This is a genomic window from Salinivibrio sp. PR932, from assembly GCF_001996125.1.
GTDB lineage: Bacteria > Pseudomonadota > Gammaproteobacteria > Enterobacterales > Vibrionaceae > Salinivibrio > Salinivibrio proteolyticus.
The window spans coordinates 1-46,658 of record NZ_MUFM01000028.1; the positions used below are offsets into that span (position 1 = coordinate 1).

At 50.0% G+C, this 46,658-nt stretch carries 43 protein-coding genes; 23 read left to right on the forward strand and 20 right to left on the reverse strand.

The window, feature by feature from the left end:
* The coding region (gene dgt, locus BZG84_RS12460) for a dGTP triphosphohydrolase (protein WP_131826268.1) at window positions 1-538 on the reverse strand (538 nt) is incomplete at its 3' end.
* An 807-nt stretch (window positions 539-1,345) separates the two neighbouring features.
* Here dgt and BZG84_RS12465 point away from each other — a divergent pair.
* The 3 genes from BZG84_RS12465 to BZG84_RS12475 all read left to right on the forward strand — a co-directional run bounded on the left by BZG84_RS12465 (window position 1,346) and on the right by BZG84_RS12475 (window position 5,171).
* On the forward strand, window positions 1,346-3,025 hold the full coding sequence (locus tag BZG84_RS12465; RefSeq protein WP_069587238.1) for an aspartate:alanine antiporter: 1,680 nt from the start codon (window positions 1,346-1,348) through the stop codon (window positions 3,023-3,025).
* Between the two features lie 100 nt (window positions 3,026-3,125).
* Window positions 3,126-3,800, forward strand: coding sequence for a response regulator (locus BZG84_RS12470; protein WP_077479707.1), 675 nt, complete (start codon window positions 3,126-3,128; stop codon window positions 3,798-3,800).
* A gap of 3 nt (window positions 3,801-3,803) precedes the next feature.
* Complete coding sequence (locus BZG84_RS12475; protein WP_077479708.1) at window positions 3,804-5,171, forward strand: ATP-binding protein; 1,368 nt, start codon at window positions 3,804-3,806, stop codon at window positions 5,169-5,171.
* A 144-nt stretch (window positions 5,172-5,315) separates the two neighbouring features.
* Here the strand turns inward: BZG84_RS12475 and pgsA are convergent, their stop codons facing one another.
* From pgsA to BZG84_RS12495, 4 genes are all read right to left on the reverse strand, one after another.
* Window positions 5,316-5,876: a CDP-diacylglycerol--glycerol-3-phosphate 3-phosphatidyltransferase gene (pgsA, locus tag BZG84_RS12480; RefSeq protein ID WP_069591012.1), complete on the reverse strand. Its 561-nt coding sequence runs from the start codon at window positions 5,874-5,876 to the stop codon at window positions 5,316-5,318.
* 49 nt (window positions 5,877-5,925) lie between these two features.
* Window positions 5,926-7,758, reverse strand: coding sequence for an excinuclease ABC subunit UvrC (uvrC, locus tag BZG84_RS12485; protein WP_077678274.1), 1,833 nt, complete (start codon window positions 7,756-7,758; stop codon window positions 5,926-5,928).
* Complete coding sequence (gene uvrY, locus BZG84_RS12490; protein WP_069591014.1) at window positions 7,758-8,402, reverse strand: UvrY/SirA/GacA family response regulator transcription factor; 645 nt, start codon at window positions 8,400-8,402, stop codon at window positions 7,758-7,760. Before uvrY ends, uvrC begins: the two co-directional genes overlap by 1 nt.
* A 305-nt stretch (window positions 8,403-8,707) precedes the next feature.
* The gene (locus BZG84_RS12495; RefSeq protein ID WP_077479710.1) at window positions 8,708-10,156 is read right to left on the reverse strand and encodes an NAD-dependent succinate-semialdehyde dehydrogenase; all 1,449 of its coding nucleotides are present in this window, start codon (window positions 10,154-10,156) and stop codon (window positions 8,708-8,710) included.
* Between the two features lie 214 nt (window positions 10,157-10,370).
* On the opposite strand from BZG84_RS12495, the gene BZG84_RS12500 reads away from it, so the two are divergent.
* Entirely contained in the window at window positions 10,371-11,507 is a 1,137-nt protein-coding gene (locus tag BZG84_RS12500) for a M14 family metallopeptidase (protein ID WP_077479711.1), read from the forward strand.
* A 136-nt stretch (window positions 11,508-11,643) separates the two neighbouring features.
* Window positions 11,644-12,075 (forward strand): thioredoxin TrxC, encoded by a 432-nt coding sequence (trxC, locus tag BZG84_RS12505; RefSeq protein WP_077457788.1) that lies wholly within the window; start codon window positions 11,644-11,646, stop codon window positions 12,073-12,075.
* 41 nt (window positions 12,076-12,116) lie between these two features.
* On the opposite strand, the gene BZG84_RS12510 is transcribed toward trxC, so the two are convergent.
* Window positions 12,117-12,566 (reverse strand): Lrp/AsnC family transcriptional regulator, encoded by a 450-nt coding sequence (locus tag BZG84_RS12510; RefSeq protein WP_077479712.1) that lies wholly within the window; start codon window positions 12,564-12,566, stop codon window positions 12,117-12,119.
* 147 nt (window positions 12,567-12,713) lie between these two features.
* On the opposite strand from BZG84_RS12510, the gene BZG84_RS12515 reads away from it, so the two are divergent.
* Entirely contained in the window at window positions 12,714-13,637 is a 924-nt protein-coding gene (locus tag BZG84_RS12515; RefSeq protein WP_077479713.1) for a DMT family transporter, read from the forward strand.
* Between the two features lie 28 nt (window positions 13,638-13,665).
* Here BZG84_RS12515 and htpX read toward each other — a convergent pair whose 3' ends face one another.
* Window positions 13,666-14,544 (reverse strand): protease HtpX, encoded by an 879-nt coding sequence (gene htpX, locus BZG84_RS12520; protein ID WP_077479714.1) that lies wholly within the window; start codon window positions 14,542-14,544, stop codon window positions 13,666-13,668.
* A gap of 483 nt (window positions 14,545-15,027) precedes the next feature.
* Between htpX and BZG84_RS16400 the strand changes: the two genes are divergently transcribed.
* The gene (locus BZG84_RS16400; protein WP_167314491.1) at window positions 15,028-15,201 is read left to right on the forward strand and encodes a hypothetical protein; all 174 of its coding nucleotides are present in this window, start codon (window positions 15,028-15,030) and stop codon (window positions 15,199-15,201) included.
* Window positions 15,202-15,306: 105 nt separating this feature from the next.
* On the opposite strand, the gene bioD is transcribed toward BZG84_RS16400, so the two are convergent.
* Genes bioD through bioB form a run of 4 tightly spaced genes read right to left on the reverse strand, consistent with a single transcriptional unit; the run spans window position 15,307 to window position 19,047 of the window.
* Complete coding sequence (bioD, locus tag BZG84_RS12525; protein ID WP_077678275.1) at window positions 15,307-15,990, reverse strand: dethiobiotin synthase; 684 nt, start codon at window positions 15,988-15,990, stop codon at window positions 15,307-15,309.
* Window positions 15,983-16,777, reverse strand: a complete 795-nt coding sequence (bioC, locus tag BZG84_RS12530; protein WP_108743622.1) for a malonyl-ACP O-methyltransferase BioC — start codon at window positions 16,775-16,777, stop codon at window positions 15,983-15,985. The genes bioD and bioC overlap by 8 nt, the downstream gene beginning before the upstream one ends.
* Entirely contained in the window at window positions 16,774-17,988 is a 1,215-nt protein-coding gene (locus BZG84_RS12535) for an 8-amino-7-oxononanoate synthase (protein ID WP_077678277.1), read from the reverse strand. The genes bioC and BZG84_RS12535 overlap by 4 nt, the downstream gene beginning before the upstream one ends.
* A gap of 6 nt (window positions 17,989-17,994) precedes the next feature.
* The gene (gene bioB / locus BZG84_RS12540; RefSeq protein WP_077678278.1) at window positions 17,995-19,047 is read right to left on the reverse strand and encodes a biotin synthase BioB; all 1,053 of its coding nucleotides are present in this window, start codon (window positions 19,045-19,047) and stop codon (window positions 17,995-17,997) included.
* A gap of 102 nt (window positions 19,048-19,149) precedes the next feature.
* On the opposite strand from bioB, the gene bioA reads away from it, so the two are divergent.
* Window positions 19,150-20,430 carry an adenosylmethionine--8-amino-7-oxononanoate transaminase gene (gene bioA, locus BZG84_RS12545; protein ID WP_077678279.1) on the forward strand — a complete coding sequence of 427 codons (1,281 nt, stop codon included), beginning with the start codon at window positions 19,150-19,152 and terminating at the stop codon, window positions 20,428-20,430.
* A 348-nt stretch (window positions 20,431-20,778) separates the two neighbouring features.
* Here bioA and BZG84_RS12550 read toward each other — a convergent pair whose 3' ends face one another.
* On the reverse strand, window positions 20,779-21,993 hold the full coding sequence (locus tag BZG84_RS12550; protein WP_077678280.1) for a multidrug effflux MFS transporter: 1,215 nt from the start codon (window positions 21,991-21,993) through the stop codon (window positions 20,779-20,781).
* A 284-nt stretch (window positions 21,994-22,277) separates the two neighbouring features.
* Window positions 22,278-23,075 (reverse strand): MetQ/NlpA family ABC transporter substrate-binding protein, encoded by a 798-nt coding sequence (locus tag BZG84_RS12555; RefSeq protein ID WP_077678281.1) that lies wholly within the window; start codon window positions 23,073-23,075, stop codon window positions 22,278-22,280.
* 159 nt (window positions 23,076-23,234) lie between these two features.
* Between BZG84_RS12555 and BZG84_RS12560 the strand changes: the two genes are divergently transcribed.
* From BZG84_RS12560 to sstT, 4 genes are all read left to right on the forward strand, one after another.
* Window positions 23,235-23,804 (forward strand): LON peptidase substrate-binding domain-containing protein, encoded by a 570-nt coding sequence (locus tag BZG84_RS12560; RefSeq protein ID WP_077662033.1) that lies wholly within the window; start codon window positions 23,235-23,237, stop codon window positions 23,802-23,804.
* A 127-nt stretch (window positions 23,805-23,931) separates the two neighbouring features.
* On the forward strand, window positions 23,932-24,504 hold the full coding sequence (locus BZG84_RS12565; RefSeq protein ID WP_108743625.1) for a sigma-70 family RNA polymerase sigma factor: 573 nt from the start codon (window positions 23,932-23,934) through the stop codon (window positions 24,502-24,504).
* Complete coding sequence (locus BZG84_RS12570) at window positions 24,497-25,183, forward strand: ChrR family anti-sigma-E factor (RefSeq protein ID WP_077662035.1); 687 nt, start codon at window positions 24,497-24,499, stop codon at window positions 25,181-25,183. Before BZG84_RS12565 ends, BZG84_RS12570 begins: the two co-directional genes overlap by 8 nt.
* Window positions 25,184-25,490: 307 nt before the next feature.
* Window positions 25,491-26,708, forward strand: coding sequence for a serine/threonine transporter SstT (gene sstT, locus BZG84_RS12575; RefSeq protein WP_069586844.1), 1,218 nt, complete (start codon window positions 25,491-25,493; stop codon window positions 26,706-26,708).
* A gap of 107 nt (window positions 26,709-26,815) precedes the next feature.
* Here the strand turns inward: sstT and mlc are convergent, their stop codons facing one another.
* Entirely contained in the window at window positions 26,816-28,030 is a 1,215-nt protein-coding gene (gene mlc, locus BZG84_RS12580) for a sugar metabolism global transcriptional regulator Mlc (protein ID WP_077479726.1), read from the reverse strand.
* Between the two features lie 264 nt (window positions 28,031-28,294).
* Between mlc and queE the strand changes: the two genes are divergently transcribed.
* Window positions 28,295-28,960 carry a 7-carboxy-7-deazaguanine synthase QueE gene (gene queE / locus BZG84_RS12585; protein ID WP_077479739.1) on the forward strand — a complete coding sequence of 222 codons (666 nt, stop codon included), beginning with the start codon at window positions 28,295-28,297 and terminating at the stop codon, window positions 28,958-28,960.
* 108 nt (window positions 28,961-29,068) lie between these two features.
* On the opposite strand, the gene queD is transcribed toward queE, so the two are convergent.
* Window positions 29,069-29,431, reverse strand: a complete 363-nt coding sequence (gene queD, locus BZG84_RS12590) for a 6-carboxytetrahydropterin synthase QueD (RefSeq protein WP_077455681.1) — start codon at window positions 29,429-29,431, stop codon at window positions 29,069-29,071.
* A 249-nt stretch (window positions 29,432-29,680) separates the two neighbouring features.
* Here queD and BZG84_RS12595 point away from each other — a divergent pair, with 249 nt between their 5' ends.
* The 4 genes from BZG84_RS12595 to BZG84_RS12610 all read left to right on the forward strand — a co-directional run bounded on the left by BZG84_RS12595 (window position 29,681) and on the right by BZG84_RS12610 (window position 35,871).
* Complete coding sequence (locus BZG84_RS12595) at window positions 29,681-31,300, forward strand: methyl-accepting chemotaxis protein (RefSeq protein ID WP_077662036.1); 1,620 nt, start codon at window positions 29,681-29,683, stop codon at window positions 31,298-31,300.
* Between the two features lie 101 nt (window positions 31,301-31,401).
* Window positions 31,402-32,802, forward strand: a complete 1,401-nt coding sequence (asnS, locus tag BZG84_RS12600; RefSeq protein WP_077479728.1) for an asparagine--tRNA ligase — start codon at window positions 31,402-31,404, stop codon at window positions 32,800-32,802.
* A 157-nt stretch (window positions 32,803-32,959) separates the two neighbouring features.
* Entirely contained in the window at window positions 32,960-34,153 is a 1,194-nt protein-coding gene (locus BZG84_RS12605) for an amino acid aminotransferase (protein ID WP_077479729.1), read from the forward strand.
* 164 nt (window positions 34,154-34,317) lie between these two features.
* Window positions 34,318-35,871, forward strand: coding sequence for a methyl-accepting chemotaxis protein (locus tag BZG84_RS12610; protein ID WP_077678283.1), 1,554 nt, complete (start codon window positions 34,318-34,320; stop codon window positions 35,869-35,871).
* 122 nt (window positions 35,872-35,993) lie between these two features.
* Here the strand turns inward: BZG84_RS12610 and folE are convergent, their stop codons facing one another.
* The gene (gene folE / locus BZG84_RS12615) at window positions 35,994-36,650 is read right to left on the reverse strand and encodes a GTP cyclohydrolase I FolE (protein WP_069587112.1); all 657 of its coding nucleotides are present in this window, start codon (window positions 36,648-36,650) and stop codon (window positions 35,994-35,996) included.
* Between the two features lie 360 nt (window positions 36,651-37,010).
* On the opposite strand from folE, the gene BZG84_RS12620 reads away from it, so the two are divergent.
* From BZG84_RS12620 to BZG84_RS12640, 5 genes are all read left to right on the forward strand, one after another.
* Window positions 37,011-37,832: a phosphate ABC transporter substrate-binding protein gene (locus tag BZG84_RS12620; RefSeq protein WP_077479731.1), complete on the forward strand. Its 822-nt coding sequence runs from the start codon at window positions 37,011-37,013 to the stop codon at window positions 37,830-37,832.
* A 76-nt stretch (window positions 37,833-37,908) separates the two neighbouring features.
* Window positions 37,909-38,820: a phosphate ABC transporter permease subunit PstC gene (gene pstC, locus BZG84_RS12625; protein ID WP_077479732.1), complete on the forward strand. Its 912-nt coding sequence runs from the start codon at window positions 37,909-37,911 to the stop codon at window positions 38,818-38,820.
* A 3-nt stretch (window positions 38,821-38,823) separates the two neighbouring features.
* The gene (pstA, locus tag BZG84_RS12630; RefSeq protein WP_077479733.1) at window positions 38,824-39,669 is read left to right on the forward strand and encodes a phosphate ABC transporter permease PstA; all 846 of its coding nucleotides are present in this window, start codon (window positions 38,824-38,826) and stop codon (window positions 39,667-39,669) included.
* An 18-nt stretch (window positions 39,670-39,687) separates the two neighbouring features.
* Entirely contained in the window at window positions 39,688-40,443 is a 756-nt protein-coding gene (gene pstB / locus BZG84_RS12635) for a phosphate ABC transporter ATP-binding protein PstB (RefSeq protein WP_069587106.1), read from the forward strand.
* A 237-nt stretch (window positions 40,444-40,680) separates the two neighbouring features.
* Window positions 40,681-41,124 carry an META domain-containing protein gene (locus BZG84_RS12640; RefSeq protein ID WP_077479734.1) on the forward strand — a complete coding sequence of 148 codons (444 nt, stop codon included), beginning with the start codon at window positions 40,681-40,683 and terminating at the stop codon, window positions 41,122-41,124.
* A gap of 33 nt (window positions 41,125-41,157) precedes the next feature.
* Here BZG84_RS12640 and BZG84_RS12645 read toward each other — a convergent pair whose 3' ends face one another.
* The 3 genes from BZG84_RS12645 to BZG84_RS12655 form a co-directional block, all read right to left on the reverse strand.
* On the reverse strand, window positions 41,158-42,714 hold the full coding sequence (locus BZG84_RS12645) for a CHASE domain-containing protein (protein ID WP_158074937.1): 1,557 nt from the start codon (window positions 42,712-42,714) through the stop codon (window positions 41,158-41,160).
* A 266-nt stretch (window positions 42,715-42,980) separates the two neighbouring features.
* On the reverse strand, window positions 42,981-43,175 hold the full coding sequence (locus tag BZG84_RS12650) for a DUF4250 domain-containing protein (protein ID WP_069587103.1): 195 nt from the start codon (window positions 43,173-43,175) through the stop codon (window positions 42,981-42,983).
* Window positions 43,176-43,260: 85 nt separating this feature from the next.
* Entirely contained in the window at window positions 43,261-43,932 is a 672-nt protein-coding gene (locus tag BZG84_RS12655; RefSeq protein ID WP_077662042.1) for a hypothetical protein, read from the reverse strand.
* Window positions 43,933-44,164: 232 nt separating this feature from the next.
* On the opposite strand from BZG84_RS12655, the gene BZG84_RS12660 reads away from it, so the two are divergent.
* A complete protein-coding gene (locus BZG84_RS12660; RefSeq protein WP_158011496.1) occupies window positions 44,165-45,373 on the forward strand; it encodes a GGDEF domain-containing protein in 1,209 nt (402 codons plus the stop codon).
* A gap of 5 nt (window positions 45,374-45,378) precedes the next feature.
* Here BZG84_RS12660 and BZG84_RS12665 read toward each other — a convergent pair whose 3' ends face one another.
* Window positions 45,379-46,599, reverse strand: a complete 1,221-nt coding sequence (locus BZG84_RS12665) for an MFS transporter (RefSeq protein ID WP_077678284.1) — start codon at window positions 46,597-46,599, stop codon at window positions 45,379-45,381.
* Window positions 46,600-46,658: the final 59 nt, after the last annotated feature.

Here is a 46,658-nt window from a genome sequence, read left to right on the forward strand (position 1 = left end):
CATATAAGAATTTGTTACTGTTATTCTTTTTATTAGAGAAGTATTTAGTTATAGCCATGAGAGTACGCACATTTAGATTTAGCCCCGGGTATGCATAATGCTTCTTTTCTAACGTACGTAATATTCGGAATGCTTGAGCGTTCCCCTCGTAACCTCCACACCCTGAACTCAATTCGTTGAGTACAACTTCACCATAATGTCCAAAAGGCGGATTACCAATATCATGTGCTAATGACGCTGTTTCCGCTACAACCGTATGCTGTAACTTGAGGTCGTAAGCAATCGAGCGAGCAATTTGTGCCACTTCCAAACTATGCGTCAGCCGATTTCGATTGAACTTATTAGCGTCAACACCGAGCAGTTGCATCTTACCTTGCAGACGTCTGAAGGATGATGAGTATAGAACTCGAGCATAATCACGCATCAAATCTTGGCGGTACTTAGAACGGCCATCACTGTGCTCGTGTACACGATATTCTAATTCAGAGACTATTTTCTCTTGCTCTTTTGCATACTTAATTACGTCATCATCGTACATATTTTTCTTTTTCATTTATTATCCAACCAGCTAATTTTTTGCTTATAGCACTATTAGCGCGCATGCTCACTTCCCCAAAACCATTATACGCGCCTTTTATTTCTTAACTTACTGTTATTAATGGCATTTATAGCGATTACTGTCTGTCTCTTTCCCGGCGAAAGTGTGCATGCCGCCTATCACGGCTGGTGCATTCACACTATCCCCAAACCTAACAATGTAACCCATTGATGAATAGATTCTTTTATTTTACTGGACTGAGAAAGCGTAAGTGCATGATGAGAAAGTGTGCATCCGATTAGGCTTTCTATCCGATAAGCTGGTTAACTATCCAGTCTTTGCCCACGCTACCGCCCATCGATTGTCCGCATCCGGTAAGCGTTCTGTCTCTTTGTTTACTTTTTAGCCTACCAAATGTCTAAATACCTTTTCATGCGCTAGTGTCCAAAATGTTAGCTAGCGCTTGTTCTGTGATATTCGCTCCAAAAAATTACTTTGCGGTCGGTTACAGGAGTCGCGTTTGGCGGGTGTAGGCTAGGAAAATAGCAGGCGTAAAAGTGTCGTCTTAGCGGTGTTTGGGGGGAGGCAGAAAGGCGCCAAGGCTGGGTGTTAGCGAGGGTGACAGTTTGCGTCTAGAAACTCGGCGGTGGTGAATTCTTTGGTTTAACTTGACCAAACGCGGTTAATTGGTCCTTTTTTACGCAAAATTAATGATTATTTCACTAAATTTGTACAACAAATTGTGATTTAGGTTGGTATAATTTTCACCACTTTAACCTCCTCCGCACGCTGTTGGATATTTGTGCTGTGAATATAGACGTCAATAACCTCCTGCTCCAAAACGATATTTTGCTCCTTTTTGTGGTACTTGCCATGGGCCTTGCGGTTGGAAAGGTCAAAATTGGTAATGTGCAATTGGGTGGATCCATCGGTGTACTGTTTACCGCGATCATTTTCGGTAACGCTGGGTTCACCTTCTCGCCAGATGCGCTCAGCATCGGTTTTATGCTGTTTATCTACTGTGTAGGTATTGAGGCAGGCCCGAACTTTTTTGGCGTTTTCTTCCGCGATGGTAAGTCGTATTTGCTACTGGCGCTCACCGTGCTGCTCAGTGCCATTGGCTTAACCTTGTTTTTCCAAGAGCAATTGGGGCTGGATATCAGCATTGCCACCGGCATGATGGCAGGTGCGCTGACTGCCACGCCGGTACTGGTAGGCGCGAAAGATGCCCTAAATTCCGGACTTACGGGCGTCGAGGGTGAACAGCTAGGCATGATGATCGACAACCTCAGTGTCGGTTATGCCATGGCGTACTTAACCGGCTTGGTGAGCTTGATTGTGCTGGCGAAATTGATGCCGAAGTTACAGCGCCACAACTTAGAGCACTCTGCACAGCAAATCGCCATTGAACGCGGCTTGGGGAGTGAGTCGCAGCGTAAAGTTTATTTACCTATTATTCGCGCCTATCGGGTCGGCCCTGAACTAATTCAGTGGATTGATGGCCGCAATCTGCGCGAGCTGGGTATTTATCGTCAAACCGGCTGTTACATCGAGCGAATTCGTCGTAATGGCATTTTGGCTAACCCAGATGGTGATGCGATTTTGCAAGAAGGCGATGAAATTGCACTGGTGGGCTATCCCGATAGCCATGCTCGCCTCGACCCCAGTTTCCGCAACGGCAAAGAAGTGTTTGATCGCGATCTGCTCGACTTGCGCATTGTCGAAGAAGAAATCGTGGTAAAGAACGACAGCGTCGCGCAGAAGAAGCTATCCGATCTCAATCTGTCAGAATATGGCTGTTTCTTAAACCGTGTGGTGCGCGCACAGGTAGAAATGCCAATGGACCAAGGCATTATTCTCAATAAAGGTGATGTGCTGCAGATCAGCGGCGAGAAAAGCCGTGTGAAAGGTCTGGCTGAGCGCATTGGTTTTATCTCGATTCACAGCCAAATGGCCGATCTGCTCGCGTTCTGCTGTTTCTTTATTCTCGGCCTTGGGCTGGGGATGATCACCATGACCTTCGGCCAAGTGACCTTTGGTTTGGGTAATGCCGCTGGTTTGTTGCTGGCGGGAATTAGCTTGGGCTACTTGCGCGCCAATCACCCCACGTTTGGTTATGTGCCACAAGGGGCGCTGAACATGGTCAAAGAGCTCGGGTTGATGACATTTATGGCTGGCATTGGGTTAAGTGCCGGTGGCCGTTTATTTGAATACATCGCCGATATGGGCTTTTCAGTGATCATTGCCAGTATCTTTATCAGCGTGATCCCTGTGATTATCGCCTATTTGATTGGCGCTTATGTGCTGAAAATGAACCGTGCGTTGTTGTTCGGAGCTATTGTCGGTGCGCGTACCTGTGCGCCTGCGATGGATATGATTAACGAGCATGCCCGCAGCACCATTCCGGCGCTGGGTTATGCAGGCACCTATGCGATTGCCAACGTGATCCTCACCTTGGCCGGTACTCTGTTGATCATTCTGGTGTAATTTATTGGCTAACCTTCTATTCGGTCAGCAATAATTCAGCGACTATGCATATAATAAAAGCGTCCAATTTGGGCGCTTTTTTGCTCACAAGGGGTTACGCATGCAGGTGCTTATTATCGAAGATGATTCAATTCTCAGTCATCATATGAAAACAGAGCTGACCGAGCTGGGCCATCATGTACGCTGTGCCAGCACAGCCAGCGAGGGATTGTATTATGTCGATCAATATCCGAATGATATTGCAATCATTGACTTAGGCTTGCCCGATCAAGATGGTATTAGTTTGATTCGCGACATTCGTGCCAAGGGTCTGCGTGTGCCTATTTTGGTGTTAACCGCCCGCGCGAATTGGCAGGATAAAGTGGCTGGACTGGATGCCGGCGCGGACGATTATTTGGTGAAGCCGTTCCAAAAGCCGGAATTGGTGGCACGGCTGAATGCCTTGGTGCGACGCAGTGCCGGTTTTGTGAAACCTACCATTACCGCAGGCGATATCGAGCTCGATTTGCTGGCTAAATCCGTCTCGGTAAAAGGCCAGCCTTTAGAGCTGACCGCCTTTGAGTATGATTTGTTTGAGTACTTGATTCGTCACAGCCGCGAAGTGATCTCCAAACAACGTTTACTCGATGTACTATATTACGACCAAGACGGCGATCCGAATACCATCGAGGTGATGATTAGCCGTTTACGCAAAAAACTGATACAGAGCGGTCATGAAAACCCGATTTCAACCGTACGTGGTCAAGGGTATCTTTTTGAAATTCAAGCTGAGTAATTCATGAAATTAGATCAATTCGCTTTGTGTCGTTGCCGCACGCGGCTGCGAACCCGTGTGCTTGCTACCTCGATCGGTATTATTTTACTGTTTTCGATTGCTCTTGCAGCGTTGATTAATAAGCTGTATCAGCAAAACTCAATGGCGACGTACTCGCGCGATTTGGTGTCGCAAATTCCGATGGTCATGGCTCAGCTCAGCCGCGATGGCTTAATCCGTGCCGACCAGCTCACCGCGTGGATCCAGTCGCTTGACCCGTCGAGCTCGGATTATATGTCGGTGCTCTGCACCCCAGAAAATCATACGTTATGGACATCGCGAGATGTCAAAGCCTTAAAGGTGGACGATATTTGTACCCTCTTCCCTTCGCAAGCCACTACACCACAGTATTTATCCATTGCGGGCGTCAACGTAGTAGCCCAACGGCTATCTTCTGATAAGCAGCCGAGCGATAGCCCTAACCATTTGTATGTGCTGCGTAATGTAGGGCAAGAAAAGCAACATCTCACCAACTTGGAAACAGAGACATGGTTTTATATCAGTTTGCTGTTCTTTTCTGCCTCTGCCCTGGTTGTGGCGGCGTGCCATTGGAGTTTTTCGCCACTGCGCCGCTTGGCGAAAGAGCTGATTGCGATCACCGAATCGCGTCAACAAACCTTGGACAGTGATTACCCTGATGAGCTGCAAGATCTCACCCAAGCACTCAATCAGATGATCACACAGCGGGAAAAGCAAAAAGTGCGTTATCGTCACGCCATGGATGACTTGGCACATAGCCTTAAAACACGCTTAGCGGCCACCAACGCCCTACTCGATGATAACAGCTTGAATCGCGAGCAATTGAACAAGCGTATTTTGGAGCAAGTCAGCCAAATGGATGACATGGTTCAGTACCAGCTTAAACGGGCTTTGGTGGGGCAACGCGGCCTAAAGCGTGATGACAGCTCGCTCACCATTCCTGTCGATAGTCTGACGGGTATGTTAGATAAAGCCTATCGGGATAAACCCGTGACGGTGATCCGTGGCTTTGCTGAAGATGCCACCCTCCCGCTTCATCGCAGCGATCTGATGGAGCTGTTGGGGAATTTACTCGAGAACGCGTACCGCTTTTGTCTTGAGCAGGTGCTGATCCGATTGGAAGATAAAGGCGATGCGTGGCAGCTTTCTATCGAGGATGACGGTCCCGGCGTGCCGGAGTGCTATCGCGAGAGTATTTTTCAGCGCGGTGTGCGTGCCGATCAGCTAAATCCGGGCACGGGGATTGGCTTGGCGGTGTGTGATGAAATTATTGCCAGCTATGATGGTTCCATTCAAGTCACCCAATCCTCATTACAGGGCGCCGCGTTTGTTCTCACCCTGCCCAAACGCTAGCTAACACCGTGTGTTATACCAATAAAAAACGCAGCCGTTTGGGCTGCGTTTTTTATTAAGCTATGTTTTCACTGGGCTGCAGATATATCGGATTCGGCGAAGCTGCGCATTTCCCACTCGCTAAGGCCGAGACGCCAACGCGAGCTAATCGCTGTCTGGATCTGCTAACAAATCGTCTTTAGCAGCCATCATATATTGGTACATCGACCAATAGGTCAGGCCAGTTGCAGCATAGAGCGCGACATAACCTAGCCATTCAATCCAAGGGGCGGCGTGCCAAAGCAGCATCGTCAGAGCAAACATTTGTGAGGCCGTTTTAAATTTGCCCACCCAAGAGACAGCAACGCTGGCGCGTTTACCAATTTCCGCCATCCACTCGCGCAATGCCGAAATAATTACTTCTCGCGCAATCATGGTCGCAGCGGGAATTGTGACCCAAATGGAGTAGTAATGCTCGACAATCAACACCATGGCAATTGCCACCATCACCTTATCGGCAACAGGATCGAGAAAGGCGCCAAAACGGGTCGATTGTTTTAAACGGCGAGCTAAATACCCATCCAACCAATCAGTAACACCAGCAATCACAAAAACGAGTGCCGCGGCAAACGGAGCCCATTCGTAGGGCAAATAATAGGCGATGACAAAGACCGGAATTAGCGCAAGGCGCAAAAAGGTCAAAATGGTGGGTATATTAAGGCGCATGCTCAGCTTTTTATTGTTGGATTGACTACGTTATGTTGCCCCATTGCCTCTAACCTTGCAATGAGGAATGAATTTTCTCTGCCAGTGTTCGGCTGATCCCGGGGACTTTGGCGATTTCTTCGACACTGGCGTTGCGCAACTCTTGGATCCCACCAAGATATTTCAGCAAAGCTTGGCGACGTTTCGGACCAATACCTTCGATTTGGGTCAGCACACTTTGTTTGCGTGCTTTTCCGCGTGCGGCCCGGTGTCCAGCAATAGCGTGATCATGGCTTTCATCGCGAATGTGTTGAATAAGATGCAACGCCGGTGAGTCGGCCGGCAACGAGAATTGCTCGCCAGAGACTTTGATCAGTGTCTCTAGGCCCGGTTTACGGCTGGTTCCTTTGGCAACACCCAAAATAAGCGGATGAATGGGCCAATCGGCGATCAGGGGTTTAAGTACCTCCCACGCGCGATTGAGCTGTCCTTTACCCCCATCAATCACAATAATATCGGGGATTTTTTCTGGCTCGAGCTGTTTGCTGTAGCGACGAGTCAGCACTTGGGCCATTGCAGCGTAATCATCGCCGCCGGTGATCCCTTCAATGTTGTAACGGCGATACTCTTTTTTTAGCGGGCCATCTTGGTTAAACACCACGCACGACGCCACGGTTTTTTCACCCATGGTGTGGCTGATATCAAAACACTCCATCCGTTTGACCGGGTTTAACCCTAGCGTTTCTTGCAACACCTTGTAGCGGTGCTGGATGGTCATACGATGGTTTATCTTGCTGGTTAACGCTGTACGCGCATTGGTGTTGGCTAGCTTTAAGAAGCGTGCCCGCGCGCCGCGTGGTTTGCTTTGCAGTTGCACACGCCGCCCGGCGATTTCACTCAAGGTATCTGACAACCAGGTAAGATCGTCGCCGATGTCATCAGAAATCAAAATGTGGCTAGGAATGGTGCGCCCTTCTGCTTGGGCCAAATAAAACTGGCTAACAAAGCTAGACACCACTTCGGCAGGTTCCGTCTCCGCCGGCATTTTGGGGAAATAGCTGCGGCTACCTAACACCTTACCTTGGCGTAAAAACAGCACATGAATACAGGCCACACCGTTCTCAAGTCCAAACCCGATCACATCCAGATCTTCGTCGCTATCTTGCGAAACAAACTGCTGCTCTTGCACACGGCGCAAAGCTTGGATTTGATCGCGGTATTCGGCGGCTTTTTCGAATTGAAGCTGCTGACTGGCGGTTTCCATTTTTTCCACCAGCGAATCGATCACTTGGCGATTTTTGCCCTGCAAGAATAAACGGGCAAAATTCACCTGCTCGGCGTACTCCTCATCACTGACCAATCCGGGCACACAAGGCCCCGCACACCGACCAATTTGATACATCAAACAGGGGCGACTGCGGTTGGCGTAAACGGAGTCTTCGCATTGGCGAACGGGGAAAATTTTCTGCAGCAAATGCAGGCTTTGTCTCACTGCGCTCGCATCCGGAAACGGGCCGAAGTATTCGCCCTTTTTCTTTTTCGCACCGCGATGAACCGCCAAGCGAGGATGGGTATGGCMGCTTAGATAAATGTAGGGGTAGGATTTATCATCGCGCAGCAACACGTTGTATTTCGGCAGGTGTTGCTTGATGAGGTTGTGTTCAAGGATCAGCGCTTCGGTTTCCGTGTGAGTGACGGTGACTTCCACATTGGCGATGTTGCGCACCAAGGCTTTGGTTTTTTCGCTGGAAACTTGCACACGAAAGTAGCTGGCAAGACGCTTGCTCAGATCTTTCGCCTTACCCACATAAATGATCTCACCCGAGGCGTCCATCATGCGATAAACGCCCGGTTGGTGAGGCACCGTTTTTAAAAAGCTTTTTGAATCAAATGTGTCTGGCACTACAGAGTCTCGGTATCTAACATCCCGTGACGAATGGCGAGGTGAGTCAACTCCACATCCCCGTTAATGCCTAGCTTGCTAAACAAACGATAGCGGTAACTATTAACGGTTTTGGGGCTTAAACTGAGCTGCTCGGAAATGTCCGTGACTTTTTGCCCTTTGGTGATCATCAGCATGATCTGCAATTCACGCTCAGACAGCTCCTTGAAAGGGTTGTCAGAAGAAGCGGAGAACTGACTAAGCGCCATTTGCTGGGCAATATCCGGGGAAATGTACCGTTGGCCACTATTGACCATGCGGATCGCATTCACCACTTCGTCCGCGCCCGCCCCTTTGGTGAGATAGCCCGCGGCACCCGCTTGCATCACCTTGGTTGGGAATGGGTTCTCGGTATGAATCGTGAGTACGATGATCTTGGCATCCGGCGAGTAGCGAAGCAACTTACGTGTGGCTTCCAAACCCCCGATGCCCGGCATGTTCATGTCCATCAGGACAATATCGGCGTGATTTTGCCGACACCACTTGAGTGCGGCTTCACCGCTGTCGGCTTCCCCTACCACTTTAATTCCACGGACGTCTTCTAATAGACGTCGAATCCCTGTGCGAACCAGCTCGTGATCATCTACAAGGAAAACAGTGATCAATCTTGTATCTCCACTTGGTTTGGTTCGCCAACTTGTTGCTTCACCGCAACGGTTGGACGTGTCTTAACGCATATTACTTGAGTTTTACCACGGATGAAAAGGCAACAACAGGGCCGATGTACCGAATCGCAAATTTTCATACACTAAACTGTCAAAAAACAGTCAACCCGTCTAAATTATGGCCAACACGGCGGCATTTGCAGCAAGTTGCTAGCCATAAATGGAGTAACGTCATGTTGACATGTCAGCATTTTTGAACACATCGCGGCCCTATCCGTGATTACGAGTGGGCTTGACCCCATAGGCTATAGCGCCAAACACAGATACTTCATTTCAAGGTATTCATCCAAGCCCCATTGTGACCCTTCTCGGCCCAAGCCTGATTGTTTCACCCCACCAAAGGGCGCCACCGCGGTTGAAATAAGTCCGGTATTAATTCCCACCATGCCGTACTCCAAGGCTTCTGCGACACGATGCACGCGGCTAATGTCTCGCGCATAAAAATACGACGCCAGACCAAACTCGGTATCGTTCGCCATTGCGATAGCCTCAGCGTCATCATTAAAAGCAAACAAGGGCGCAACCGGACCGAAGGTTTCTTCTTTAGCAATCCGCATCGCCGGTGTGGCATGTTTGATGACCGCAGGCTGAGTAAAGTTTTCCCCTAACTCTGGGCAATCGCCGCCAAGCAGGATCTCGCCACCGTGTTGCTTGGCATCGTCCAAATGTGCTTTCACTTTGTCGATCGCACCACGATTAATCAGCGGGCCAATGTCCACCTTGTCATCGGTGCCAAGACCGACACGTAATTGACTAACCGCTTGTGTGAATTTTTCTGCGAAGGCGTCATAGATACTCGATTGCACATAGATTCGGTTCACACAAACGCACGTTTGTCCCGCATTGCGGTATTTAGCCGCAATGGCACCTTCAACCGCTGCATCGATATCCGCATCATCAAAAACAATAAACGGCGCATTGCCCCCCAACTCCAGTGACAGCTTTTTAATGCTTGGCGCGCATTTTTCCATCAGTTGTGCGCCAATTTCCGTCGAGCCAGTGAATGAGAGCTTACGTACCCGATCATCGCTGCAAAGCGTGTCGGCAATCGGCCCAGCCGTGCCGGTGACAATGCTTAGTACCCCGGCAGGCACACCCGCGCGCAGTGCCAGTTCTCCTAGCGCCAACGCCGACAACGGTGTATCACTGGCCGGCTTCACCACCATCGTACAACCTGCCGCCAGTGCTGCCGCGGCTTTGCGGGTGATCATCGCGGCCGGAAAATTCCAAGGCGTAATCGCTGCCGTTACGCCAATCGGCTGCTTGATCACAGAGATGCGTTTATCGGCCTGCTCGGCAGGAATAGTCGCGCCATATACGCGCTTCGCTTCTTCAGCAAACCACTGCAAAAATGACGCCGCGTATTGGATCTCGCCCGCGGCTTCTTTCAGCGGCTTGCCTTGCTCAGCGGTCATGATCGCCGCTAAGTCGTCTTTGTGTTCCAGCATCAGCTCGTACCAGCGGTACAATACATCGGCACGGGCTTTCGCCGTTAGCGCACGCCACTCGGGCAAAGCCGCATCAGCGGCATCAATTGCTTGTCGTGTTTCCTCGGCGCCCATATTGGGTACGTTTGCCAAACACGTTCCATTGGCAGGATTGGTCACCGGGCGTGTTTTTTGGTTGTGGGCATCTTTCCATTGACCGTTAATCAGTGCTTGTGTCTTAAGCAGCGTCATGTCCTGCAATTGCATAATGGCTCCTTTTTTGTTCAAAGGCGTTGCGCGTTCACCCAAATCATACTGGCACCTTGCCAGCTCACGAATAGCACGGCAAGATATTCGCTGAGATCAACGACTATAAGCCAGTAAATGCACAATGTCTGCTCAAGTAGACAGCAAATAACCACAACGGCTTATAGATACCGGCGCAAACACAGCTGGCCCTTCAACAGAAAAAGGATGCTCTATGCGTATTTTTAGCCAGTTCGATAGCGGGAATATCCGCGTTCTGAATGACGACGACATCAACAATATCCAGCTTGCCATTCACCAAGACAATCAGTCTGAGTTTTATCAGTGGTTCCACTTTCGCCTTGAAGCTGAGGTCAATCAGGCCCATACGCTCCATATTCAGCAGCTTGCAGGCTCTGCCTACCCTGAAGGCTGGAAAGATTACCAAGCGGTTGCCTCATACGACCGTGATACCTGGTTCCGTGTTCCTACTGAATTCGACGGCGATACCTTGACCATAAAGGTGACGCCGCAACACGGCTCGATGTACTTTGCGTATTTCGCACCGTATAGCTATGAGCGCCACTTGGATTTGATTCATCAAGCGCAAACCTACCCACAGTGCCAATTAGAAACGCTTGGCCAAACCCTAGATGGCCGCGATATTAGCCTCTTGAAAATTCGCGCTGATTTAGGGGAATCCGCCCAACCGAAAACGCCCATTTGGCTGATTGCCCGCCAGCACCCCGGCGAGACCATGGCGGAATGGTTTATGGAAGGTTTGCTCGACCGCTTGCTTGACGACACGGACACCACCGCCCGTGCGCTGTTGGAAAAAGCAGACTTTTACATCGTGCCCAATATGAATCCCGACGGCAGCGTACGCGGCCACTTGCGCACCAATGCCGTCGGTGCCAACTTAAACCGCGAATGGGAAACGCCAAGCCTTGAGCGCAGCCCTGAGGTATATCATGTTCGTGCCCGTATGGAGCAAACTGGGGTGAAAATGTGCCTCGATATTCACGGCGATGAGGCGATACCGTACAACTTTGTAGCCGGTTGCGAGGGGATCCCATCTTACGATGAACGTATGGCCGATCTTGAAAACCGCTTCAAACGTGCGCTGCTTACCGTGACGCCGGAGTTTCAAGACGAGCATGGCTATGAAAAAGACGCGCCCGGTAAAGCCAATTTAACCGTAGGATCGAACTGGATTGGCGAGCGCTTTAAATGTTTGTCATACACGGTTGAAATGCCGTTTAAAGATCACAACGACCAACCGGATCCAGACTTTGGCTGGTCACCTGCGCGCAGCCAAGCCTTTGGTCGCGATATGCTCAGCGCCATCCTCGCGGTAGTGGATACACTGTAACGCACCCAATATGCGCGAGACTCAAAAGCCGATGCCGCGTCATCGGCTTTTTCTATGTCTGTCATAGATTATTTCTGTTTTCGCTCGTCGGCAAAGGCTCGTAAACTAGCCACAAATCATTCGACGAGGAACAATAATGACAACCCTAACCTCACGTTGCCCTCACTGCCAAGCAATGAACCGCATTCCGAGCGAACGCGTGAACGACGCGCCCAAGTGTGGCAAGTGTCAATCAGCGCTATTGGAAGGAAAACCCATTGAAGGCACCAGCGATAACTTTGCTGCCTTACTTAATAGCGACAAGCCAGTGGTAGTGGATTTTTGGGCCCCTTGGTGCGGACCATGCCAAAGTTTTGCACCTGCCTTTGAGGCCATCGCCGAACAGGAAGAAGGCCGTGCACTGTTTGTGAAAATTGATACTGAAGCACAACACGCGCTGGCGGCACAATATCGTATTCGCAGCATTCCGACGCTAATGGTGTTTAAAAACGGCGAGCGCGTTGACATGATGAACGGCGCCCTGCCTCAAAATGCCTTTAGCGACTGGCTAAGCCAGCACCTTAGCTAATCGCTATTCGCTAACCATTCTTTCATAATGATCACGCGGCGCTACACTTTTAGCGCCGCGCCTTGTTTGACCGCGCGGATCGCCACATTGGTATTGATGTCTTTGACCATCGCCAAGGTCTGTAACTGGCGCATAAAAGCTTCATAGTGCGGTAAATCGCGCGTCACCACTTCTAGTAAATAGTCATAGGTGCCAGAAATGACGTGACCGTTGATCACTTCATCCATTTCCACCAGCGCGTTTTCAAAGGTGACAATCGCCTCTTCTCGGTGATTACTCAAACTCACGTTAACGAAAAAGGTCATGTTTAGCCCAATCCGCTGGCGATTTAGGGTGACCTGATAGGACGCTATCACCCCATCGGCTTCCAGCTTTTTGATTCGTCTTGCACACGGTGAAAACGACAGCCCAACCGCATCAGCGATTTCCGCGGTGGTACGCCGCGCATCGTCTTGCAACAGCGCCAGAATGGCTTTGTCTTTACTGTCCAAATCGCTTCCTTAGTGATTTTCAACAACAAAAGGATAGTTAAAGATGATAGACGCTAACATGATGGCAAATCACTCTTTAATTTGCCACCAATCCCTCCTTTGACGCTGCCACACTAACTCTATTGTTGAACAAGGAAGTGACCAACCATGCCTGCCACCTCTCAACGTGTATTAGGCCTTGCCGCCATGCTTGTCACCGTGACCATTTGGGCGAGCCTGTTTATCTCATTGCGTCAGGCCAGCCAATCGGTGTTAACCAGTGGCGATGTTGCCCTACTGCGCTTTTTGCCCGCCGCACTCCTATTTGGTTGGCTGAGCCGTCATCGGGTCCGTCATATTGTCTCCGTGCCCAAACGTTATCTGTTTGCGATTGCCTTCGGTGCCGGTTTACCGTTTTATCTGCTCGCTGCCACAGGTATGCAGTTAGCCCCTGTTGCCGATGGCGCCTCGTTAATTCCGGGGATCTTGCCACTGTTTGTCTCTACCATCGCTTGGGGCGTTTATGGTGAATCGCTCTCGGTGGGACGGCGATTAGGGATTGGGCTTATCGTGATCGGTATCGGCGCGTTTTTGTGGCATTCGCTGTTCTTCTCACCGTGGAGCGTCACCCAAGGCCATTTGATTTTGCTTGCGGCCAGTATCAGCTGGGCGTGGTTTACCATTGGCGTACGTGTGACAGGATTGAATGCCGCAGAAGCCGGCGCGGTACTCGCGATTTCGGCCGTCTTGTTGCTGCCTGTGGGCGCGATGAGCGGGCTGATCTCGTTTAACTTGCTCCAAGCGCCTTTGGGCGAGCTGGGCTACCATGTGCTGGCGCAAGGCTTGGGCGTGGGGATCATTGCCAATTACAGCTATGCATTTGCGATTCGTCGCTTAGGTGCAGAAATGAGTGCCGCAATAGGTGCATTCACGCCTGTAGTGGCTGCGCTGATCGCCATTCCTGTGTTCTCAGAAACCGTTAGTCTGCTTACCGTGGTGGCGATGGCGTTGATTGTATTCGGTGCGGTGCTCGCCAGTGAGGGGATAAAGTGGCGACGCACACAAACAAAAAGCGGCCCGCAGGCCGCTTAATCTGTGATTCGGCGTAAATGCTATCCGGTTAGAGATAGTCGCCACGACGCAAGGCATCGATACGTTTTTCTAGCGGTGGGTGAGTCATAAACAACTCACTCAGCGTTTTCTTACCGTTGATGCCAAATGCCATCATTGAACCTTCCAGTTTCGGCTCGTGGCTGACTTTTAAACGCTCCAGTGCTGCAATCATTTTCTGTTTGCCCACCAGCTGCGCAGAGCCTGCATCGGCGCGGAATTCGCGATGACGGCTAAACCACATGGTGAGAATGCTAGCCAAAATACCAAACACGATTTCTAGCACTGACGACACCAGGAAGTACATCATCCAGTTGCCGCCGCCTTCGCCTTCTTCGTCGTTGTTCATACCGCTGACCGCGCCAGCAATGACACGAGAGATAAAGATCACGAAGGTGTTCACTACCCCTTGCATCAAGGTCATGGTGACCATGTCGCCGTTGGCAATGTGGCTGACTTCGTGCGCCAGTACCGCTTCCGCTTCATCACGGGTCATGTTTTGTAGTAACCCCGTTGATACCGCGACCACAGAGTCGTCACGTTTTGCGCCGGTGGCAAACGCGTTGATATCAGGCGAGTTATAGATCGCCACGGTTGGCATGCCAATGCCAGCACGCTGAGCCTGTTGACTGACCGTGTTCATCAACCAGTGCTCGGTTTCATTACGTGGATGCTCAATCACTTGCGCCCCTACTGAGCGAAGTGCCATGGATTTTGACATCAGCAACGAGATAATTGAGCCGCCAAAACCGAATACAGCCGCCAGCACCAGCAACCCAGACAAGCTGCCCGGCTGCATGCCTGTAACCGCGTAGATGATGTTCAGCACAATGCTGAATACGATCAGTACCGCGAGGTTGGTAGCAAGAAATAATCCTATGCGTTTCATCGTGTGTCTCCGTCGCTTAAACCCAGTGTTTAGCGCTTACTTGTTGTAATGGTAAAAATAGTATGGGCATTCAAGATAAAAACAATCCTTTGATGCAATTTGTTACGAATAAAATGATTGAATCCGCCCATCGCTACAAACAGCAGCATCACTCCGCTGACCAGTTAGTGTGGCACGTTATTCCCATCTGATATAGATAAAATGTGATCTCGGCCGATTGAGAAATTTTCACAACCAATTCAGCAGCTTAAAAACAAATCTAACACATAGAGCCAGCATTTTAGACAAATCCAAGCTACTATAGACTTTAGTCGAGTTGTAATTGCGTTAAGAGGGCGCTAATTTGGCTGCAGCTGTTTAAAACTAGATAACATTTTCTCACTCATTGTTTATATCGCGATGAAGCGTCAATGAGACGAGACAAAGTGTGAAGCCCTGATCAAGAGCCGCGTCAAAACAACGCGTTATCAATGGAGTGAAACCATGGCAGAAAAAGAAAACTACCGTGTCGCCATCGACATCTTATGCTGTCATCTCGGCATGAGCTTCGACGAAGCCTGCTCAGAACTTGGGTTAGCATCGGATGACGCCAGTGCAGCGCGACAAATTGCAGAAGTCCAGCAAGGTCTAATGGGATTACTGGACGATCAAAAATAAGCGGTCGTTGTCAGTCATTCCTGTTACAAGCCCGCCTCTACATTAGCAAAAAGCCAGTTTTCACTGGCTTTTTTAGTGTCCGGCATGACTCAATGCGCCCACCGTTTAAGGCGCTAAAAGCGCACGGATATCCAGCGTTGACGCCCGTTGTGCTGGCGAGGCATCGGCAGCAAACGGCAAGTGCCCCAGACAAGGCGCATCTAAATGCGCGTCAAGATAGCGCACCATTTCGTCACTGTGCTGCACTTTGGGAGCAACGGCGTTTGCCACCCATCCAGCTAACGTAAGCCCGCGTGCACGTATGGCCTCTGCGGTGAGTAAAGCATGGTTTAAACAGCCAAGTTTAATTCCCACCACCATGATCACTGGCAGTTGGTGGGTAACCACCCAATCGGCAAGCGTTTCCGTCTCACTCAGTGGCACTTGCCAGCCTCCAGCCCCTTCTACCAATACCGGGCTGGCCTGCTGTTTTAAATGCGCGAGCCCATCGCTTAACATCTGGGTATCGATGGGCTTGTTGGCTAACACGGCCGCCCAATGCGGCGAGCACGGCGTTTCTAACAACACTGGATTGATAGCGGCATACGGCAATGCGATCGCACTGGCGTGCTGTAAAGTGACAGCGTCACTATTTAGTTGGTGATCAGGCGCTAAATCAGCACCAGCAGCGACAGGTTTATAGCCCACCGCTTGATAACCTTGTTTGATAAAAGCGTGCAACAGCGCCGCCGTGGTATAGGTTTTCCCCACTTCGGTGTCGGTGCCGGTAATAAAGTAACTGTCATGCATGGTGGTTAATCACTATGTAGCCAATTTGATAGGTCGCCGGTAAGGTGTTGGCGGCAAGTGCAAAACGCTGATACGCCTTTTCTACCGCACTAAACTGCGCTCTTGTCGCCAGCCCTTGCTGCCCCGCCCCTTGCGGGCGATATGTCGCGCCAATGCCTTTTAAGCTTTTCATTACCGCATGGGCATTAGCAAAGGTGAGCTGTTCGCTCTCTTGCAACACGGTTGCATGTGTCAACCCGGCGCGTTGGGTTGCCTGTTGTAACTCCGAGAAGGGGATAAAGCGGTTCACTCGTGACGTGCCGCACGTTTGTTGCCACGCGCTGTCGAGTTCACACAGTGATCCTGTGAGCAGTGTCGAAACAAGAATTTGTCCGCCGGGTTTAACGACCCGACTCAGCTCCGCCAATGGCACGTGCAAATCGTCACACCATTGCAATGCTAACGAGCTAAATGCCAGATCGACACTATTATCAGCCAGCGGCAAATGCTCCGCATCAGCTTGTACGCCTAGCATGGCATCACCACAACGCGCTTTTGCCGTCGCAAGCATGGGGGCGCTGAGATCCAGTCCAATCACTGTTCTAGCGTGAGTCATCCACTGCTGGGTGAAATAGCCGGTGCCACAACCGACATCTAAGACGGTACCGAGATGGATAGCTTTTTGCTCTGACTCAGCCAATGCCATTAACCGATGGCCGACACGGCGCTGCAGCGTGGCACTGTCATCATAATAGGGCGCGGCGCGGCCAAACGCTCGGGCAATCGCTTGTTTGTCGGCGACGGTCATGGCGTCACCTCGCACGCTTTGCCGCTCGCTAATACCGGCTTCAGCGCCTCAATCAGTGCGGTGATATCTGTTTTTTGATGCTGTGCCGACAAGCTGATCCGCAGACGTGCAGTGTTAGCGGGGACAGTCGGAGGCCGAATCGCCCCCACCCGAATGTGCGCCTTCATCAAAGCCTGATTTACCAGCTGTAATGCTGCCAAATCGCCGATAATCAGCGGTTTTATCGGGCTAGGCGTCGCGAGCAGTTGCGGGAAGGGCTGCCTATTACCAGCGTGCGGTTCGAAAGCAGACGTCGTCTCTAACCAGTCGTGGAGCCCTTGCGTTAACTGTTCGGCATGACCGCTGAGTGTTTCTCGCCGCCAGTGCTCTGTTCGTGCCAGCCTAATCGCATCCTCAATGAGCGCCGCTTGCGCAGGTGGCATGGCGGTCGAATACACATAATGGCGAGCGAACTGGCGTAAATAGTCAATAATGGTGGGAGAAGCCAGCACTGCCGCCCCAGCGATGCCCAAGGCTTTTCCAAACGTCACGATTAAAATATCTGGCCGCGCGCCACGACTGATACTGCCCTCGCCTTCTTGCCCCAACACGCCAATTCCATGCGCATCATCCAATGCCCAGAGCGCGCTCGATTGGTTGGCAATCGCGGCAAGGCTTTCGGTTGGCGACACATCACCATCCATGCTGAATACCCCTTCTGAGACAATCAGCGATTCGGACGGTTGGGTTTGTTTCGCGAGCAGTTGGCGAAGGTGTGCCATGTCGTTATGACGAAAACGGCGCTGTGTGGCAGGGCTCAATAAGCCAGCCTCAATCAAGGAGGCATGGTTGAGTTTGTCTTGAAACAAGACATCGTCTTTACCTAACAGCGTAAAGAGCAAGGCTTGGTTGGCGGCAAAACCACTGTTAAACAGTAACGCTTGCGGATAACCGAGCCAGTCACACAAGTGATCACAAAGGGATTGATGCGCCGCGGTAAAACCAGATACTACCGGCGAGGCCGTTGCACCCACGCCCCAGCGTTCAAGATGCTGCTGCGCTTTTTTGACCAGCCGCGGGTCTTGCGCGAGGCCTAAGTAATCATTACCCGCAAAGTTGCGCCATGACTCGGCGACGGCATTTTCACCACTTTGCCGCCATAAGCCTTGTTGCTGGCGTGCGGCCAGCTCGCCTTGGTAACGACGGGTCAGCGCTGATGTTGTGTCAGTCATGGGGACTTAGACACTGGCGTCGTAGAACAAATCGCTCTCTTGCGGGCGCGCTGCCACTCGCTCGGCCACTTGCTCAAGTAAGTCATGCTCAGTGACTTGATCGGGCTTTTGGCTGACCGCTTCGCGATTAATACCCAGCTTTTTAAATAGCTGCATATCCGCATCTTCGTCAGGGTTTGGTGTGGTCAACAGCTTGCAGCCGTAGAATATCGAGTTGGCGCCAGCCATAAAGCATAAGGTTTGCATTTGCTCGTTCATGTCTTCGCGCCCGGCAGACAGCCGCACTGCCGATTTGGGCATCATGATCCGCGCCACCGCGATAATGCGGACGAAATCGAACGGGTCGACGTCATCGACGTTCTCAAGCGGTGTGCCCTTTACTTTGACCAGCATGTTGATTGGCACGCTTTCTGGGTGAGCCGGCATATTGGCCAGTTCAACCAGCAAACCCGCGCGATCGCGAGCACTTTCGCCCAGCCCAATAATGCCGCCGGAACACACCTTCATTCCCGCGTCTCGCACATTAGATAAGGTATCGAGGCGTTCTTGATATGTCCGCGTGGTAATAATATTGCCGTAAAATTCGGGCGAGGTATCGAGATTGTGGTTGTAATAATCCAAACCCGCCTCAGATAAGGTCTTGGCTTGCTCTGCATCCAACATGCCCAGTGTCATGCAGGTTTCCAACCCTAATCCTTTCACGCCTTGGATCATATCGAGCAAATACGGCATATCGCGTTGCTTGGGGTTTTTCCACGCCGCACCCATGCAAAAGCGCGTCGCGCCTGAGGCTTTGGCTTTCTCCGCCGCTTCGAGCACGCGTTCCACTTCCATTAAGCGCTCTTTCTCAACATCGGTGCGATACCGCGCACTTTGCGGACAATACTTGCAATCTTCTGGACACGCGCCGGTTTTGATCGATAACAGTGTGCTGACTTGCACTTGGTTGGCAGGATGGTATTCACGATGCACTTGCTGCGCTTCAAACAGCAAATCCATGAAGGGTTTATCGAACAATGCTTGCACTTCCTGTGCGGTCCAGTTGTGTCTTATTTCCACGCGGTTTTCCCCGTTGTTGTCGTTTTAATGCTTGGCTAGTCTACCCACAGACGTTAACCTGTCAACACAACAAGATCACACTGGTTTACATCTGGTTCATTTATGAGCACTAACACCCATTTTGACCGCGAGCATATCTGGCACCCCTACACCTCAACGCTCGACCCTTTGCCTTGCTTACCTGTCTCACACGCAAGCGGCGCCGAGCTACACCTTGAAGATGGCACTGTTCTGATTGATGGTATGTCATCGTGGTGGGCAGCGATTCACGGCTACAACCACCCGGCTTTAAACGCTGCGGCGCATCAGCAAATTGATAAGATGTCGCATGTGATGTTTGGCGGTCTCACCCACCAGCCCGCGGTATCGCTTTGCGAGCGCTTGGTCGCGCATTCACCCGCCCCGCTCACGCAAGTGTTTTTGGCCGATTCAGGATCGGTATCAGTAGAAGTAGCGCTTAAAATGGCGATGCAATATTGGCAGGGACGCGGCGAATCGCGCGCACAGTTTTTGACCTTGCGTCATGGCTACCATGGCGACACGTTCGCCGCCATGTCGGTGACGGACCCTGATAATTCGATGCACAAACTCTACAAAGGGTTTCTGCCCCAGCATCATTTTGTGCCGTCGCCACAAAGCCGCTTTGACGGTGAGTGGAACCCTAACGACATACAGCCCATGCGCGACGCACTCGCCGCCCATCACGGCCAACTGGCCGCCGTGATCTTAGAGCCCATCGTGCAAGGCGCAGGCGGTATGCGTTTTTATCACCCTGAATACCTGCGTCAAGTGCGCGCTCTATGCGACGAATTTGATGTGCTGCTGATTGTGGATGAAATTGCTACCGGATTTGGCCGCACCGGTAAACTATTTGCGTGTGACCACGCGGGGATCAGCCCAGATATACTCTGCGTCGGTAAAGCACTGACCGGCGGCTACATGACCTTGGCTGCCACGCTAACCACCCGCCATGTGGCCGATACCGTCTGCAGCGGTGATGCAGGCTGTTTTATGCACGGTCCTACCTTTATGGGCAACCCTCTCGCCTGCGCCGTGGCCTGCGCCAGCATTGATACCTTGCTAGAAAGTGACTGGCCGCAGACCGTCGCGCACATCGAGAAGCAGCTAAAAACCGGCTTAGCACCTGCTCGCGCATTGGAATGTGTGGCGGACGTTCGTGTGCTTGGCGCAATTGGCGTGATAGAGCTGAATGACCCGGTGAATCTGGCCGATATTCAGCCTTTAATGACCGCACAAGGCATTTGGGTCCGCCCCTTCGGCAAACTGGTGTATGTGATGCCACCCTATTGCATCCGCGACGACCAACTCCACCAACTCACCCAAGGCATGATCACCGCAATTAAGCAGTTTTTTGGTGAGTAGACAAGGCGTCAGTCACGCTCGATGCCAAATTTGCCCCCAGTGTCCGATGGCGCCGTGCAACGGGCGCGCAGCCCACATTATGATAATTATTGGCATCATGCTGGCGCTTATGCCGACCTACGCGCTATTTAGAATTTTTGAATACAGAGCGCTTCGCTTACGGAATACAGAAGAGAACAAATCGCGCTCGTATCAGCTCTTTCCGTATTCCGTATTCCGTATTCCGTATTCCGTATTCCGTATTCCGTATTCCGTATTCCGTATTCCGTATTCCGTATTCCGTCAAATTGTGTCATTAACGGCGATGGCGCTAGCGATGGTTTTCACCCTTTTCGAACCGTGTATTTGTCATGATGCCTCACTCGGGGTACTGGCGACGTTAACTTTCGGGGCCGCAAACCCGCGAAAGATATTATGAACAGAAAGCAGCGCGCACACACCCACTACCACACCAAGGTGCCATGCTTCGCTAACGCCCAAGCTCAATAGCGCCATACTCATCAACGCAGAAATGATCATCTGTCCACCACCGGAGAGCGCAGCGACGGTGCCAGCTTGGTTAGAGTAAGGTTGCATCACCTGCGACTGGGCGCACGGCAGCGCAATCCCGTTACCAAACACCATAAAGAACTGCCCTATCATCAGCAATAAAGGATCCATCGGAGTGAACCATAACCAGACCGCAGAGATGAGCTGCATCACGGGTGCCATCAACAGCATACGCTTGGTACCCAAACGCGGCCGAATGCGCGAAACCAGCGCACTACCCAGCAATAAGCCACATGTCGGAATAAGCGCCCACAGCGCATATTGATCCGAGGTCATACCGATGCGCTCTTGCATTAAAAATGGCATCAGCGACACCGTGGTGATCACCAAGGTAAAATTCACCCAGCTAATACTGGCGAAATAAAGAAAATACGGTGTTTTTAGCAATGCGCCATAGCGACCGAGGATCACCTTCACATTAGGCAACGGCGAACGAGCGAGCATGCTTTCCTTGAACTGGAAAAACAGCACGCACCACACCAAGCTGGTGTACACCATCAGCAAAATAAAGATCGCCAGCCAGCCTAAGTTATGGTTAACAAAGCCACCAATCACAGGAGCCATAATAGGCGTAAATGAGGCGACCATGATCAGATATGACATGGCTTGAGGAAGCTGATCCCCCGAATACGAGTCACGGGTAAAGGCACGTGAGAGCACCGCACAGCAACCGGTGCCCATGCCTTGAATGCAGCGGCCAATCACCAAACCGGTGAAACTAGCACTAAAGCTCACCATCACGGTTAAGCCGATTAAAGAAAGTAACACGCCGGCTAATAACACCCGGCGGCGGCCAAGCGCATCCGAGATAGGTCCATAGATAAACTGTGATGGCCCAAAACCGAGTAGATAAGCAGAGATCAGCAGTTGGACATCATCCATACTGAGGTTAAAGTCTCGGGCTATCCACGGCAAAGACGGGAACACCAATCCCATACTGAACTGTCCAATGCTGACCGTTAAGCATGCCAGCAATACGGGCGACCAATTAAATGGACGAGTAGCCGATTGCATCCAATTTCCTGTGCATTTGCGTCGAGAGAAGAAAGGTAAGTGTCAAGCAAGCACGCGGCATAAATCACACTTTGATTGGCATAGTAACGCAATAAGCAACTGAGTGGTAACAAAAATTTAAAATTCGCTCACGTTAGGTTGGATGGAGGAAAGCGCGGCTAATGACGAAGATCGCACGTCAGCAAGATTGGCAACATGGCGCAAATTAAAGACATGAGATGGAACCCAAAAGCCCGATACGGTCTCACGAATCGGGCATCTTAACTATTAAGCGCGACGCGCATTTAAAAAGCGGGTTCAATCGTGCCTTTAAACGTCTTTTCAAGGAAGTCTCGGGTTTGTTGGGACTGAAATAGCGCCACCAAACGTTGTAGGTCGGGGTTGTCTTTATCTTCTTCGCGGGCGGCCACAACCATTACCGCCAAGGGAGCATTTTTCGACTCCAAGAAAATACCTTGCTCACTCGGGCTTAATCCCGATGACATCACATAGTTCATGGTGATCGCCGCCGCATCGACATCCTGTAAGCTGCGTGGCAGTTGTGCCGCCTCAACCTCAACAAATTCGAGTTGTTTAGGATTGGCGATGATATCTTGCAAGGTAGCTTTGAAGCCGACACTGTCGGCTAAGGTAATTAACCCCGCCTCTTGCAGCAATAACAATGCGCGCCCCGCGTTGGTAGGATCGTTGGGGATCGCAATTTGTGCGCCATTCGGCAGCGCATCAACATGCTCAACGCGATCAGAGTAGATCCCCATCCGCATCAAAATGGAACGTCCCATCGATACCAACTGGCTACCGTTGTTTTGGTTGTAGTTATCCAAAAACGGCTGATGTTGGTAACTGTTGAGATCTAAGCTATCATCCGCCAAGCCAGCATTGGGGGAAATATAGTCAGAAAATTCGACCACCTCGACCGCAATGCCCTCGGCTTTTGCTTGCTTGGCAACCGCTTCAACGACTTGGGCATGCGGCCCCACTGTGGCGCCAACTTTGATCACCTTATCCTTTGGTTCTGAGCAGCCAATCAGCGTAAGCGTCAGTCCGAGAGTGAGAATAAAAGAAGCACGTAGAGATTTCATCAATCGGTAATCCTTTCCGAAAAGCCATTTAGACATCTATACTGCCAAATAAGAAAAAGATGTCAATCATTGTTTATGCGATTCTCTGGAAGCTTGATCGCTTGTCGCTAAGGGCGCGTATTAGTCAGCATGTTCAATTAATTATCAGGAGGCGCGGATATGACCAAGCTGTTTCCTTTGCCCCTATTTTTGTTACCGGGTGGCAGAGCAAAACTACGTATTTTTGAACCCCGCTATTTACGGTTGGTGCGCGAATGTACCGCCAACGGAGAAGGGTTTGTCCTTGCAATGATGCAAGGTCAGCGGCTTTATAAATACGGTACTTTGGTCGATATCGTTGATTTCGAGACGCTTCCCGATGGATTGCTGGGCATAACCATTGCGGGCCGACAACGGGTGGAAATTATGTCAACCGAACAAGCGCCCGACAAATTGTGGTTGGGTGATATACGTACCCTGCATGATTGGCCACACGATGATTATGTCGATAATACGGACGATGAGGTGCAAGCGCGCATTGCCACCAGCCTCAAGCACATATTTGCTGCTCATCCTGATCACGCCGAGCAGTATGAACAGCCTCATTTCGAGGATGTCACCTGGGCGTGTCAGCGTTGGTTAGAGATTCTGCCCCTCACGAGTGCGCAGAAACAATGGTTTATCGCACAAGACTCCGCCGATGAGGCCAAGCAATTCATTCACCAACTGCTTGAAGAACACGTCGAGTGATCCAAATGATTTGTGGTGCGTATTGGGTTGTCAGATGGACGGCACTGACAGATAGGACTCAACTATGACTGCGCCTCAAACCATGTATACTGAAGCTTCAACCTCGAGACGGAATACACGTACCACAATGACTGACGTGACGAAGGAAGAGTTGGCGGAGCTATTATTACGCGTTGCGGAACAGCGAGATCGTGTCGCTTTTGAGCGTTTGTTTCACTTTTTTGGCCCGAAGATCCGATCTTATGGGTCCAAACATCTGCGCGCAGACGGACAGGCAATGGAGCTTGTCCAAGAGACCATGTTGGTAGTGTGGCGAAAAGCCCATCTTTACAACGCCGAGAAAGGGGCGGCAACGACCTGGGTGTTTACCATCATGCGTAACATTAGTTTCGATATGCTCCGCAAGGTGCAATCGAACCGCGAAGACAATTTTAGCGACGAGATTTGGCCGATACTGGAATCCGGTCAACAAGACAATGAAACCGACTCAGGTGCTCAGCACATGATGGATCAGGAATTATTATCCTTCATTGATGAATTACCTGAAGTACAACAACAGGTGGTGCGTGGTGTGTACTTAAAGCAACTCACCCACCAAGAGCTATCGGACCAACTTAATGTTCCATTAGGGACCGTGAAGTCGCGTTTGCGACTCGGGCTCGAGAAGCTGCGCAATCATCTGGAGGTCAACAATGATTAAATATCATCCTTCTTCCGAACTGCTGGATGCCTTTGCAGCCGGCCAATTACCGACATCCATGGCGATTGCTCTCTCTGCACACGTTGAATTATGTCAACAATGCCGTAAGCATGTGAGTGCGAAAGAAGAAGCGCTAGCATTAGCTGCGTTTGAAGAGGCTGAGACCGAGCACGAGTTCGCGGCAGGCACTCTGCCTTGGGACGATGATCTAGAAGCGGACATGATGAGTGCGATTTTCGACGCACCTGAACAAGACGAGGCATCACGCATTCAAGTCGCTCGCTCTAACGAGATTAGGGTTGGAGACAAAACCTACACACTACCACGCGCACTGCAGCGTTTTAGTGATTCGAATTGGTTATCATTCGGCAAGGTGCAACGCGCAAGGCTGAATCTTGAAGAAGGCGCCACACGTGCGAGCTTCTTACATATCGACGAAGGCGGCTCGGTTCCAGCCCATACACACAAAGGCTATGAGCTGACGCTGTTACTCGATGGCACCTTTGAAGATGAAAGCGGGCAATACTCGCCGGGTGACTTTATTTTGTTGGATAGTCGACATCATCACACCCCCTCCACCAAAGACGGGTGCCTGTGCTACACGGTCGCGAATGCGCCACTGCACTTTACTAAGGGTGTGAGTAAGCTACTTAATACCGTGGGTCATGCGATTTACTAAAAATCCTTGTGCTAGTTGTTATCCTATCTTTGGCGGCGAAAGCCGCCTTTTTTTATGCTGTTCAAGACAATAAATGCGTACAAATGCTCGGCGCATTAAAACGATTTCCTCACATCTAGCGCCGTGATAACAGAATAATTACACTAAAGAAACTTTCATTTAATGCCAACTGACTGACAGAATCCCACCTAACTAGTGCAAAGTATCAATTTTCACTTTACATAGGGTGAATCAAACTGGTTTAATTCCCCACTTCTAACGATTCATTAACAGCCATTGATAAAAAACACAGTGAAGTGAGACACACATGAGTCAAACACAACTCGCCAGTATCAGCCGAGGTCACTCGTTGGTACTTCAAATCGTTATAGGTATTCTTGCCGGGGGCGTACTCGCCTATCTGTCGCCTGAGTTGGCGAGCACAGCAGGTTTACTTGGTAAGCTTTTTGTTAGCGCACTGAAAGCAGTTGCACCCATTTTGGTCTTCGTTTTGGTTGCTGCCTCTATCGCTAACCAAAAGAAAGGTCAGCGCGCCAATATGCGCCCTATTATTTTCCTCTACCTGCTCGGCACGCTGGCGGCATCCTTGACCGCGGTTACCATGAGCTTTTTGTTTCCGACGACCTTACAGTTTGCCGCAACCGATGCAGCTGTCGCGCCACCGGAAGGCATTACCCAAGTATTAAACACCTTGCTGTTTAATATTGTCGATAACCCAGTCAACGCTCTGATGTCCGGCAACTATATCGGTATTCTCGCGTGGGCGATTGGTTTGGGCATTGCCTTACACCATGCATCAAGCGAGACCAAACGCGTCTTCTCTGACGTGTCTGAAGGCGTGTCTATGATTGTGCGCTTCGTGATCCGTTTTGCGCCCATCGGTATTTTTGGCCTTGTCGCCAACACCTTGGCACAAAGTGGTTTTGATGCGCTGCTTGGCTACATTCATTTGCTTGGTGTGCTCCTTGGCAGTATGGCAACGATTGCGTTGATCGTTAATCCACTGATCGTGTTTTATAAAACGCGCCAAAATCCGTATCCACTGGTTTTCCGCTGCCTGCGTGAAAGTGGCCTTACCGCCTTCTTTACCCGCAGCTCAGCCGCGAATATCCCTGTGAATATGCAGCTGTGCCGTAAGCTCAAGCTTGATGAAGATACTTACTCTGTCTCGATTCCACTCGGGGCAACGATCAACATGGGTGGCGCGGCAATCACCATCACGGTTCTTACACTCGCCGCGGTACATACCTTAGGGATTGAAGTGGATATTGCCACTGCAATTCTGCTTAGCATTGTTGCCGCAGTGTCTGCGTGCGGTGCATCAGGCGTTGCTGGCGGCTCACTCTTGCTGATCCCACTGGCGTGTAACTTGTTTGGTATCCCACACGAAATTGCCATGGAAGTGGTCGGTGTTGGCTTTACCATTGGTGTGTTGCAAGATTCAGCAGAAACGGGGCTTAACAGCTCAACAGACGTAGTCTTTACCGCCGCAGCCTGTATGGGTGAAGAGCGTAAAAACGGATAAGCCGATAAAGGGCGTTTTATCGGCAAAAGGCGGATAGCGCTCCCATTCAGGTTTGATACAAAAAAGCAGGTGCTTGGCACCTGCTTTTTTCGTTTATGCGCTCGTTACTAGCCTTCCAGTACCTTCATGAGTAGTTTGCCGTCGTACATGGCTTGTTTCACCATCGCAGCGCCCGGCATGGTCGCTTGCGTGTAGAAATAACTTTCTTCTAGCACTAAGTTTTGGCTGTATAAAGGGATGGTTTGCGTCTTTAAGCATTCCATGATTGCTGGATAGAGCACCGATTTCGCCCGGTTAAACTCGCCGCCAAATAATATTTTTTCCGGATTAAATAAATTCACCACGATGGCGATCGCCGTTCCTAGGTGATGGCCAAGCTCTGTAATCACGCGTTGCGCCAACGCATCACCGGCGACGGCGGCATCACAAATCGCGTCAATGGTGAGGGTTTTACCGCGCAATTGACTAGGGTGCCCCTCTGCGAGCAAGGTTTCTACCTGCTCAATGACCGCGGCTAAACTTGCCACGGTTTCTAAGCAGCCATAATTGCCACAAAAGCATCGCTTACCAAATGGCTTCACTTGAATATGACCCAGCTCACCCACATTCCCCACGCGCCCTTGGAGTACTTTTCCTTCTAGGATAATCCCAGCCCCAACGCCATTGTGAACGGCAATCAGCACCGCGCTATCTGATTCTTTCGCGTTACCAAATAACTTTTCAGCCAGCGCCCACGAGCGGGTATCATTACCCACAAAAACCGGTAATCCTGTTTCTCGATGCAGGACGGGTCCCAATGGCATATGGCTAACCTCAAAGTGCGGCATTTGAATGACCGTTCCTTGCGCACTATTCACTAAGCCTGGCAACGACACCGCGATGCTTGTCACGCGATCCACCACGTCATGATGACGCGAAAAGAAGGCTTTAACGTACTCGACAACGGTCGCTAGCAAGGCCTCTTGAGGCATCACCGCCAACTCATGGCGTTCTTGTACCAGAATGTCACTGCTTAACGAGTGCAAAGCCATCGTGAGGTAACCGCGCCCTAAACGCATCGATAAGAATTGCCACCCGTCATTGTCCAGCATCAACCCAACGGCGGGTCGACCACGCATACTGGTTTCTTGAATTTGTGTTTCTTTGACAAGGTGTGCGTCCATTAGCTCACGGACAATTTTAGTAATACTGGCAGGTGCCAGCTGGCTGCGTTTGGAAAGCTCGATGCGCGAGATAGGCCCAAAGCGGTCGATCAAGTTGTAAACTGTGCCGGCATTTTTGCGCTTGATATGATCAATATGCCCCGGCTGCCCAATAATCATGCCCTGTCCTATTACTGCTGGGATCTGGCGATCCTATTCATGATGATGCGTATAATTGAATTTTTTTACTTTGCGAACTAATTGTGAAGCACAATAAGGTCGCCGCGTGATATCTATCACTTTAAGGTGTGAAAATCGCGTTTAGCCTCACGAAACCATACGATTTAGTAACTATGGTAAAAATCCAATCAATCGTGAAAAAGCAAGATCTGCGGAGGATAAATTGGCATAATGCGCCGTCGAATCGAACCGCCAGAAAGCATGATGTACCGAGTAAACGAAATATTTGAAACTATTCAGGGAGAAGGCACATTTACTGGCGTGCCCTCCGTCTTTGTCCGCTTGCAAGGTTGCCCTGTCGGCTGCGCTTGGTGCGATACCAAGCAAACATGGGAAACCGATGATAACGATCAGCAAGACAAGATATTTATTATCGATAAGTCAGAAGACTCGCCTGCTTGGTGCTGGCTGAGTGCGAAAGATATTGCGACAGAAATCACCCAACGCTATCAGGCTAAACACATTGTGATTACTGGGGGGGAGCCTTGCCTATACGACTTGGTGCCCTTAACCGAGGCGCTAGAAGCGGTTGGGTGTCAGTGCCAAATTGAAACCAGTGGCACATATGAGGTCAAAACCAGCCCGCAGACTTGGGTCACGGTGTCACCTAAAATCAATATGCGCGGCAAATTACCGGTACTAGCCAGTGCGATGGCGCGCGCGAACGAAATCAAACACCCTGTGGGTACCGAAAAAGACATTGCACAGTTAGATGCGCTGCTTGGCGACTGTCCACCTTCACCGAAGGCAACCATTGCGCTACAGCCGGTCAGTCAAAAGTCTCGTGCCACCAAGCTATGTATTGATACCTGTATTGCGCGCGGCTGGCGCTTGTCGATACAAACGCACAAATATTTAAATATTGCCTAGCGCAAATAGATAAAAACTCGGGTGTCGGCCGATACTTCGCGGGCGAGTTCAACCGCACGACATGAATAATATCGATCAAAAAGCCGAGTGTTATCACTCGGCTTTTATTTATTCACCGCGGTAAGTACAGCCTGCGGTGCAGGTTTCTTTCACCATTACCTTGCTTAATAAAGGCAGGTTTGGCTTGACCTGTTGCCATATCCAACGCGCCAACACTTCGCTGGTTGGGTTTTCCAGCCCTTCAATCTCATTGAGATAGTAGTGGTCAAGACGATCATAGATAGGCTTGAAAGCGGCTTTGATGTCAGCGAAGTCGATCACCCAGCCTGTGTGTGGGTCAACCTCTCCTTCAACATACAAACGCACCATAAACGAGTGACCGTGCAAACGCCCACATTTGTGCCCTTCTGGCACATTCGGTAAGTGGTGTGCGGCCTCAAAGGTAAATTCTTTAAACAGTTCAGTTGTCATACTGCCAAATCCCATCAACAACAAGATGGCGCATGCTACTCAACTTCCCTGACCGACACAATCTCTATCCCTGAGATCAGCGCGATTATAGCCAACGCAAACCGTTGCCCGTCGCAAAGGTGCGACAATTTACGTCGATGAAATCACACATTTTATATGGGAATCGCGGCATCTGGTGAGACACGGTTTAACATAGATCTGACAGAATTCAATTGACATACATATAATTTAATAACAAACGGTTGACTCATGCGCATGACTCTCGCGAGCAAACTTCTCCTTTCTCTTTTTCTCGTCTTCGCTCTGGTGCTTGTGACCTCGTTGGCCTATCAATCACATCAGCAAAAAGCGCTGATGACCTCGATAGTCAGTGAACAAACGCTCGATAAAGCGTCTAACTATTTCGATAGTCTGAATATGTTGATGCTGACCGGCACAATCAGCCAACGCAATACACTGCGCGACAAAATGCTTTCCCACAAGGGTATTGAAGAGGCACGTGTTATTCGGGCAGAAGCGATCACCCGCTTTTTCGGTCCAGGCAACCCTGAACAAGCCCCAAAAGATAATATCGACCAACGTGCGCTTGATGGCGAGACCATTGTCGAAACCTTTGACTCTGAATCCGGCAAGGGGTTGGTTGTGGCACTGCCAATGAAAGCCAGCAGTGATTATCGCGGGACCAATTGCCTACAATGCCATGTTGCCGAAGAAGGCACTGTGCTGGGCGTTATTCGACTCGAATATGACTTACAGCCGCTCTATGGCACCATTGATAAAGAAATGCTGATCACTGCTGGGATCATGGGCAGTATCGCTGTGTTGGGCTTTCTGATCTCACTGACAGTGATCCGTCGTTGGGTGGTGTCACCCCTCAAACACGTATCGGCCTTTATGAAGCGAACCAGTCGCGACAAAAACTTGGCTGAGCGCTTGAATGACACACGCAATGACGAGATTGGCGAGCTATGTAATAGCTGTGATCAATTACTCGATAATTTTTCTGCTAGCTTACAACAAGTGCAACGTACCTCAGAGACGCTGTCGTCTGAAGCGCTAAACCTCATTCGCGTCTCTGGGCATACCGACCAACTCGCCGATAGTCAACGTCATGAAACCAATGATATGTCTACAGCCATCAATGATGTTCAGCAGCATCAACACGACATTCAAAGCCGTACGAGCGAGGCCGCACAATTGAGCGAATCGGCCGCCACTAGCGCCAATCAAGGCAGTGAACTGGCCAACGTCGCCGCTAATGATATTCGTAAACTGATGGATGATATTGGTCAAGTACGCAGCCAGATTTTGGATGTAAACCAGCAAAGCCAACAAGTGACAACTATTTTGGGCGTGATCCGCGAAATCGCTGAGCAGACCAACTTACTCGCTCTGAATGCAGCGATAGAAGCCGCTCGCGCTGGTGAACAAGGTCGCGGCTTCGCCGTGGTCGCTGAAGAAGTACGTAACTTGGCCAGCCGTAGCCATGATGCAACCGGGGAAATCCAAACCATTATTGAAAACTTGTGTTCAGGCAGTGAAGCATCCGCCCAAGCGGTCGAGGCCACCACAGAAAGTGCGAATCAACGTGCCGAGACGGTGATGCAGCTCTCTGACGCCTTGGCTGATATTGCTGAGCAAGTGACCACAGTGAACAATAATACCGATGACATTAGCCAACAAAGCCAACATCAAGCACAAATGACCGACGCCTTGCTCGAGCAAGTTGGGCGTATTCAAAATCACGCTAACGATACCGCCAATAATGCGAATGAAGTGAAAGCAATCAGTGCAAATCTCGAACAACTGGTTGAACAGTTAGAAGGATTAATTGGACAATTTCAACTTTCAGACCGCCTCAAGCCTTGAAGCTACACAAGATACAGGTAAACTTGCTAGTCTAACTTGCAAATCCACTTTCTCGGTGGCAGTGACCACCGAGTTGCCCTAAACGGAGATAGAAGCGAATTATGACATACGCGCCTGTAGTAGACGTCCTGCGCGGCAAGGCGGCAGTCGACACTGAAGTGACTGTTCGCGGTTGGGTTCGGTCTCGCCGAGATTCCAAAGCCGGTATTTCTTTCCTCGCCATTTATGATGGCTCTTGTTTCGACCCTATTCAGGCCGTGGTCCCCAATGAGCTGGAGAATTATCAGCAAGACGTTCTGCGTTTAACTGCAGGCTGTTCTGTTGAAGTGACCGGTAATGTGGTGGAATCACCAGGGAAAGGTCAAGCGTATGAGCTTCAAGCCACTGCCGTGAAGGTAGTCGGTTGGGTTGACGATCCAGACACTTATCCTATGGCCAAGACGCGTCACTCGATTGAGTACCTGCGCGAAGTGGCCCATTTACGCCCTCGCTCTAACGTGATTGGTGCGGTAGCTCGTGTTCGTCATACCCTTTCTCAAGCCATTCATCGTTTCTTCCACGAGCAAGGCTACTACTGGATGTCTGCCCCGCTGATCACTGCATCAGACTGTGAAGGCGCCGGTGAAATGTTCCGCGTATCGACGCTGGATATGGCCAACGTGCCAAAAACAGAGCAAGGCGATGTCGACTTCGACCAAGACTTTTTCGGCAAAGAGGCTTTCTTGACCGTATCCGGTCAGTTAAACGCTGAAACCTATGCCTGTGCGCTGAGCAAAGTGTATACCTTTGGCCCCACCTTCCGCGCTGAAAACTCTAACACCAGCCGTCACTTGGCTGAGTTTTGGATGGTAGAGCCTGAAGTGGCCTTTGCCGATCTTGATGATGCTGCAGCGCTAGCAGAAGCCATGCTGAAATATGTCTTCAAGGCTGTTTTGGATGAGCGCCGTGACGACATGCAGTTCTTCGAGCAGCGAATCAATAAAGAGGTAATCACGCGCCTTGAGAAATTTGTTGAAGCTGATTTTGCCCAAGTTGACTACACAGACGCGATCACTATCTTGCAAAACTGCGGTAAGACGTTCGAGTTCCCTGTCGAATGGGGTATTGATCTCGCCTCAGAACATGAGCGCTATCTGGCAGAGGAGCACTTCAAAGCGCCTGTTGTGGTGAAGAACTATCCAAAAGATATTAAAGCCTTCTACATGCGTATGAACGATGATGGCAAAACCGTTGCTGCAATGGACGTATTAGCGCCTGGCATTGGTGAGATTATCGGTGGTTCACAGCGTGAAGAGCGTCTTGACGTGCTGGATCAACGCCTTGAAGAAATGGGCCTCGAGAAAGAAGATTTCTGGTGGTATCGCGACTTGCGCCGTTACGGCACTGTGCCTCACGCCGGCTACGGCCTCGGGTTTGAGCGCTTGGTATCTTACGTTACCGGTATGAGCAACATCCGCGACGTGATCCCATTCCCTCGTTCGCCACGTAATGCGAGCTTCTAAGTAAAAGACCATTCAAAGGCTGCGAGTACGCAGCCTTTTTCTTGCCTATTGTTACGCTTGGTATCTCTAGGCATGGCTGGTGGTTTCTATCCAAGAAAACAAGTGGTATAACGATCCCAGCCTGAGTTTCATTCATCATTAACCATGGACGACACCAATGTTTGAGAAAATTTCTGCCGCTCCCGCCGATCCCATTTTAGGACTGACTGAAGAATTTAAAGCGGATCCTCGTGAAACGAAGATCAACTTGGGGGTCGGCGTATACAAAAACGAGCACGGCGAAACCCCTGTGCTGAAAACCGTAAAAAAGGCCGAAGCATTGCTGCTCGAAAAAGAGAGCACCAAATCCTATCTAAGCATCCCGGGCACTGCGGAGTACGGCCTTGCCGTTCAGCAGCTTCTATTCGGTGAGCAGGCTTCGGTTATCAAGGATAAACGCGCTCAAACTGCACATGCGCCTGGTGGTACTGGGGCGTTACGCCTTGCTGGCGAGTTCATTAAACGCCACCTTGGTGATGTCACGGTATGGATCAGCAACCCAACGTGGGCTAACCACAAGGGCGTGTTTACTGCCGCAGGCCTACCTCTCGCCGAGTACACCTACTACGATGCCGCGAAGAATGACAAAGATTTTGCCGGCATGGTCGCGGATCTAGAAAAAGCAAACAGTGGTGATGTGGTTTTGCTTCACGGCTGTTGTCATAACCCAACCGGTATCGATCCGACCGATGCGGAATGGAAAGTCTTGGCTGAGCTATGTCAGCGCAAAGGCTTACTGCCGATGTTTGACTTTGCCTATCAAGGGTTTGCACAAGGTGTTGAAGAAGACGCATCTGGTCTACGTATCTTTACGCAAACCTGCCCAGAACTGTTGATCGCCAGCTCCTTCTCGAAAAACTTTGGCTTATACAATGAGCGTGTGGGCGCGTTCACTTTGGTTGCACAAGATCAGCAACAAGCCGTAACTGCCTTTAGCCAAGTGAAAGCCATCGCGCGCGTGATCTACTCTAACCCACCAGCCCACGGCGCAGGTATTGTGACAGAGATCCTCAATAATCCCACGCTAAAAGCAGAGTGGCATCAAGAACTTGCTGATATGCGCGATCGCATTAAAACCATGCGAACCGAGTTTGTAGCAACATTAAAAGACAAAGGCGTTAATCGCGACTTTAGCTTTATCGAGCAACAAAACGGGATGTTTTCTTTCTCTGGCTTGACCAAAGATCAAGTGAACGCGCTAAAAGCCGAACACGGTGTTTATATTGTCGGCTCTGGTCGCCTTAATGTGGCGGGTATGACGCACACCAATATGGAGCCACTTTGCACTGCCATCGCAAAGGTTTTAGACTAAGCGCCACTGTCATCGAAATGTCATAAAGGGCCGACAGGCCCTTTTTTTTGTCGATGGATCAATTGAAGCAACATTATATTAACAAAAATATCATTAAAAAGCCCATAGCCGCTAGACTAAAACTAATAAGGCTCTTATGAACTGTGATCAGAAAGATAAATACTATGAGTGGTAATGAAGTTGTATTTGGTGACGATGAACGCCTCGTTTCGACCACCGATAAACGTGGCGTTATCACCTACTGTAATCCAGAATTTATTCGTATTGCTGGCTTTGACGACGACGAATTGATGGGTGCACCCCACAACATCATTCGCCATGCTGACATGCCCAAAGCCGCTTTTGCGGACATGTGGCGAAACCTCAAAGCCAATCAACCGTGGCGAGGCATCGTTAAAAACCGCTGTAAGAACGGCGATTATTACTGGGTTGATGCTTACGTGACCCCAATCTATGAACGCGGTCAGGTAACAGGCTATCAGTCGGTACGGGTCAAGCCAGATCCCGCGGTGAAACACCGAGCTGCCCAGATCTACAAAAAATTACGTGCGGCCGAAAAAGGAGGCAAATCACTGGGGGGGGTCTCCATTGAGAACATTCCCGGCGCCGCTAAACTGGCACTGCTTATCGCCGGCCTCGCGGTTGCGCCGCTCTCCCTCGCCTTTGCTCCCAGTATCAATGGATGGGATATCGCCAGCGCTGTCGCCATGCCTGCCATATTAGGCACCCTATTTCGCGATGAGCTGTTGACGCTACCCGCTTTGATCCGTGGCTATCAAGCCGACTATGACAGTATTAGCCGCTATATTTATGCAGGAACAGGCTTAAGCTCAATCGCTGACTACAAGGTTAAGATGCTGCAAGCGCGGATCCGTACCATCCTCGGCCGTATGTTGGATGCCTCTTTGTCTCTCAATCGCTTTTCTGATGAATTGAGCGCCCTCTCGCAGCGTGTTTCTCAAGCGATCAATACCCAAAGCCATCAAATCACCTCGGTGGCCAGCAATATTGACCATGCCTCAGACTCGGCCAATAAAGTGTTAGAAAACGCGCAGCAAAGTGCTGAGCTACTGCAATCAGTACAACAACAAAGCCAAGAGACACAAGCGCTGCTTCATCAAACCGGTGAGCAGCTTCAAGCCCTAGCCAAACAGTCTGAAAGCTCATTATCCGCGACACAGCAGCTTTCTGTGACCGCAGAGCGAGTCACCGATTCAATGAGTGAAATCAGTGGTATTGCTGAGCAGACCAATTTGTTAGCTTTAAATGCCGCAATTGAGGCTGCGCGTGCCGGTGAACAAGGTCGCGGATTTGCGGTTGTCGCTGAGGAAGTCCGCGCCCTATCTAGCCGCACGCAAGGCGCAACAGAGCAAATTCAGCAATCTATCCAAGAGATGCACGATACCATTCAACAATGGCAAGCGCAGATCCATGTTAGTCACGAGCAAACCCAGCAATGTGTCGATACCACAGATCATAGTATTGCCAGCTTAAACGCGGTGACGACGGCGATTGACGATGTGGTATCGCGTACCAGCGAAACCCATCACTCAGCACAGGCCCAACTGCAGACTTTTAATGATATTAATCGCGATATCCATGCCATTGAATCGGTATCACAGCAGAACCTCAATGAAGTGAACGATGTTTCGCAAGCAAGTGCAGAGCTGCGCGACAAAGTCCGTCAGTTTCACGATATTGCCAAACAGTTTGAATAGTCACACCTTGGCCACTCCATGACTGGTCAAGAACAAGCTCGGTTCTGACTGTCATAAAAAACGCCCGCCATCTCACGATGGGGGCGTTTTTGCATCGTTTCGCTTACTAGGCGTCTCTCTAACTAATTGATACCGTGCAGAAATTCAGCGCGCGTCGCAGCATTCTTTTTGAATTGACCACCTAAAGCAGTGGTGGTTGTCTCACTGTTCGCATCCATCACCCCACGCGATTTCACACAATAGTGTGTTGCTTCGATACGAACCGCAACATTGTCGGTTTCAAGTAAGGTTTGCAATGCCACCAGGACCTGACGCGTTAATCGCTCTTGTACTTGGGGACGTTGAGCGAAGAAGCGAACAATGCGATTGATCTTGGATAGCCCAATCACTTTCTTATCCGGTAAATAGGCGACCGTTGCGCGCCCATCAATGGTCACCAAGTGGTGCTCGCAGGTACTGGTGACTGAAATATCCTTCACACGCACCATCTCGTCGCAACCCATCTTGTTTTCAATCATGGTTACTTTAGGGAACTGCGTGTAATCCAAGCCCGAGAAGATCTCGTCCACATACATCTTTGCGATTCTTGCTGGTGTCTCCGCCAAGCTGTCGTCAGTCAAATCAAGATCAATAGATTGCAGGATTTCACGCATGTGAAATTCAATTTTTTCTTTTCGTTCTGCCGCAGACAACGCTGACTTTGCTGTCATCGGTGTCTCAATACCACGAGCAACCAGCGCTTCCTGAACTTTTTTTGCAGCATCGCTCAATGCCATGATGGATTCCTTTTAGGTCTGGCCTAAGTTGTTCTTTTCAGTACACACATTGCCCGCGAACGGATCAGTGCTGTCATTTAATAGAAGAATAACGTTAATCATTTAAAAATACACCTTGTGAATACTATGGCTTTTACTACTTGACCCATAAATGCGCACTTAAGTGTCAAGCCAAGTGAACACGGGAGGTTTGCATGTCTGATTCACTCCACAAGGTCTGTTTTTTTCTTTTCGATGTACCGTCAAATCAGTTGGCCGTCATCAAGGCTTCAARTTAATGAAACATATTTGTCATGTTTCTTTCCTAAAGTGCCTCTCGTTCGAAACAACAAACCGCGACTCATCGCAAATAAGGGATACGATATGAAATCTAAGGTCTTTGGCGCCATCATGATGGCAGGTGCCATGTTCTCTGCCTCAGCAAGTGCACAAGAAACTGTTTCAATCTCTGGCTCAACGTCAGTAACCGAAGTCATGGAAGTGTTGGCTGAAACCTATCATCAGCAACACCAAGACACCTACATCGAAGTACAAGGCACAGGTTCGTCAGCAGGTATCAAAGCCGCTAAAAACGGCACTAGCTATTTTGGCATGGCTTCACGCGAGCTAAAAGCTTCTGAAAAAGAGTCTTCACTAAAAGAAACAGTCATTGCCCGTGATGGCATCGCTGTTGTTGTCAATAACGCCAACGGCGTCAAAAACCTCACTGCAGACCAAATCGCTAAAATCTATCGTGGCGAAATCACCAACTGGTCAAATGTCGGTGGCGAAAACAAACCTATCGTTCTGGTGACACGTGACACGGCTTCGGGCACGCGTGGTGCATTTGAAAGCATCATGGGTCTGAAACGTAAAGTGAACGGCATGAAAGTGTCAGCCATTTCACAAAAAGCACAAGTCGCAAATGGTAACGGCGTTGTGAAGACCATTGTTGCCAACAACCCACTTGCAATTGGTTACATCTCTCTAGGCTCCGTGGATGATTCCCTAAAAGCACTGAGTGTTGACGGTCATGCACCGACTACTGAAGCCGTGGCAGCGGGTGACTACAAAGTTGCACGTCCTTTCTTAGTACTTCATAAAGAAGGCACTACCTCAGCAGCGGCGGACGATTTCCTCAACTGGGTACTGTCTGCAGATGGCCAGAAGATTGTTGCAAACCAAGGTTATATCGCTGTTAAGTAAGTAGAATTTTGGCCCAGCAAATGGCTGGGCCTTCTTTTGTTACATCCTTAGCCATTTTTGGCATGGAGTTGTTATCATGACCATCGCATCCGAACAGGTAAATAATGTCTCGGGCTCGAGTCTCACTAAACGCACTCGAGTTGACTGGCGAGAAAAGATTTTTCACGCCTTGTTTTTATTCAGTGCCATTGTAGGCGTGTTATCACTTGCCACCATTGGCTACTTTATTTTCCGCGAGAGTATTCCTGCACTCTCTGCCGCTGGCTTCACCGATATCGTATTTGGTAGCGAGTGGCTTCCGCCCGCGCTCTACGGCATTGCGCCCATGATTGTGGCGTCATTGGCCTCCACCGCAGGGGCTGTCCTTTTGGGCGTGCCTGTCGCTGTGCTCACCGCTGTCTTTATCGCGGAAGTCGCACCGAAATGGCTCGCCAATATCATCCGCCCGGCGGTTGAGCTCCTCGCAGGCATTCCATCGGTGGTTTATGGCTTCTTTGGTCTGGTCATCATCGTTCCGTTGATCCAAGACATCTTTAATGTTCCGGCGGGCAACACCCTACTTGCCGGTGTCATCGTGTTGGCCGTCATGATCTTACCAACGGTCATTACGGTGTCTGAAACCTCGCTACGCGCCGTACCTCGTGCCTATAAAGAAGGCTCTCTGGCACTTGGTGCATCATCGATGTTTACGATCTTTAAGCTGCTTGTGCCTGCTGCTCGCTCCGGGATTATGACGGGTGTGATTTTAGGGATTGCACGTGCGTTGGGCGAAACCATGGCGATCATCATGGTGATGGGTAATGCCCCAGCGATGCCAGAAGGGATTCTCGATTCAGCGCGTACCCTTACCGCCAATATCGCATTAGAAATGTCTTATGCCACGGGCGTGCATGCCAGTGCCCTGTACGCGACCGGTGTCGTCTTGTTGATTTTCATTATGTTACTCAACGGCGCGCTGCTCTACCTGAACCGCGAGAAAGCGAGATAAGTTATGTTGTCACGTCAATTACAAGATAAATTAGCCTTAGGGTTTATTTGGACAGCAGCAGGCTTAACCGTCGGCTTTCTGTTCTGGATAATCTGGTACATTCTGAGCAACGGCCTGCAGTATGTTGACTGGTCATTCATTTCCAGCGACTACACGCGCATTGGTGAGTCCTCCGGGATTTGGCCGATGATTGTCTCTACCGTCTATATGGTACTCGCCTCGATTGCCATTGCGGCGCCACTGGGGATCATGACCGCGATTTACCTCACCGAATATGCGAAAGTGGGCAGTAAGCTAGTCAAAGTCATCCGCTTTTGTACCGAATCACTGGCAGGCATTCCTTCAATTATATTTGGTCTGTTTGGCCTCACGTTTTTTGTGGCGGTACTGGGGCTCGGCTTTTCGATTCTTTCCGGTGCGTTGACGCTCAGTATTTTGATCCTTCCGGTGATTATCCGTACCACTGAGGAAGCCTTAATGGCCGTCCCTCAAACCTATCGCGAGGGATCGTACGGACTCGGTGCGTCCAAAATCTACACCATTTGGAAGTTAATCCTGCCCAGCGCGATGCCAGGGATTATCACCTCAATCATTCTTAGTGTAGGTCGCGTAATTGGCGAGTCTGCACCTGTTTTCCTCACTGCCGGTATGGTGGCGCGTATCCCTGATACATTGCTTGATTCAGGACGCACGCTTACGGTGCATTTGTATAAGCTCACACAAGAGCTTTACACCGTCCATGAGTGGCACCAAGCCTACGCCACTGCCACCGTACTGATTGTTGTCGTGCTGGTTATCAACATGCTAACCAAACTCATTGCACGCCGATTCAATAAAGCGACTTATTAACGCATTCTGAGGCCCGACATGAACAAATTTGAAATCAATGATTTAAATCTTTATTACGGTAACGGTGAAAACCACGCGCTTAAAAGCATCAACTTGCCGATTCCCGCCAAGCGTGTCACCTCGTTGATTGGTCCTTCTGGTTGTGGGAAATCAACCCTATTGCGCTGCTTGAATCGCATGAACGATTTAATTGAAGGTGTCCAAATTGACGGTCGACTCACCATGGATGATCAAGATATCTATGGCAATATCGACGTTGCCGGCCTACGGATTAAAGTGGGCATGGTGTTTCAAAAGCCTAACCCCTTCCCAATGAGCATTTACGACAATGTCGCTTATGGCTTACGCGCCCAAGGCATTAAAGATAAAAAGCACCTAGATGCAGTGGTTGAAAAATCACTACGTGGCGCAGCATTATGGGATGAAGTCAAAGATCGTCTCAAGGCCCATGCTTTTGGGCTGTCTGGCGGTCAGCAACAGCGCTTATGTATTGCTCGCACGATTGCGATGGAGCCGGAAGTGATTTTGATGGATGAGCCCACCTCTGCCCTCGATCCTATCGCGACGAAAAAAATTGAAGACTTGATGGAGTCATTAAAACAAGACTACACCATCGTCATTGTGACGCACTCCATGCAGCAAGCCCGTCGTATTTCCGACCGCACTGCGTTCTTTTTGATGGGAGAGCTGGTGGAACATGATGAAACAGCCACGCTCTTTGCACAGCCGCAAGATGACCGAACGCGAGGCTATGTGAACGGTGATTTCGGTTAAATACGTCGCTGCCAATAAAGTGTCATAGAGTTGTGATTAACTAACTAGGCACTTGTTTGCATCGGTTCCTAACTCCAAACATAACGATAATAATTCACGCGATGGTATATCTTGGCCCCTCTACCGGGGCCTTTTTTTTGCGCGGGATAAAAATAAACAAGAAATTGACATTGATGCATCGATTCACTGCCACAATAAGACCCATAAGGTCACGTCTCCAGTGTAGGAAGAATCATCATGAAAAAAGTGTTATTAGTCGCTACGTTGGCGAGTATCGGCGCAACCGCTTGCAGCAACGATTTAACCACTGACCCGTCAAACCAAAACGCAATCACCGTTGAGACTATCGCTCAAAAGTGGCAGTTGGCAATGGTCGATGACCAAACCATCAGTGCGGAAGGCGCACCAACCCTTACGGTTAGTACTGACATGGTCGCGAGTGGTTATACCGGGTGTAACCGCTATTTCGGCAATGCTCAGCTCGAAAACAACCGTTTTCGTATTGACCGGATGGCGAGCACACGTATGGCATGTGCCTCTCAAGCGATGGATATGGAATTCACAGTCAGTGACGTACTCAGCGACTGGAGTCAAATCAACATAACGGACAACCAACTAACACTTGCTAACGATAAGACGACGCTGACGTTTAACGCCGTGCAAAGCAACACTACGCCGTAGATAAACCAAACGGCGCCCCTCGGGCGTCGTTTTTTATTCTATCTCCATCCAATGCCAGCGTTCTGGTTCATCCGCCCTCGCCCGAGCGAGGGCTATCTCCCCGTAAGAGCACATTCTCGCCACCGTCATTTGCTCGTGATCGCTGAGCGTTACCCCACCGACATAAACGTCGACTAACATGGCACCCTCTTCCCGTTCAAACGGTAGCTGCAAGCGTTTTACCGTCAGTAAGCACTCTTCAGCCAGTCGCTGCGCGCCTTCTGTGCGCGGTAATATCGCGACAAATTGGCTGCCACTGTATCGGCATAACAAATCACCTGGGCGCTTCAGCATATTGTCTAATGCTTCTGACAAGCGACGAAGCACTTGATCTCCTGCTAAACGGCCATACTTGAGGTTGTAATCCGATAAACGCTCAACTTCCACAATCATCAAGCTCAGCGGGGTTTCTTCTCGCAGTGCCCGCTGAATTTCACGTTCTAACTCCGCTTCAAAATGGCTGCGATTGTACAGTCCGGTTAAACCATCACATTTCGTCATCGACTCGAGTTTGGTGTTTGCGTCCCGTAATGCACGGGTTTTCTGATCAACCTGTGCCTGCACGGTTAAGGTCCTCAGTTGTAGCCGATACAGCAGGTAACTGATGATAATAAAAATGATGGTGCCTGCCGCGAACACCCAATAAGGCATGTAGGACTGGCGTGCAGTCACATATTCAGCCGTCGGATACCCTTCCACTTGCCATTCTCTGCCTGCGAAAAATACCGGGAGTGACTGCTGGGTTAACGCCTTGTTCACCGGTGAACTGAGAGTGGCTATTTGGCTATGCAAAAGCTGAGGATTTCGCTCATTGGTAATGTCATTAAGCGAGAAATTAATCCCATCATTAATCACCGTATTAATCGCGAGATTAACAAGCTCACCAATATCAATGACAGCAACTAAAAAGCCGCGAAGGTCACTCGTTTCCTCACCACTTAACTGTTCTGGGTCACGGAGAATCGGCATAATTAGCAAAAAGCCCTGTACGCTGCCATACGCCCTTTTGACCGTTGTCGCGGGCGTTGCAACAGGCACACCGGTGTTAAAACTGGTTTTAAGGGCTTGGCGAGTCACCGCAGTCGACCCCATATCATATCCGATAACAGACTGATTACTGCTCGCGCTCGACGTAAAACGGATAGGAAAGTACATATCTCGCCGCTGAGCGGGGACCAATGCCCCTGTCTCATCAAACTCAACAATATCGGTTCCCTGTTGTGAGTCCCCTTGCATCGCATCTTGGACATAGTGCCGCCGTTGATGATGCATCACTATATCGACCCACTCAATTGACTTAAAACTTAGGTGCCGCTCCAACACACCTGATGTCATCGGTTGGAAGTTGCGAGCATTAAGGCGATGGCCCGCATCAAAATGATTTTTCACCGCATACAGAAGCTCTAAACCAAGATTGACTTCCCTGCCCAGTGCCATAGCAGCATTATTGACATCTTTTTGGACTTCTTTGCGAATCGCATTTTGCTCAGATTGGAACAGCAAATGTCCAGTCAGCGCAGAGAAACCTATCCCCACGAGGACTGTTATCACAATGATGCTCCAAGCGCGTCGCGGCATTCCAAACGTCCTTCTGTCTGTATCCTGTTGCCGAGAATTCGGCTGCTTTTATATAAAATTTCGCCACATTAAGCGTAGTGCTTCACAGCTCGGGCGATCAATTTTTTAACAAAAACCAAACAATTGTCACGAATAAGGTCAGCGCACTTTGAACAGAATGCTAATCAAGGAAGACAGAAAAGGCCCACTCCAAGTCTGGGTGAGCCTTCGCTAAAACGGTAAGTCACTAAAACAATCGGTTATTTCAATTTCAATTGGTTGGTTAGCGGATCGTACTCACAACCAATGTCGTTAAATTTGTCTCGGATTTGCTCATCGTCTAGGTCGAAATGGGCCATCAATGATTCAAGGCTATCGCACTCTAAACGCAAACGTTCATTGGCAATACTGAAAAATATTGCCCCATCCAAACGATGAATATTGTTGATGTCCATGGTGGCCTCTCCTTATCTCGGCTGAACCCGTTGGGTCAACAAAGCTCGGTTTTAAGTATAGAAATACTCGGGGCCACTCGCCAAATCATCCCATCACAATGGTGTTTAGGCTAACACTGGCAGCGAACAAAAAACCAAACCCAATCATTAAACGCCACCATGCAGGTTTGGTGTGTTTGAGCAAATGCCAAATGGATGCGGCAATACCCAACAAGCCTAATCCAACTCCTGCAAATAAAGCATTAATATTCACAGTGCTGAATGTCGTGAGCGATGCTGCCACAGCAACCAGTAATACCGTGGCCATCAAGGCCAGCACGCTCGCGAGAGGCAATAAGTTATCAAACGCTTGTAAGCGTGATTTGGCTCTAACTAACAGGCCGTGTCCGGCACTGGCTCCCAGAAGTACCACTTGCAGCAAGCCAAATACAGCGACCATCCAGCCCTGACTCGCCGTAATGATTAACCATGCAACACATGCCGTTAAGTTTGCGACATGCAGCAAAGGAATGGGACCGGAGTGACGCGTTTTGCCCGTTTTTGATCGAAACGCAAATAAGCCTAAAAACAGAAAGGGTATAGTGGCTAAGAAACTAGATGGAACCAAGATCACCCATGCGAACACCAACACCCAATATGCATGGTGGAAACGGCCTCGCTGGCCCGGACAGATTTCACCTTTAAGCAACGCCAACGACAAGACAAGTTGCGCACCCAAAATAGCTGAAACGAGGGAAGGAGCAACATACGCGTACATAGAAACAACACCTTATGGCGATCAATAAAAAACCCGCAACTGTGACTACTTTTTACGGTAAACAACTGGCGGGATCACATTAGATTGAATAAGTACTGTAAATACGTACAACAAACTGGAAGGTTTGCGCACGAATACCACACTAATGACAACTAAAAACGAATCAAAACAACATCGCGATCATAACAAAAATAGGCGCGCTACCGGAACCTTTGTACACGCAGGAGCAAACATGAGCGCAATGACTGAAAACATGAGTCATGTTGTCTACAAGCTTCAAATCTCTTTTCTCGAGCTTTGGAGCGCAAAAAAGCATGCCAATAGCTTTAACAATACTCGTAGTACCTATTTACGTAGTCGCTTGTGTGTGCTTTGCTATGTTTGGGCTGCGCTTACCATCGCTTGGTCTCCCGCCGACTTTCTTTTTCTCGGAGACAAAGCGATCGCGGCACAACTTTCCGTTCAGCGCTTGATTCTTGCCGCGTTCCTGATCGCGATTGGCTTTTCAGTCAATAAAGTGAATAACCTTAAAGCCGCCAAGCTGGGCTTGATGGCAATGGTCTGTGTCACCAACCTTTTTTACTTCTCTGCCAGTCATACATTAGGCTTTCCCTCCGAGAACAGTGTTTTTTCATACAGCTACACCCTATTGCCCATTATCCAAATAGTCATGCTGACGATTTTCCCGCTCACGATGAGAGAGAGCTTGACACTGATGAGTGTCACCCTCGCGTGCCATTTATGGGTCGATTCATTTAGCGGTGTATTGCTCAATCCGGATAATATTTCGTCCTACTGGCTGCAAACGGTAATTGCTCTGATGGTGTTATGGTCACAGCTTTCACAGTTGCATATGATTCTCAGGCTGTATCGCCAAGCCACGCTAGATCCGCTGACCGGTATTTATAACCGCCGTATGCTCTTACAGCTGGCGATGCGTGCCTTATCGATCAGCGAAGATAGGCACTCTCCTTTCTCCGTCCTGATATTGGATTTGGACAAGTTTAAACGTATCAACGATAAATGGGGCCACTACGCGGGCGATGTGGTTTTGCAGTCTTTCACACGTGCCGTGCAAGAACGGCTGCGCAAATCAGACATTTTTGGTCGCTTTGGCGGTGAAGAGTTCATCGTATTTCTCCCCAAATGCAATGCCGACAGCGCACAGCAGATCGCAGACCGATTACTGAACGGAATTCGCGCCATGGATGTGTTTATTGACGAAAGAGACGCGCCTCTGAAAGTGACAGCATCAATTGGCATTTCCAGCTATCAAACTGGTGATACATTGTCGTCACTGATAGAGCGCGCAGACAGCGCTCTCTATCAAGCGAAAGCAGAAGGTCGCAACTGTACGCGTCAATATCAAGTCGGCCAGCACTATCCCAACGATGCCAGAGAAACCGCAAGCTATATCAATAGCGCCCTAGAAACCAGCTAGTGCCATTAATGGCTCAACGCCGTTTCTGATGAAGAGGCGGCGGGTTTGCTTTTTCCCGTTGACTTGTACAGCGCAAGCACAAGTGCCAGCACAGCAAAACCCAAGCTGCACGCAGCGACCACCACACCTTCCCAAGCATAATGTTGCCAAGCGGCAATCAGGTAAAAGCCACCTAAGCTACCACCAGTGTAGTAATGTACCAGATACAAAGCCGTTGCCGTCGCTTTACCCTGATTGGCTTGTCGGCTTACCCAACCATAAGCGAGAGAGTGAGTAAAAAATGCCCCGCCACTAACCACCAGTAATCCAACAATCATCCAAGTGATGTCATGGTGTAAGGTCACTAATACGCCCAACATGGCAACAATAGTGCCAAATGCCATGCCACGAATCGCACCGAACCTAAGTACCCAGCGTCCACTCAATCGTGATGTAACGGTGCCAGCGAGATAACAGATAAAGACCGACGAAACCAAACTCACTGGCAATTGATAAGGCGGCGCCACCAGCCGGAACGCCATTACCGAAAACAAATTGACGAATAACGCAAAGTTGATACCGCCAATTAACATAGCTAGCCACAACCTTGGGGTACGAAGATGAGATAGCACGCCTCGCGAGTGAGTCAATAACGAGGTATTCCCTTGGGTAAAGTATTGCTGACGCGGCAATAATTTCGTCACCAAGGCGACGCCCAACAAACTCAATACCGCCATTCCTAGCACTGCCCCTTGCCAGCCCCACCAATCGGTCATCATTCCCCCCGCAACACGTCCGGATATCCCGCCAAGAGAGTTGGCACTGATATAGCTACCTACCGCGATCGCAAACGCTTTAGCTGAGAATTCTTCAGCCATATACGCGACCGCAACCGCGGCAAAGCCACCTAGTGCTGCACCCATCAACGCCCGCAACCCAACAATTAACCAAAAGCTGTTGGTTGCTGCCATCAGAAGCCCGATCGCAGGGAGCATCCAGAGGCTGACTAGCATAATCGGACGGCGTCCGAGTCGTTCGGACAATACCGCCCACGGGACGAGTGAGAAGGCAAGACCTAAGGTCGCGGCAGCCAGCAACCAGTTGGCACGGGTTTCACTGATCCCATCGTTGCTCGCAAATACTGGCAACATCGGCTGAAAGAGATATAAGTTGCAAAAAATAAGGAAGGAGCCGAATGCCAGAGCAAAGGCCGTTAATCGGTAACGCGATGAGCCAAGCTCAATCATGACAACCTCATCATATCGTTAAGTTGTGATCATGCTAGCAACGGCAATGTGATTAATAA

Coding starts and splice junctions, on each gene's coding strand:
- BZG84_RS12470 (WP_077479707.1), top strand. CDS start 3,126: ATGCAGGTGCTTATTATCGAAGATGATTCAATTCTCAGTCATCATATG.
- BZG84_RS12475 (WP_077479708.1), top strand. CDS start 3,804: ATGAAATTAGATCAATTCGCTTTGTGTCGTTGCCGCACGCGGCTGCGA.
- pgsA (WP_069591012.1), bottom strand. CDS start 5,876: ATGCGCCTTAATATACCCACCATTTTGACCTTTTTGCGCCTTGCGCTA.
- BZG84_RS12495 (WP_077479710.1), bottom strand. CDS start 10,156: ATGCAATTGCAGGACATGACGCTGCTTAAGACACAAGCACTGATTAAC.
- BZG84_RS12500 (WP_077479711.1), top strand. CDS start 10,371: ATGCGTATTTTTAGCCAGTTCGATAGCGGGAATATCCGCGTTCTGAAT.
- trxC (WP_077457788.1), top strand. CDS start 11,644: ATGACAACCCTAACCTCACGTTGCCCTCACTGCCAAGCAATGAACCGC.
- BZG84_RS12515 (WP_077479713.1), top strand. CDS start 12,714: ATGCCTGCCACCTCTCAACGTGTATTAGGCCTTGCCGCCATGCTTGTC.
- htpX (WP_077479714.1), bottom strand. CDS start 14,544: ATGAAACGCATAGGATTATTTCTTGCTACCAACCTCGCGGTACTGATC.
- BZG84_RS16400 (WP_167314491.1), top strand. CDS start 15,028: ATGGCAGAAAAAGAAAACTACCGTGTCGCCATCGACATCTTATGCTGT.
- bioD (WP_077678275.1), bottom strand. CDS start 15,990: ATGCATGACAGTTACTTTATTACCGGCACCGACACCGAAGTGGGGAAA.
- bioC (WP_108743622.1), bottom strand. CDS start 16,777: ATGACCGTCGCCGACAAACAAGCGATTGCCCGAGCGTTTGGCCGCGCC.
- BZG84_RS12535 (WP_077678277.1), bottom strand. CDS start 17,988: ATGACTGACACAACATCAGCGCTGACCCGTCGTTACCAAGGCGAGCTG.
- bioA (WP_077678279.1), top strand. CDS start 19,150: ATGAGCACTAACACCCATTTTGACCGCGAGCATATCTGGCACCCCTAC.
- BZG84_RS12550 (WP_077678280.1), bottom strand. CDS start 21,993: ATGCAATCGGCTACTCGTCCATTTAATTGGTCGCCCGTATTGCTGGCA.
- BZG84_RS12555 (WP_077678281.1), bottom strand. CDS start 23,075: ATGAAATCTCTACGTGCTTCTTTTATTCTCACTCTCGGACTGACGCTT.
- BZG84_RS12560 (WP_077662033.1), top strand. CDS start 23,235: ATGACCAAGCTGTTTCCTTTGCCCCTATTTTTGTTACCGGGTGGCAGA.
- BZG84_RS12565 (WP_108743625.1), top strand. CDS start 23,932: ATGACTGACGTGACGAAGGAAGAGTTGGCGGAGCTATTATTACGCGTT.
- BZG84_RS12570 (WP_077662035.1), top strand. CDS start 24,497: ATGATTAAATATCATCCTTCTTCCGAACTGCTGGATGCCTTTGCAGCC.
- sstT (WP_069586844.1), top strand. CDS start 25,491: ATGAGTCAAACACAACTCGCCAGTATCAGCCGAGGTCACTCGTTGGTA.
- mlc (WP_077479726.1), bottom strand. CDS start 28,030: ATGATTATTGGGCAGCCGGGGCATATTGATCATATCAAGCGCAAAAAT.
- queE (WP_077479739.1), top strand. CDS start 28,295: ATGTACCGAGTAAACGAAATATTTGAAACTATTCAGGGAGAAGGCACA.
- queD (WP_077455681.1), bottom strand. CDS start 29,431: ATGACAACTGAACTGTTTAAAGAATTTACCTTTGAGGCCGCACACCAC.
- BZG84_RS12595 (WP_077662036.1), top strand. CDS start 29,681: ATGCGCATGACTCTCGCGAGCAAACTTCTCCTTTCTCTTTTTCTCGTC.
- asnS (WP_077479728.1), top strand. CDS start 31,402: ATGACATACGCGCCTGTAGTAGACGTCCTGCGCGGCAAGGCGGCAGTC.
- BZG84_RS12605 (WP_077479729.1), top strand. CDS start 32,960: ATGTTTGAGAAAATTTCTGCCGCTCCCGCCGATCCCATTTTAGGACTG.
- BZG84_RS12610 (WP_077678283.1), top strand. CDS start 34,318: ATGAGTGGTAATGAAGTTGTATTTGGTGACGATGAACGCCTCGTTTCG.
- BZG84_RS12620 (WP_077479731.1), top strand. CDS start 37,011: ATGAAATCTAAGGTCTTTGGCGCCATCATGATGGCAGGTGCCATGTTC.
- pstC (WP_077479732.1), top strand. CDS start 37,909: ATGACCATCGCATCCGAACAGGTAAATAATGTCTCGGGCTCGAGTCTC.
- pstA (WP_077479733.1), top strand. CDS start 38,824: ATGTTGTCACGTCAATTACAAGATAAATTAGCCTTAGGGTTTATTTGG.
- pstB (WP_069587106.1), top strand. CDS start 39,688: ATGAACAAATTTGAAATCAATGATTTAAATCTTTATTACGGTAACGGT.
- BZG84_RS12640 (WP_077479734.1), top strand. CDS start 40,681: ATGAAAAAAGTGTTATTAGTCGCTACGTTGGCGAGTATCGGCGCAACC.
- BZG84_RS12650 (WP_069587103.1), bottom strand. CDS start 43,175: ATGGACATCAACAATATTCATCGTTTGGATGGGGCAATATTTTTCAGT.
- BZG84_RS12655 (WP_077662042.1), bottom strand. CDS start 43,932: ATGTACGCGTATGTTGCTCCTTCCCTCGTTTCAGCTATTTTGGGTGCG.
- BZG84_RS12660 (WP_158011496.1), top strand. CDS start 44,165: ATGAGCGCAATGACTGAAAACATGAGTCATGTTGTCTACAAGCTTCAA.
- BZG84_RS12665 (WP_077678284.1), bottom strand. CDS start 46,599: ATGATTGAGCTTGGCTCATCGCGTTACCGATTAACGGCCTTTGCTCTG.